Origin of the sequence: Klenkia brasiliensis, assembly GCF_900100695.1 — a bacterium.
GTDB lineage: Bacteria > Actinomycetota > Actinomycetes > Mycobacteriales > Geodermatophilaceae > Klenkia > Klenkia brasiliensis.
Window position 1 is genome coordinate 111080 of record NZ_FNCF01000001.1, and the last position, 56080, is coordinate 167159.

A 56080-nucleotide genomic window follows, 5' to 3' on the forward strand; every position below is an offset into this window, starting at 1 on the left:
CTCCTCGCCCGCGGTCCGGCGTTCTACAGCCCCGACGCGCTCAGCAGGTTCCGCCACCACGCGACCCAGGACTCCGCGGACGCCCGCCTGATCTCCCGCGGTCTGCTCGACTGGCCGCGGGTCGTCGACTGGGCGCACCGCTCGGGGCTCCTCGCGGACCCGGGCGACCGGCGAGCTGCCTACGCCCAGGTGCTCGGCCGGTGCGCCGCCTGGCTGATCGGGCCGGCCGGCGCCGACCTCGGGGGTCCTGCCGCCCGCGCCGCCCTGCTCTGCCTGGTGGGGATGCACGAGGTCGACGCGGGCGTGGTCGGCGGCGACCCCGACGTGCCCCTGGCGCTGCGCGCCGGCGCGGCTCCCGTCGGCGCACTCCTCGGGACGTCGGTGCCCGCGCACGTCGACAGCGGTCTCGAGCTGGTCTCGTGACGGGTAGCCGGCCGCAGGCCCTCGCCGAGCCGCTGTACGTCAGCCGGCCGGTCCTCCCCCCGCTGGCCGACTACGTCGCCGACCTCGAGGAGATCTGGGCGTCGGGGATCCTCACCAACATGGGGGCGTTCCACGAGCGCCTCCAGGCCGCGGTGCAGCGCAGGGTCGGGGTCGGCGAGGTGACGCTGTGGAACAACGGCACCACGGCCCTCGTCGCCGCCCTCGCCGCGCTCGACCTGCGCGGCGAGGTCGTCGTCACCCCCTTCACCTTCCCGGCGACGGTGCAGGCGATCGCCGCGCTGGGGCTGACGCCGGTCTTCGCCGACGTGGACCCGCGCACGGGCACGCTGTCCCCGAGGGCGGTCGCCGAGCGCATCACGGCCGCGACGTCGGCGATCGTCGGCACCCACGTCTACGGGGCCTTCTGCGACACCGAGGCCCTCGGCCAGCTGGCCCACGAGCACGGCCTGAAGGTGGTGTACGACGGCGCGCACTCCTTCGCCCGCCGCACTCCGGTGTTCCCGGCCGGCCCCAGGTCGCTGGGCGACGTCACCATGCTGAGCTTCCACGCGACGAAGCTGTTCCACGCGGTCGAGGGCGGCGCGCTCGTCACCGACGACCCCGGGCTGCACGAGCGCCTGACGCACTACCGGAACTTCGGCATCCGCTCCGAGGACGTCGTCGCCGGTACCGGGCTGAACGGCAAGATGAGCGAGCTGCACGCGGCGATGGGGCTGCGCGTGCTCGACATGGTGGACGACGAGATCGACCGCCGGTCCGCGCTCGCCCGGCGGTACGTGCGCGGACTCGAGGACGTGCCCGGCGTGTCCGTCATCGCGGGGGACGGCGCCTCGGTCCAGTACCTCGTCGTCCGGGTGGATGCGCGCTCGGCCGGGATCGACCGGGACGGGCTGCACCGCGAGCTCCGCGGGCTCAACATCATCAGCCGCCGGTACTTCCACCCGCTGTGCAGCGACATCGAGCCCTTCTCCGGTCACCCGTCGGCCGAGCACCTGCCCGTGGCCCGGCGGTTCTCGGCCGAGTGCCTGGCCCTCCCGCTGCACGGCAGCATGGACAGCGAGGTCGTCGACCGCATCTGCGCCGCGATCGCCTGGCACGCCGCGCCCGCGGTCCGGGGAGCGGCCTGACCGGTTCGGCTCACCGCCGCTGGAGCACGTAGCTGTTCTCGAAGCCGTGGGCGCACCCGACCACGTGGAAGTCGTCGAAGAAGCCGCCGGCACGCAGCAGGTCCACCGCCGGGCCGACCTCGGGTGAGTACTCCCAGTCGGCGTAGTCGTCGAAGACCACGAACCCACCGGGGACGACCGCCGGGGCGTAGATCAGGTAGTCCAGCAGCACGTTGCGCTTGGTGTGCCCGCCGTCGATGTGCAGCAACGCCACCCGCGGCTCGAGGGCGTAGAAGTGCTCGGCGCTCAGCTCGGAGAAGCCGTGGATGATCTCCGCATCGGGGAGCAGCCTGCGCTGGTAGTGGCTGAACTCCTCGAACTGCTTCGGCAGGACGAAGGGGTCGATGCCGATCACGCGGCGGTGGCGCCCGACCTCGTTCATCAGGGCCAGGGACTTGCCCTTCCAGACCCCGATCTCGACGAGGTCGCCGGGCGCGTCCCCCAGCAGCGCGCAGAGGTACCCGAGGAGCCTGACGTGGTCGTGGAAGGACACCTCGCGGCGCTGCATCGCGGACTCGCGGGGCAGGTCTGCGCGGGCCTGCTCGAACTGCTCGCCGAGCCGCTCCCAGACCCGCTGGACGTCGCCCTCCGCCGACTGCTCCTCGATGAAGCGGTTCAGTTCCTGCACGGTCAGCATGGGGTCCCCCGGGGAAGGCGCCGACGTCTCCTGCCGGCCTGCAGCCGGACCCTATCCACTCCCGCTGCCCCGACGCGGCGACCACCCGGCACGGCGCCGGACCGTTCCACCGACGCATCCGGCCCGCCCACCCAGTAGCGTGACTGCCTGATGAGCGCCACAGCAGACACCGAGGTAACCGGTCCGGCCACCCTGCGCTACCCGGGGGGTGAACTGGAGCTGCCGCTGCGCGCGGCGACCGAGGGGTCGCACGGGTACGACACGTCCAAGCTGCTGGCCACCACCGGCCAGGTGGCGCTGGACATCGGGTTCGTCAACACCGCGGCCTGCACGTCGGCGATCACCTACATCGACGGAGACGCCGGCGTCCTGCGCTACCGCGGGTACCCGATCGACCAGCTGGCCGGGAAGGCCAGCTTCGTCGAGGTCTCCTACCTGCTCATCCACGGCGAGCTGCCCACGGCCGCCCAGCTGGCCGAGTTCGACGGCAAGATCCGCCGGCACACGCTGCTGCACGAGGACCTCAAGCAGTTCTTCAAGGGCTTCCCCCGCGACGCCCACCCGATGCCGGTGCTGTCCTCGGCGGTCAGTGCGCTGTCGACCTTCTACCAGGACTCGCTCGACCCCTTCGACGAGGCCCAGGTCGAGATGAGCACCTACCGGCTGCTGGCCAAGCTGCCGACCATCGCGGCCTACGCCTACAAGAAGTCCGTCGGGCAGCCGTTCCTCTACCCGGACAACTCCCTCGGCCTGGTCGAGAACTTCCTCCGGATGACCTTCGGCCTCCCGGCCGAGCCCTACGAGGCCGACCCCGAGCTGGTCAAGGCGCTCGACATGCTGTTCGTGCTGCACGCCGACCACGAGCAGAACTGCTCGACCTCCACGGTCCGGCTGGTCGGCTCCTCGCACGCCAACCTCTTCGCCTCGGTCTCGGCCGGCATCAACGCGCTGTTCGGCCCGCTGCACGGCGGGGCCAACCAGTCGGTCCTGGAGATGCTCGAGGCCATCCAGCGCGACGGCGGCGACATCCCCACGTTCGTCAAGCGCGTCAAGGACAAGGAGCCCGGCGTCAAGCTCATGGGCTTCGGCCACCGGGTCTACAAGAACTACGACCCGCGCGCGGCGATCGTGAAGTCCACGGCCGACTCCGTGCTGGACAAGCTGGGCGGCAACAGCGAGCTCCTCGACCTGGCCCGCCAGCTCGAGGAGGTCGCGCTCACCGACGACTACTTCGTGCAGCGGAAGCTCTACCCGAACGTCGATTTCTACACCGGGCTGATCTACCGGGCGATGGGCTTCCCCACCCGCATGTTCACCGTGCTGTTCGCCCTGGGCCGGCTGCCCGGCTGGATCGCGCAGTGGCGGGAGATGATCGAGGACCCGACCACCAAGATCGGCCGGCCGCGACAGGTCTACACCGGGCCCACCGTGCGCGACTTCGTGCCCCTCGACCAGCGCTGACCGCGTGCCCGACGGCGACACCTTCCGCCTGCCGCCGGTCCCCCTCGCCTCGGGGGACCGGCTGGCGGACCCGGACGGGCGGACCGTCGTCGGCGTCGAGCTGGTGCTGACCACCGCGGACGGCGGCAGCACCCGCATCCCGCTGCGCGCCGAGCACGGCGCCTGGTGGGCCCCGCGTCACCCGGAGGGGTGAGCCGGCCACCCCGTCCGGGTCGGCTCCCTCAACCGGCTCCCCCGGTGGCCCGATGCCCTCGGTGGACACCGGTCGACCCCCGGCCCGCCACCGGCGCGGGCGCGACCCGGTGCCGGGGGGAGCACCGTGCCGCCGCGCTCCGCCGCGACCCTCCCCCGGTCCACCTCCCCGGCCACCCGACCGGTCCCCCGGACCCCGCAGGAGCTCGCGCGCGCGCGGGCGGCCACCCGCCGCCGGGCGCTGACCGCGCGCGCGGAGGCGGCTGCGGCGCGCAAGGCCGCCGCCCGGGCCCGCCGCCGGGCCGCCCTGACCCGCTGGACCCACCGGGCCGGCGCGGTGACCAGCGTGCTGCTCGTCGTCCTCGTGGGCGCCGTCGTCGTGTCGGGCGTGCAGCCGGCCACCCCCGCAGCCGCCTCCGCCCCGCTCGACCTGGCCGCACAGGCCGCCCAGCTCCGTGACCAGCTGACCGCCACCACCACGGACCTGCAGGCCGCCCGCGCCGGCGTCACCGCCGCCATCACCGACCTGACGACCGCGCAGGCCGACCTCGCCACCGCCCAGGCCGCACTGGCCGCCGCCCGCGCCGCGGTGGGGTCCGGCGCCGGCGACCTGTACCGGGGCACCCCCGCCGACCGCGCCGTCGCCGCCGGCTTCCCCGCCGGCACCGACCTGGCCGTCGCGGGGTCGGTCGCCGTGCTGGCCGAGCGGGCGGACCAGCGGCTGGCCGGGCTGACCCGCACCGCCCAGGACGCGCAACGGTCGCTCGAGCACGCGCAGCGCCGGGTCACCGCCGCCCAGGCCGTCCTGGACGCCGCGCACGGCCGGATCACCGACGTCACCGACGCCGCCCGCGCCCGGGCCGAGCAGGTGCCCCCGGTGGTCACCGCGGCGCTGGCCGGGCTGCCCGCCGCACCGACCTCGGCCGACCAGCAGGCCACCGCCGACGCCGCCCGCACCGCGTGGCAGGCGCGGCTGGGCGCGCTGGCGGCCGCGGGGATCACCCTGCCGACGGCGGCGCAGCTGCGCGACGGCGACCTGCCCGGGGGCCTGAGCCCGGCCCGCGACGCCGCCGGGGCACCGGTCCCCGGTGCCGCGGTCGGGGTCGTCGACGGGGCCGTGGTGCCCGTGCCGTCGGCCGAGGCGGCCGCCGCCGTCAGCTTCGCGTTCGCCCAGCTGGGCACCCCCTACTCCCCCGGCGGCAGCACCGCCGCCGGGATGGACTGCGGCGGCCTGACCGCGGCCGTGTGGACCTCCGCCGGCACCGCGCTGGGCACGGGCCTGGTCGACCAGTGGTCGGCCGGCACCGTCGTCCCGACCGGGCAGCTGCAGGCCGGCGACCTCGTCTTCGGCATCGACCCCCTGCTGGGCCTCGACGACGTCGGCGTCTACGTCGGCGACGGCCAGGTGGTCACCGCCTCGGCCCGGCAGGCGCAGGTCATCGTGGCCGGGCTGCCCGAGGGCGCGACCGCCGTCCGCACGTCCCTGCCCGTCGACGCGCCCAACGCAGCCCCTCCCGGGACCGGCTCGCTGGTGGCCACCTGCGGGGCGCTGCCGACCGCGGCCACCGTGGCCGGGGCACCGGTCGACCCGGCCTGGGGTGGCTGGTCCAACGGCCGCATCCCGGTGTCGGTGCTGTGCCCGGTGGGCGGCGGGCAGCTGCTGCGCTGCGACGCGGCCGCGGCCTACACCGCGCTGGACCGGGCCTTCCAGCAGGCGTTCGGGACGCCACTGTGCATCACCGACTCCTACCGCTCCTACGCCGCGCAGCTCGACGCGCACACCCGCAAGCCGCGGATCACCGCGGTGCCCGGCACGTCCAACCACGGGTGGGGCCTGGCCGTGGACCTGTGCGGCGGGGTGAACGTGTTCGGCACCCCGCAGCACGACTGGATGGTCACCTACGCCGGCCACCTGGGCTGGGTGCACCCCGACTGGGCACAGGCCACGGGCAGCAACCCCGAGCCCTGGCACTGGGAGTTCGGCCACCTGGCCGACTGACCCTCCCGGCGGTCCGCAGCGGGGATCAGACCCAGGGGAGGTCGGCGAGCTCCCGCCACGGCAGCAGGACGCAGGGCTCCACGCCCTCGCCGGCCAGGCGGGCGGCCACGGCGCGGGGCGCCCAGGCGACGGGCCGGCCGGGGGTCACCACGACGCTGCCGTCGGCCAGCAGCAGGCCGAGCTCGGCGGAGCGGGCCACGACCTGCTCGGGCGCGGCGAGGGCCGCGGTGGCCAGCAGCGGCGCGTCGGCGTCCAGCAGGAGCACCGGCCCCTCGACGGTGCAGCGGACCACGACGTCGGCCGCGCGGGCGCGGGCGGCCTCGCGGACGGCGAGCACGTCCAGGGCGGAGGTGAAGGGGTGCGGTGCCCAGCCGACGAGCCGGTCACCGCGGGCGACGGCGACCTGCCAGGCGAGGTCGTCGCCGGCGGGGCCGGCCCAGGCGAGGACGGCGACGCCGCGGCGGGCGGCCTCGGCATCGGTGGCCGGTCGCCGGGTCAGGTGCTCGCGCAGGGCCCGGTCCAGACCGGCGGGCCCGAGGTCGGCCCCGGTCGAGGGCAGCTCGTCGGCCAGGTCGGCGAGGTCGACGCGCCAGAGGCGCTCGTCCTCCTCGACGAGCAGGGCCGGACGGCGGACGTCGTCCTCGACCTGCAGGCACAGGCCGGGCACGCCGGTCGCGGCGAGCCGGGTGGCCGCGGCGACCAGGTCGTCGAGGTCGCAGGTGCGGCGGTCCAGCCGGGTCAGCAGGCGCAGCGGTGAGCCGAGGGCGGGCACGGCGGACGGGTCAGAGGGAGCGGCCACCGGTGAGCGCGGCGCGCACCGGGGGCGTGAGCTCGGGCAGGCTGAGGGTGCAGGCCAGCTCCATGGCCGACAGCCGCACCGGCAGGGTGTCGGGGTCCCACCCGGTGACCAGGCGGACCCGGGCGGTCGAGGACGGCCAGACCACGTCGCGGGCGCGGGCCACGTGCAGCTCGGTGAGCACGTCGACCAGCCGGTCGGCGGTGGTCGCGGGCAGGTCGGCGCGGGTCAGCGCCTCCTCGAGGCTGGTCGCCAGCGCGTCGCGATCGGCGGCCGAGAGCCAGTGCGGCACGAGGACCACACGGGTCGACTGCTCGTAGACCATCGACATCGCCGACACGCTCCCCTTGCGTCCCAGGACGGTCCCGTACGGCTCTCCCGTCCCACTGACCTCATCTATCGGCAGGAGTGCGCACTCATCCATCCGAGTCAGCCGGCCAGTTCGAGCAGGCGGTCCTTGAGCACCCGCTCGGCCCGGTCGGCGTGCACGTTCATGTTGCGCACGGAGGTGCCGAGGTCGGCCGACAGCTGGGTCTTGGTCTGCCCGCCCCAGGTGGTCAGGTACCAGGTCACCCAGCCCAGCACGTTGGGCTGGCCCGCGCGCTGGTCGGGCCGGGCGGTGACGTCGGGTGCGCAGGCCGCGGTCAGGGCGTGCGAGAGCAGCGTCTGCTCGGCCTCGCCGAGGATCTCGTCGGGGGCCTGCGCGGTGTCGGGCAGCAGGTGGTCCGCGCCGTCGGGGACGCCGTCGAGGGACTGCAGGTTGCGTAGCCCGTTGAGCGTGGCGACCGACTGGGCGTTCTTGCGCAGCACCGCGACGCTCTGGCCCAGCAGCTCGGCGAGCTCGCGCTCGGTCGGACGGCGCCGGTGCTCGGCGACGAACGCCGCGATCGCCTTCTGCTGCTTGTTCTCGGTGTCGGTCGCGGTGCGCCCGAAGGCGGCCCGCCCGAGGTCGTGCACCCACTTGGACAGCTGGGTCGCCAGGAACGCGCCGAAGGGGACGCCCTTGGTCTCGTCGTACTGCGCGACGGCCTTGAGCACCCACTCGCTGACCTGCTGCACGACGTCGTCGTTGTCGGGGATGTGCAGCCGGATCGTGCTCATGTTCCGCTGCAGCCGCTTGAGGCTGACCGGCCCGTAGTGCCGGCACAGGTCGGCCAGGAACTGCGGGGGCAGGTCGCGGGGCGCCCTCCGCCGCACCCCGCTCTCGGCCCGCAGGCCGACGGTGCGGTAGCCGTGGACGGCGCACCAGGTCTTCACCAGCGCCGACAGCTCGGCGGCCTGGCCGGCGTCGCCGTCGACCCGGTAGAGCCCCTCGCCCTCGTCGAGGGTCACGGTGACCGCCTCGGGCAGGGCGGCCCGGAACTCGGCCATGGGCAGCTCGCGCTCGGTGCGGAAGTGCACCCGGTCGCGCAGCGTGATGGGCGTGCTCGCCCAGGCCTCGTCCTCGGTGATGCCCCCGAAGACGAGCGGGGCGGTGGACCTGCGGAGCGGCTCGGACACCGGGTGACTCCTGTCGTCGGGTCGGATCTCGGGGGAAGACAACCCACGGGTGGACCGGCGGGCTGCGGGATCGCGTCTCGGTCGAGGACGAGCTGCGAGGTCGTGCTGGGACGTGCGGGTGGCGCTCAGGCGCTGACGGCGCCCAGCACCTCGGACTGCCAGACCGGCTCGGCGGTCAGCGGTCGGTCACCGGCCCGCAGGAACGGCGCGACGACGGCGCTCTCCTCGGCGGTGGGCTCGGTCGCGTAGACCGGCATGTGGTCGTAGAGGACCGTGAACAGGTCCGAGACGAAGCCGTAGGCGGCCTGGGCGGCCGGGCTGAACCGGGCGACCTCCAGGCGCGGGCCGAGGTCGACGGCGACGGTGATGCGCAGGACGCGGTCGTCCTTGCTCAGCCCGGCGAGGCTGACCGGCACGCCGGTGTGCTCGGTGGCGAGCTGGGCCAGCGCGGTCAGGCACTTGCGCGCAGCCGCCCGGCGGGGGCGCAGCTGCACGTGGACCACGAGGTGGTCGGCCGCCTCGTCGGTCAGGCCGCGGTCGGCGTCGCGGTCGGCCGCAGCCGGTGCCGCGAGCAGGACCGGGCCGGTCGAGGTCGAGCCGGCGGTCCGGTCGAGGTCGACGGTGTCCGTGGTGTCGGTCGCGCTGTGTCGCATCTTGATTGCCCCCTGTCACGTGCTTGGGGGAAAGGATTGCGCACCGGGGGGTCCGACTTGAGCCGAAACGAGGTTCGTGTCGCCCAACTACCGACGGATTCGTGGGCAGATCATGCCGAGGAACGAGCCGCCGTGTCGCCGGCCGCCACGGCGGGCTGTGTGCCAGCTGCGGACCCCCTCGTCCCACCCAGGGCAGCGGTCAGCGCGCCCACCGCGTCGGCGGCCACGCGGACGGCCAGCCGGCGGGCGGCAGCGATCTGCTCGTAGACCTCCTCGCGGTGGATGGACACCTCGCGGGGGGCCTTGAAGCCGAGCCGGACGGTGTTGCCGCGGACCTCGACGACGTGCACCTCGATGTCGTCGCCGATGCGGATGGTCTCGCCGATCGTGCGGGTGAGCGTGAGCACCAGTACCCCTCCATGGGTGTCGGTGGGTGCGGCGGCGTCCTGCCGTCGCGGGCCGGGGACCCGGCATCATGATCGGCAGTCGCGCAACCCGACACGCACCGGCCGTGGTGCGGGTGGGGCAGGCGTGCCCGGTGGGTCAGCGGATGAAGTCCACCAGCGAGTTCTGGATCGACTGCGAGCTGACCGTGAGCGCCGCGTCGTAGGCGTTCTGCCGGAGCTTGAGCTCGAGGTAGGCCTTCGCCGTGTCGATGTTCTCCACGTCGCCGAGCTGCGAGCCCAGGGACAGGGCCACGTCGGCGTTCACCGACTTGACCGTGTCCAGCCGGTTCACCCGCACACCGACCTCGGTGCGCGCGGCCGTCATCCGGCGCAGCGCCGTGTCGACGTCGCCGATCGAGGCGGTCAGGTCACCCGTGGGGGTCGCGGTCATCTCGCCGGCGATCCGCTGCACGAGCGCGAAGACGTCGTCCCCCGCGGGGCCGAAGGCCGACGGGCCGTCGACGTCGGTGCGGACGGTCTCGGTCGAGGACACCCGCACGTCCAGGGCGACACCGGACCGGCCGGTGAACGCGCCGGTCGTGGTGTCGTAGGCCTGGGACGTCGAGGTCGCCCCGCCGAAGACCGGCCGGCCGTCGACGGTCCGGTTGGCCATGGCCAGCAGGCCGTCGCGCAGGCCGGCCACCTCGATGGACAGGGCCTTGAGCGACTCGGGGCTCTGCGACCCGGTGCTCGCGGCCTGGGTGGTCAGGTCGCGCACCCGGCGCAGCATGTCGCCCATCGAGGACAGCGCGCCGTCGGCGGCGGCCAGCGTGGTGCCGGCCTGCGTGATGTTGGCGCTGTACTGGTCGTTGGCGGCCAGGTCGGTCCGGGTCCGCATCGCGGTGGCGGTGCCGCTGGGGTTGTCCGACGGCTTGGTGATGGCCTTGCCGGAGGTGATCTGGTCGTTGAGCTTGGCGACGGCGGCGAGGTTGGTCCCCATGTTGCGGATGTTGTTGTCCGCGAGGGTCCGCTGGGTGATGCGCATCAGGTCACCTTCCGACCAGGCCGGTCTTGTTGATCAGGACGTCGAGCATCTCGTCGAGGGCGGTCACCACACGGGCGGCCGCGGCGTAGGACTGCTTGAACACCAGCAGGTTGGTCATCTCCTCGTCGAGGGAGACGCCGCTGACCGACAGCCGGGCCTGGTCGACCTGGCCGAGGACGGTGCTGGCGGTGGCAGCCGCACCGGTGGCGCCGCGCGAGGCGATGCCGAGGGCGGTGATCATGTCCCGGTAGGTGGCGTCGGGGCCGCCGGGCTGCTTGCCCAGGTCGGCGATCGCGTCGGCGACCCCGCCGTCGGCGGAGGCGTCGGTGCCCTGCGGGCCGTTGGCGGCCGCGGCGAGCTTGGCCGGGTCGGTCAGGACGACGCCGATGGTCCGCGCGGAGGACCCGCTGTACAGCGGCGACGTGGCCCCGGACTGGCCGTTCTGGTCGTAGCCGGTCGCCAGCACGCCGTTGACCGCGAGCAGCTTCGACGCGACGGCGTCGAGCTTGGTCTGGTAGCCCGGCAGGACCGTGTTGAGGGCGTCGAGCTGACCGCCGACGGAGCCGCCGGGCTGCAGGACCGAGCCACCCGGGGCGACGGCCAGCCGGACCGGGCTGGTGCCCATGGTCAACGGGTCGGTGCCGCCGGTCAGCGCGAGCTTCGACGCGCCGGCGCCGCTGACCAGGACGTTGCCGTCGACGACGACGTCGACCATGCCGTTGTCGGACTCCACGGCGGTGGCGCCCAGGCTCTTGGACAGCAGGGCCACCAGGCCGTCGCGCTGGTCCTGCAGCTCGTTGGCCGGGTTCCCGTTGCCCTGGGACTCCTGGATGGTCCTGTTCAGCTGCGCGATCGAGGCCAGCGTGGCGTTGGCCTCGTCCACCACGTCGGTGGCCTCGAGCCGGGTGTTGGTCCACTGCGCGTCGATGGCCGCGCTCGCCGTCCGCAGGCCCTTGGTCAGCGCGTCGGCGGAGGCGAGGACGGCGATGCGGGAGGACGTGTCGGTGGGTCGGGTGGACAACTGGCTCCACGCCGCCGAGGTCTTGGTGAGCAGGCTCTGGATGCCGGTGTCGCCCGGCTCGCCGAACGTGGTCTCCAGCTGGTCGTAGGTCGCGGCCGTGGTGGCGGCCTGGCTGCTCAGGCCGGCCTGCTGCTGGGCGCGCCGCTCGAGGAAGGCGTCGCGGACCCGGATGACCCTGTCCGCGGTGACGCCGTTGCCCGGGCTGTCCTCGCGGGACTGCAGGCCGTAGGCCGACGCGCTGGCCAGCGACTGCATCTCCACCCGCTGCCGGGTGTAGCCGACGGTGTTGGCGTTGGCGACGTTCTGGCCGGTGACGTCGATGGCCCGCTGCTGGGCGGCGAGCGCCCGCGAGGCCACGGTGAGGGAGGAGAAGCCGCTCACAGCGCACCGTCCAGGCTGACCGAGCGGGACGCGCCGGCCTGGGCGCGACCGGTGGCCGAGTAGGTGCGGACCTGGTCGGGGCGCACGGACAGCAGCGCCTCGTCGATGGCGGCCAGGCCGCTGGCGATCAGCTCGCGGTTGGCGTCGGAGAGCCCGCGCAGCTCGCTCACGAGGACCAGCAGGGTCTCGTGGTGCTTGAGCAGCAGGTCGTCCCACGGCGCGCCGGCCGCCTCGGCCAGGGTGCGCAGCGACGGGTTGGCCGGCAGGCCCAGCTGGGAGGCGATGGTCTCGGCGACCGCGGCCCGCTCGACCTCGAGGGTGCGCAGCTGGTCCAGCACCACCTCGATCTCGTGGGCGATCCGCGGCAGCCACCGGTTCTTGCCCGAGACGATGAGGTACTGCTTCTCCTCCGCCTTGAACAGCAGCAGGTCCAGGAGCTCCTGCTCGCGCCAGAGCAGGGTCGACAGGTGCTGGAAGTCCACCGTGGCTCCTCTCGTCGTCGGTTCCGTGCAGTGCGGTGCCGGCGGTGCGTGCCCACCGGTCTCGGGGGCTGTCTTCGGCACATCCCGACGACGGTCAAGCCGAGTGCTCAAGTTCGGTGCAGGAGTTGCCGAGGGGGGTCAGATGTGACTCGTGGTGCGCCGAGATAGGGGTCGTGAACCCGTCTCGCCCGTCGCCTCCCCAGGCGGGCCCGTCCCGGCCGGCCCGGACGACGTCGACCTCCTCGGTCGACGCGCTGGTGACCGAGCACCTCGCGCTCGCGCAGTACGCGGTGAACGCGGTCGCGGCCCGGATCTCGCTGCCCGCGCACGTCAGCAGGGAGGACCTCCTCTCCTGCGCCCAGGTCGCCCTCGTGGAGGTGGCCCGCCGGTTCGACGCCGGCGCCGGCGCCACGTTCGCGACCTACGCCCTCCCCCGCCTCCAGGGGGCCGTGCTCGACGAGCTGCGCTCGGGCGACTGGGCCAGCAGGTCGGTGCGCGCCGCCGCCCGCCGGTCCGACGCCGCCGCCGACGCCCTCGCCGCACGGCTGGGCCGTCCGCCCACGCGGGCCGAGCTCGCCGCCGAGCTCGACGTCTCCCCCACCGAGCTGTCGGCCCTGCAGGTCGACGTGCACCGCGCGGTGATGGTCAGCATCGACGCCACCACGGGCGACGACGGCGGGACCTTCGACGTCCCGGCCACCGGCGACTCCCCCGAGCGGGCGATGGTCAAGCGCGAGCGGGCCCGTCACCTGCACGAGGCGATGGCTGCGCTGCCCGACCGCCTCGGCGAGGTGGTCGAGCGCAGTTTCTTCGGTGATGAATCCCTGACCGACATCGCGGTCGACCTCGGGGTCACCCTCTCCCGGGTCTCGCAGATGCGTGCGCGGGCCCTGGTGCTGCTGCACGCCGCGATGAGCGAGGCGTGGGAGGAGCGGCCGGTGGTCGCCGCGGGCGGCGTCCGGGCGCGGACCCAGCAGGCCGGCTACGTCGCCCAGGTGCTGCAGCGCACCGGCGAGCGAGCGCGCCCGGTCGCCTCCCGGGCGCTGTACCCGCCGCCCCCGCGCACCCCCGCGGCGGTCCGCCGGGCCTTCGGCCAGCCGGCCTGACCCCTTCGGCGAATTCCTCGCCGGTTCGGCTCAAGTCCGACCCCCGAGCAGCCGTAGACACCCCCGTACCACCCGCAGCACGGATGCAGCGGGGAACCCCAGCACCGCCCCACATCCAGGAGGATCACCATGGGCATGCGCATCAACACCAACACCGCGGCGATGAACGCCTACCGCAACCTGTCGGTCAACGACTCGGCGATGAGCAAGTCGCTCGAGAAGCTGTCCTCCGGTTTCCGCATCAACCGCGCTGCGGACGACGCTGCGGGTCTGGCCATCTCCGAGGGCATGAAGTCCCAGATCGGTGGCCTCAAGGTCGCCGTCCGCAACACCCAGGACGGCGTCAGCGTCGTGCAGACCGCTGAAGGCGCGCTGGCCACCACGACCAGCATCCTGCAGCGCATGCGCGACCTGTCCGTGCAGGCCGCCAACACCGGTGGTCTGTCGAGCGACGCCAAGGGCAACATCCAGTCCGAGGTGACCCAGCTGAAGGCCGAGCTGGACCGCATCGCCAACACCACGAAGTTCAACGGCAAGGCCCTGCTGGACGGCAGCTACAGCGGCCAGTTCCAGGTCGGCGCCAACGCCACCGCCTCGGACAAGATCACCGTCACCATCGGCACCGCGATGAGCGCTGCCGGCCTGGGCGTGAACGGCGTCGACGTCACCACCGGTGGCGCCAGCTACTCCGACGGCCCGGGCACGGTGGACCTCGCCGCGTCCGCCGCCACGGCGTCGACGATCACCTACGGCGGCAACACCTACACCCTGGACCTGACCGGCTGGTCCACCGGCGGCAAGTCGACCGACGCCGCCAAGAACCAGTCGCTCATCCAGAGCCAGCTGGACAAGCAGCTGAACGGCTCGCCGATCAGCGGCAAGATCGACTCCTTCGGTGGCGTCACCATCGCGGGGCCGACCGGCATGACCACCGTCGGCGGCACCGGCTACTTCGGCGGTCTCACCGCCGACGCCACCCCCGGCAGCGACGGCGGCACCGCTGCGCTGGCCACGATCGACGCGGCCATCAAGACGGTGTCCACCACGCGGGCCAACCTGGGTGCCATCCAGAACCGGCTCGAGCAGACCACGGCCAACCTGAACATCGCCGTGGAGAACCTGACCGCCTCGAACTCGCGCATCGTCGACGTCGACATGGCCTCGGAGATGACCGAGTTCAGCAAGAACCAGATCCTGGTCCAGGCCGGCACCTCCATGCTGGCCCAGGCCAACCAGTCCGCCCAGTCGGTCCTCAAGCTCCTCCAGTGAGCTGAGGCGGGGTAGACCCGCACCACTGCACTCCCGGTGAGGGGGGTGGCCACCCGGCCACCCCCCTCACTGCTGTTCCCGGGTCACCCGCACGGGTGGGAACCGGCCGTCGGCTCAACACGGCGCCGCGGCAGCCGATGTAGAGGGAGCAGCACCCGACCACGACCCGTTCAAGAGGAGGACCGGCGCGATGGTGACCATGGGGATCGACGGGCTGGCCTCCGGCCTGGACACGACATCGATCATCAGCAACCTGATGAAGATCGAGGCCAAGCCGCAGGACCTGCTGAAGACGCAGCTGTCCGCGGCGCAGGCCAAGGGCACCGCCTACCGGGCGGTCAACACCCGCTTCGACGCGATCCGCAGCGCGGCCGAGGCCCTGACGGGCACCGGCCTCGCCGCCGCCCGCACCGCCTCCAGCACGAACACCGCGGTGACCGCCACCGCGACCTCGGCCGCCCTCGACGGGGCCTCGCTGAGCTTCCGGGTCGAGCAGACCGCCGCCAGCAAGCAGGTGCTCAGCTCCAGCAGCTGGACGTCGGCCTCCGACCCGGTCACCAGCCAGCCCAAGCCGGCGTGGCCGATCAAGGTGCTCGACAGCTCCGGCGCCACCGTCGGCCAGATCGCGCTGCCGGCCGACGCCACCCTCTCCGACGCGGTCGCCGCCATCAACGGTGCCGGCTACGGCGTGCACGCCACGATCGTCCAGCTCGGCCCCACCGAGTTCCGGCTCCAGGTCACCAGCGACGGGACCGGCACCGCCGGTGCGCGCACGCTCCAGGGCGCCGACGAGGACGCCTCCACGGCGGAGAGCGGCTTCGAGCTCAGCCGCGCCGGGCGCAACGCGGTCATCAGCCTCGAGGGCACCGGGCGCCAGGTGTCGTCCTCGACCAACACCTTCAAGGACGTCCTCCCGGGCGTCTCGTGGACCGTGTCGAAGGCCGACCCCAGCGCCTTCGAGCCGACCACCATCACCGTGGGCGCCGACGCCGCAGCCACCACTGCCAAGGTCAAGACCCTGGTGGAGGCCGTCAACGGCGCCCTGGGCCTGATCAAGGGCTACACCACGTCGGCCGCCGGCGCGACCGTCGCGACGCTGCAGGGCGACCAGGCCCTGACCCAGCTGTCCTCCCAGGTGCTCACCGCGGTGTCCTCGGCCATCGGCGGCAAGAGCGCCGCGACCATCGGCCTGCAGCTGAACAAGGACGGCACGATCGCCTTCGACGCGTCGGTGTTCGCGGCCAAGCTGGCCAGCGACCCGGCCACGGTCACCGCGATCCTGTCCGGCACGACCGCCTCGACCACCAACGGCGTCACCACCCCGGCGGTGGACGGCATCGCCGGCAAGCTCGCCGCGGTGGCGAAGGCGGCCAGCGACTCCTCCACCGGGACGCTGGTCCAGCTCGCCCAGGGCCGGGACAGCCTCGCCGACTCCCTGCAGGACCGCATCGACGCCTTCGACATCCGGCTCGCCGCGCGGCAGGCGACCCTCACCAAGCAGTTCGCCACGCTCGAGACGTCCCTCAACACGATCAAGAACCAGTCGTCCTGGCTGAGCTCGCAGATCGGCCAGCTGTACAACCCGAACAAGTCGTCCTGACGCCCCCGCTCCCCCGTCGCCCAGGAGAACCCGAATGACCGCCGCGCTGCGCTCCCGCTACCAGTCCTCCGCCGTCGAGACCGCCTCCCCCCAGCGGCTGCTCGTCATGCTCTACGACCGGCTCGCACTCGACCTGGTGCGCGCCGAGGCGGCCCTGGGCGAGGGCGACCGCATCGAGGCCAGCGCGCAGCTGATGCACGCCCAGGACATCGTGCTCGAGCTGCACAGCACGCTGAACCCCGAGGTGTGGGAGGGCGCGGGCGCGCTGAGCTCGCTCTACACCTGGCTGTACAGCGAGATGGTGCTGGCCAACGTCAAGGGCGACGCCCGCCGGGTGGCCGACTGCCGCACCGTCGTCGAGCCGCTGCGGGACGCCTGGGCCGAGGCCGCGGCGATCCTCGGCGGCCAGAGCGCGGGATGACCCCGCCGTGACGCTGCCCGGCCTGCGGGCCATCCGCGCGAGCGACCCCTGGCCCGCGACCCCGGCCAACCGGGCCGACGACCAGCCCGGCGACCGCCGGCGCCGGTCCGACGTCCCGCCGCGCACGTGGGCCGAGGCCCTCGACGACCTCGAGGACGACGCCCGGTCCGCCGAGCGCACCCTGGCGGGTGCCTCGCCCGACGAGATCGCCGCCTGGGGACGCCGCTCCACCGACTGGGTGCCCCCGAGCGGTCTGGGCCCGCTGCCCGACGACCTGCGCGAGCGGGCGGCGCGGCTGCTGCAGCACCAGCTGGCGGTCGCCGAGGCGCTCGTCGAGGGCATCACCCAGTCCCGCCGCCAGCGCGACCTGGCGGCCCGCATGTCGCAGTCCCCGAGCCGCCCGGTCTCCTCGTTCATCGACCGACCGGTCTGAGGACCGCACAGCAGATCTGCACAGGAGCCCCCAGCTCGGCACCCGCCGGACTGGGGGTTCTTGCGTTCACCAGGCCGATGAGCTGGCACGACTCAACATCGACCCGCAGGTGTCGATACTCCTGGCACCACCCCACCTCCCCCCTCCGCACGAGCCGCCCCGTTCGTCACACACGTCGCCACGGCCACGATGGTCACGACGGGCCCGCGGACTGCCGATGACCGTTGCACGCGACGGACCTGCCTTCCCGAGGGTCCGCGCGAGCACCGCGGAGGTAGTGACATGGAGCGGACGGGCATCCGGTGATCGGCATCTCCGACACCACGATGACGGCGTTGCACGCGGCCCTCACCGGCCTCGCGCAGCGGCAGCGGGTCAGCAACGACAACATCGCGAACGTCAACACCCCCGGCTTCCTCGCCGGCCGGACCGACTTCGAGTCCTCGCTGCGCTCCGAGCTCGCCGACGGGTCCACCCCCGCCATCAGCGGCGGCTCGGTGCACCGCTCCCTGGCCGCCACCCGGACCGACGGCAACAACGTCGACCTGGACTCCGAGACCGTCATCGCCACCGAGACCGGCCTGCGCTACCAGCTGGCGCTGCAGGCCCTCAACGGCAAGTACGACCTCCTCAGCGCCGCGATGCGGACGCAGTGATGAGCACCTTCGACGCCCTGCGGATCTCGGGCTCCGGCATGACGCTGCACCGCAAGTACCTGGACGCGGTCTCGGACAACATCGCCAACATCAACACCGCAGCCGCCCCGGGCCAGGAGGCCTTCAAGGAGCGGTTCATCGTCGCCCAGGCCGTCGACTACGGCTCGGGCACCGGCGGCGTCCGGGTCGCCGGCGCGGCCTTCGGCAGCGGCGAGGGCAAGCTCGTCTACTCCCCCGACAACCCGCTGGCCGACGACGAGGGCTACGTGCGGATGCCCGACATCGACCTGGGCACGCAGATGACCAACCTGCTCATCGCCCAGCGCGGCTACCAGGCCAACATCAGCGCGATCTCGCGCGCCACCGACGCCTACCAGGCGGCCCTCTCGCTCGGGAAGAACCTGTGACCGTCAACCCGCTCGCGCTCACCACCGGCACCGGCGTCGGTGTCAGCTCCGGCTACTACAACAACGGCGTCAGCAACAGCGTGGCGTCGGGCGACATCGCCGGGATGCTGACCAACGGCGTGTACACCGCCGGCAGCGCCGGGGTGGCCGGGTCGACCGGCACCACCGCCGTGCCGCGGACCGCCGACGGCAGCTCCTTCGCCGACCTGCTGTCCTCCTCCATCGGGCAGCTGCAGGGCCTGCAGAGCACTGCCGATACCTACGCGCAGCAGGCCGCCACCGGCGACCTGCAGGACGTCCACGACTACATGATCGCGGCGAACGAGGCCAAGCTCGCCACGACCGCCGTCGTCACCATCAAGAACAAGGCCGTCGAGGCCTTCAACGAGATCATGAGGATGCCGGTCTGATGCCCGCCGTTCTTGCCGGCCCGCTGGACCGGGTGCGCACGACGCTGGCCACGATGACCTTCCAGCAGAAGGCCATCGCCGCCGTCCTGGTGCTGGGCCTCGCGCTCGGCTCGTTCTTCTTCGTGCGCTGGGTGACCACGCCGACCTACGAGCCGCTGTTCTCCAACCTGTCGGCCAGCGACGCCTCCGCCATCCGCGACGAGCTGGACACCGAGGGCGTCTCCTACCAGCTGCAGGGCACCGACACGATCCTGGTGCCCAAGGACCAGGTGTACAGCCTGCGCCTGTCGATGGCCGGCAAGGGCCTGACCCCGCAGGCCGGCAGCGACTCGGGCTACGCGCTGCTGGACCAGCAGGGCATCACCACCAGCGAGTTCGAGCAGCAGACCACCTACCAGCGGGCGCTCGAGGGCGAGCTGAACAACACCCTCGAGTCGATGAACGGCGTGAAGACCGCCGCCGTGCACATCGCGATGCCCAAGGAGGAGGTGTTCGTGACCGACACGAGCAACCCGACCGCCTCGGTGCTGCTGGACCTCACCCCGGGCACCGACCTGTCCGGCGAGCAGGTGCAGTCCATCATCAACCTGGTCGCCGGCTCCGTCTCCGGCATGAAGCCCGCCGACGTCACCGTCACCGACACCGACGGCCAGCTGCTGTCCGCGGCCGGCGGCGTGGGCGGTTCGAGCAGCCAGTCCGACGCCACGTCGACCTTCCAGAACACGCTGCAGGCCAACGCGCAGAACCTGCTCGACCGCGTGCTGGGCCCGGGCAACTCCATCGTCACGGTCGCCGCGACGATGAACTTCGACCAGAGCCAGAGCACCGCGACCACCTACAGCTACCCCACGCAGATCCCGGCGACGTCGGAGGCGACGACGTCGGAGACCTACACCGGCAGCGGCTCGGGCGTCAGCGGCGTGCTCGGCACCGACGGCACCACCGGCGGCACGACCGGCGGCGACGGGAACTACGACAAGAACTCCACGACGGTCAACAACCCGATCAACACCACCGTCACCAACACCGTCTCCACCCCCGGCCAGGTCGAGCGGCTCACCGTCGCGGTGGCCCTGAACACCGCCGGCGGCAGCACCGTCCCCAACGGCACGATCCAGGACCTGGTCAGCCAGGCCGTCTCGCTGGACCCCGCCCGCGGCGACGCCATCACGGTGTCCTCGATGGCCTTCAGCACCGCCGCCGCCGACGCCGCGCAGGCCGGCATCGCCGCGGCCGACGCCGCCGCCGCCAGCGAGCAGATGTGGTCGATGGTCAAGACCGGCGCCATCGTCGGCGGTCTGCTCCTGGTCCTGCTGCTCGTGTGGCTGAAGAACCGGAAGAAGAAGGGCGACCTCGACGAGGACTACGAGGAGCTGGACGGCGACTACGACGACCTCGACGCGCTGCAGGTGGCCAGCACCCGCGACGCCGGCCTGCACTCGCGCACCGCGGCGGCCGTGGAGGCCATGGAGCGCCAGCGCCTGCGCGGTGAGATCACCAACATGATCGAGTCGCAGCCCGACGCCGTCGCGTCGACCCTGCGCGGCTGGTTGGCCGAGAGCCGGACATGACCCTGGCGTCCGTCGAGCAGATGGTGGGCCTGGAGCCCGGGGGCGACCCCGACCGGGCTCCCGTCCGCCTGCCCCGACGCGACCTCTCCGGCCTCCGCAAGGCTGCCCTGTTCCTTGCGCAGATGACCCGGGAGGAAGCGGGGGCCGTCATGGCCCAGCTGACCCCCGAGGAGATCGACGCCCTCACCGGTGAGCTGATGCGGCTCAAGAGCGTGGACCCGGGCGACATCGACGACGTCCTGTTCGAGTTCCACGACCGGATGCTGCACGCGCCGTCGGTCGGCGCCGGCGGTCTCGAGTTCGCCCGCCAGGCCCTGACCGCCGGCCTGGGCGACGCCGAGGCCGAGGCCGTCCTCGGCCGGCTGCAGAGCGTCTACGAGGAGCCGCCGTTCACCTCGCTGCGCAACGCCGACACCCGGCAGCTGCTGTCCTTCGTGCGCGAGGAGCACCCGCAGATCATCGCGCTGGTGCTGGCCCACCTGCCCGCCCCGCAGTCGGCGGAGCTGATGAGCCGGCTGGACCCCGCGCGGCAGGCCGACGTCGCGCTGCGGATCGCGATGATGGACCGCACCACCCCCGAGGTCGTGCGGCTCGTCGAGGACGAGATCGGGCGCCGCATGGGCTCGCTGCTGTCCTCGCCGGAGCTGCCCGCCGCCGGTGGCGTGGAGACCCTGGTCGAGATCATCAACCGGGCGTCGCGGCCGACCGAGAAGTCGATCCTGGAGGCCCTGGCCACCAACGACCCGGAGCTGGCCGAGCGGGTGCGCTCGCAGATGTTCGTCTTCGAGGACATCGTCATCGTCGACGACCGGTCCATGCAGCTGGTGCTCCGCGAGGTCTCCCCCGCCGACCTGGCCGCCGCGCTCAAGGGCGTGCGGGACGACGTCCGCGACAAGGTCATGCGGAACCTCTCCGAGCGCGCCGCGCTCGACCTCACCGACGAGATCGAGCTGCTCGGCCCGGTCCGCGCGGCCACGGTCGGCGAGGCCCAGGCCCGGGTGGTCGCGGTCCTGCGGACCATGGAGGAGTCCGGCCAGATCACCATCGACCGGGGAGGCGACGATGACCTCATCGCCTGAGGGAGCCGTGCTGCGCGGGGACTCCGCGGCCCGCGCGGTCGCCTGGGACCGCTCGGCCGGCGCCGGCCGGGTGGTCCGGGAGGCCCCGACCCGGGTGCAGCGCCCCGTGCTCGCCCGCGTCGGCGCCGAGCCCGACGTCCCGACGTCGGTGCTGCGCGCCGACGCCGCGACCGCCGCCGTCCCCTACGTCGCCGACCGCCGGTCGGCCGACCGGGCCGGCCGGCGGGTCGGCGACGTCCCGGCCCCGCGGCTGGAGGACGTCTACGCCGCCGAGCTGCACCGGCTGCGCGAGCAGGCCCGGACCGAGGGGTGGGCCGCCGGGCACGCCGAGGGCATGGCGCAGGCCGAGGCCGCGGTCGCCCGCGTCGAGGCCGAGGCGGAGGCCCGGCTGCTGGCCGTCCAGCAGCGGTGGGAGTCCCGGATCGCCTCCACCGTCGCCGCGCTCACCGCCGCCTGCGCCCAGGTCGACGCGACCCCGCCGGTGGGCGGGGAGACCTTCGACCAGCTGGTGCTCGGCGCGACGCTCGCCCTGGTCGAGGACGTCTTCGACCGCGAGCTGGCCGTCGCCGCGCAGCCCGGCGTCGACGCGCTGCGCCGCGCGCTGGCGCTCTCGCCCGAGGACGGCCCGACCGTCGTCCGGCTCAACCCCGACGACCTCGAGCGGATCGACCCCGTGGTCCTCGCCGGCCTGCCGGCGTCGGTCCGGCTGGTCGGCGACCCGATGATCGAGCACGCCGGCGCCGTCGCCGAGACCGGCGTGCAGCGGGTCGACGCGCAGCTGGGCCCGGCGCTGCAGCGGGTCCGGGACGTGCTGGGCGCATGAGCGTCGCCGACGTCGTGGCGCGGGCGCGCACCGCCGCCCGCCCGCTGTGCACCGGCACCGTCACCGGGGCGATGGGCCTGACCATCTCGGTCGAGGGCGTCACCGCCGCGGTCGGCGACGTCGTCGAGATCGCCGGCGCCACCGGTCTGGGTCAGCCGCTGCGCGCCGAGGTGGTCGCGCTGCACCGCGACCGGCTGACCTGCATGCCCCTCGGCGAGGTCGCCGGGGTGCACGTCGGCTCGCGGGTGCGCGCGACCGGCCGGCCGCTGCAGGTCCCGGTGGGGACGGCGCTGCTCGGCCGGGTGCTCGACGGCCTGGGCCGCCCGGTGGACGGCGGCCCGCCGCTGGCCGGGCGGGCCCGCTTCGTCGACCTCGCCACGCAGACCCCGCACGCGCTCTCCCGCGCCCGCGTCGCGCAGCCGCTGTCCTTCGGCGTCCGCGCGCTGGACACCCTCGTGCCGGCCGGCCGTGGGCAGCGGCTGGGCATCTTCGCCGGCTCGGGCGTCGGCAAGTCCACCCTGCTCGCCCAGATCACCCGCGGCACCGACGCCGACGTCCGGGTCATCGGGCTGATCGGCGAGCGTGGCCGCGAGGTCCGGGAGTTCCTCGAGGAGAACCTCGGGGCCGAGGGCATGGCCAACACGGTGGTGGTGGTCGCGACCTCCGACGAGCCGCCGCTGGTCCGGCTGCGCGCGGCGTTCGTGGCCACCCGGATCGCCGAGGACTTCCGCGACCAGGGCCGCGACGTGCTGCTGCTCATGGACTCCATCACCCGCACCGCGATGGCCCAGCGCGAGGTCGGCCTCTCGGCCGGGGAGCCCCCCGCCACCCGCGGCTACCCGCCGAGCGTGTTCGCGATGATGCCGCGGCTGCTGGAGAAGGCCGGCACCGGCACGGTCGGCTCGATCACCGGCCTCTACACCGTGCTGGTCGAGGGCGACGACCACAACGAGCCGATCGCGGACACCGCGCGGTCGATCCTCGACGGGCACGTCGTGCTCACCCGGCAGATGGCCACCGCCGGCCACTTCCCCGCCATCGACGTGCTGGAGTCGATCTCCCGCGTCGCGTCGGCGGTCACCGCACCGCACCGCATGGCCGACGCCCGCGAGGCCCGCCGGCTGCTCGGGGCGCTGCGCGACGCCCGGGAGCTCATCGAGATCGGCGCCTACACCGAGGGCAGCGACCCGCTGGTCGACCGGGCCCGGCTGCTCGAGCCGCAGCTCACCGGCTTCCTGCGCCAGTCGGTCGAGGACACCACCTCGCCCGACGCGGCCTGGGACGAGCTGCACCGCATCGTGACGGGTTCGTGAAGCGCACCGCCTTCCGGCTGCAGCCGGTCCTGGAGCTGCGCCGCGCGCAGGAGCGGGCCGCCGGCGCGGCCGCCGCCGAGGCCGCGCGCGCCGCGGCCCGCAGCGAGGCCCAGGCCGCCGACGTGGCCCGCTCGCTGGCCGCCGCCGAGCTGCCCGCGCGGATGGACGGCGCGACCTTCGTGGCCACCATGGTCGGGTTGCGCGCCCTGGCCGCCGATGAGGTGGATGCCCGGGCGAGCGCCCGGGCCACCGCCGAGCAGGCCGAGGCGGTGCGGGCGAGCTGGACCGCCGCCGCGCAGGCCACCAAGGCCCTCGAGCGGCTGGCCGAGCGGCACCGGCTCGCCGCCGTGCGGGCCGAGCTCGCCGCCGAGGAGCGCGCCGCCGACGACGTCGTCACCGGGCGGCACGGCCGCAACCGGACCCGGGAGGAGGACACGTGGAAGGCCTGACCGCCGTCCAGAGCAGGATCGCCGAGATCCAGAGCCGCATGGCGACCTTCGCCGGCGGCGGACCGAACGCCGCGTGGCTCTCGGCCGCCTCCGCCGCCGGGCTGACGGGCACCGGCGCGACCACCGCCGCGACCGGCACCACCGCCACCGCCGCGGCCGGGGGCTCGGCCGAGGCCGCCGTCGTGCAGGCGGCCACCAGCTACCTGGGGGTGCCCTACCTCTGGGGCGGCACCGACCCGGCCAAGGGCCTGGACTGCTCCGGCTTCACCCAGCGGGTGTTCGCCGACGTCGGCATCACCATCCCCCGCACCTCCAGCCAGCAGGCCACCGCGGGCACCGCCGTCGCGAGCCTCGCCGACGCCCGCCCCGGTGACCTCGTGTTCTTCGACAACAGCTCCGCACGCGCCGGCATCGACCACGTCGGCATCTACCTCGGGAACGGGAAGATGATCGCCTCACCGCAGGAGGGCGACGTCGTCAAGGTGCAGGACGTCGGCACCCCGACCGTCATCCGCCGGGTGCTCCCGGCCGCGGCGCCGACGGCCACGCCGTCGGGCGGCTCGCTGGCCGGGGTGCCCTACGCCGACCTGTTCACCTCCGCGGCCTCCCGCTACGGGGTCAGCGCCGCGGTGCTGGCCGGCATGGCCAAGGTGGAGTCCGGCTTCGACCCCGGCGCGGTGAGCCCGGCCGGGGCGCAGGGCCTCATGCAGTTCATGCCCGCGACCGCCGCCGGCCTCGGCGTCCGGCCGATGGACCCCGCCTCGGCCGTCGACGGCGCCGCGCGCTACCTCGCCCAGCTGACCGCCCGCTTCGGGTCCACCGACCTGGCGCTGGCCGCCTACAACGCCGGCCCGACCGCGGTCGCGGACGCCGGCGGCATCCCGGCGTTCGCCGAGACCCAGGCCTACGTGCGCAAGGTCAACGCGGCCGCGGCGGGGTACGCGTCGTGACCGCCGCCCTGGGCGCCCAGGTCGCCGTCGCCGCACCTGCCACCCCCGCCGCCCCCTCCGCCGGCGACCCGGACGGCGCGGCCGCCTTCGCCGGTGCGCTGCAGACCGCCGTCCGCGCCCAGCGTGACCCGGCCGACCGGCCCGACGACCGCCCCGGCACCCCGGACGACGACACGGCCGACCCCACCGTCGTCGCGGCCGGCACCCCGGCGGCGTCCCCGCTCGGGGCGCCCGCGTGGTTCCTGCTCGCCGTGCAGCCGGCCGCCGCGGTGGTCCAGCCGGTCGACGGTCCCCCCGCCGGCGCGGTCGGCGCCGTCGCCCCGGGCACCCCCGTGACCGCTGCGCCGCCCGCACCCGGCAGCCCGCTGACCGCTGCCGCACCGGTCCTCGACACCGCCGCCGCGGCGTCGCCGCCCGGCTCCGCTGCCCCCGCCGTCGGCACCCACGCCGAAGCCTTCGTCGGCGGCGCCCTCCGGCCGGCGGCAGCACCCGGGTCCGTGCCCGTCGGGACCGGACCCGCCGGCCTGACCAGCACGCCCGCCGTCCCGCCCGCCGACCTGGCCGGGACCGCGCCGACCGGCGGCGCCCCTGCCGGGGCGGCCGTGCCCGGCCAGGTGACCGTGCCCGCCGGCGGCCCGCTGCCGCCCACCGCCACCCCGGTCCCGGCGGCCGCGACCCCGCAGGCCACCTCCGTCACCGGTGCGCAGGCCGTGCCCGGCCCGCCGGCGGCGCTCACCGGCGCCGCAGCCCCCGCCCCGGCCGGTGCGGACCCCACCCCCCTGCCGACCGGGCCCGCCGCGGTCGGCAGGGCCCCGTCCACCGCCACGACGACCGCGACCGCCACGGCCGGCACCCCGTCCGGGGCGACCGTGCCCGCCGGGGCAGCGACCGTTCCGCAGCCGGCCGTCGCCCCGGGTGCGCGCCCCGCCGACCTGCCCCCGGCCGTCGCCGCGGGCCCCGGCCCGGCCGCCACCGCGAGCACGCCTGCCCAGGCCCCCACCGCACCGGCGACACCGGCCGCACCGGACGACGCCGGGGCCCCCGCCGCGGCCCCGGCTGCGGTGCCGGTCGGCACGCCGGCACCCCCGGCCACCGTCGCGGCCGCCCGCCCGGCGACGCCGCCGGCCCCCTCCCCCGCCGCCCCGGTCGCCCCCGGCGGTGCGCCGACCACCGCGACCGCGTCCGACCCGACGGGCGCCACCGGGCCGGCTCCCGCGCCGACCGGTGCCGAGGTCGTCGACGTCCCGCGGACCGACGTCCTGCTCCCGGGCGCCGCCCCGGCACCGGCGGCCGCCCCGGCCCCGGCCGCGGCCGTCCCGGCCACGCCGGCACCGGCCGCACCGGCCGACCCCCCGGTCGCCGCGCAGCTGGCACCTCAGCTCACCGCGTTGGCCTCCGTCCAGGGCAGCCACTCGGTGACCGTCGTGCTCGCCCCCGAGTCCCTGGGCCGGGTCGAGGTCCACCTGACCGTCACCGGCGACCAGGTCTCCCTGGCCATGAGCGCGGGCCAGGACGGCAGCCGCGCGGTGCTCGCCGACGCCGTGCCCGAGCTCCGCCGCGAGCTGGCCGCCGCCGGCCTGCAGCTGACCGACGCGCAGGTGTCCACCGGCGACGGGCAGCAGTCCGGGTCGGGCTGGACCGCCGGTCAGGACCCCCGGTCCGGCGGCACCCGCTGGGACGCGGTACCGACCGGCCGCGCGACTGCCGATGAGGACATCAGCACCAGCAGCACCACCCGCCACACCCGTGGCGGACCGGCGCCCTCCGGCGTCGACGTCCGCGTCTGAGGAGGACCCATGACCGTCACCGCGACCTCCGGTGCCACGTCGATCGCGTCGATGGCCGGCAGCGCCACCACCTCGGTGGGCGACAGCGGGATGGACAAGGACACCTTCCTCAAGCTGCTGGTCGCGCAGATGAAGTACCAGGACCCGGAGAAGCCGACCGACTCCAGCGCCCTGGTCACCCAGTCCGCGACCTACTCGCAGGTCGAGGCGCTGCAGAAGCTCGGCGAGCAGAACGCCTCGCTGATCGCGATGCAGCGGGCCTCCAGCGCCGGCGCCCTGGTGGGCAAGACCGCCACCTACGTCGGCGAGGACGGCGTCGCCGCCACCGGGCACGTGAGCTCGGTGATCCTCGCGACCGACACCACCGAGGCCCACGCCGTCATCGACGGCAAGACCGTGGCCGTCGGCCGCATCACCGCCTTCACCGCCTGACCGGCGCTCCCCCGCCCACCCCCACCCCAGGAGTCCCCGTGCTGCGTTCCATGTTCTCGGCCATCTCCGGCCTGCGCGCCCACCAGACCAAGATGGACACCGTCGCGAACAACATCGCGAACGTGAACACCGTCGGGTTCAAGACCCAGAACACGGTCTTCGAGACCACGCTCACCCAGGTGCTGCGCAGCGGCAAGGGCCCCGACGCCACCGAGGGCGGCACCAACCCCGCGCAGGTCGGCCTCGGCGTCAAGCTCGCCGCGATCACCACGGACTTCGGCCAGGGCAAGACCCAGAACACCGGCCGCGCGCTGGACTTCATGATCCAGGGCGACGGGTTCTTCGTGACCAAGTCCGGCGGGCAGCAGCTGTTCACCCGCGCCGGCTCGTTCACCTTCGACGGCGCGGGCAAGCTGATCACCGCCGACGGCAACCGGGTCCAGGGCTGGATGTCCGACGCCGACGGCACGATCGACACCGGCGGGACGCTGGAGGACCTGCAGGTCCAGTACGGCGCCGCGCTGCCGCCCAAGGCCACCACCGCGGTGACCATGAGCCGCAACGTGCTCATCGACGCCGCGGCCACCACCGCGGGCACCAACGTCAAGGTCGCCAAGGCCACCGTCTACAACCAGGCCGGTGTCGAGCAGCGGCTCAACCTGACCTGGACCCAGCAGTCGGTCGACAACTCCACCGGCGACAGCTACTGGCTGCTCAACGTGGCCAACGAGGACGGCTCCACCACCCCGGCCCCGGTCACCTACGGCGCCAAGTTCTCCGCCGGCAAGGACCCGGTGTTCACCGGCCCCGGTGCCACCACGGCCACCCCGACCGACACCTACGGCACCGCGCACACCATCGCCGTCCCCGGCTGGGGCGCCCCCACCGGCGCGACCTTCGACTTCACCCAGGTCACCGCCCAGGCCGCCGGCACCGCGATCGCCGCCGTGGACCAGAACGGCTACACCGCCGGCTCGCTGTCCAGCTTCTCGCTGTCCGAGGACGGCACGATGACCGGCGTCTACACCAACAACGAGCGCCGGGCGATCGGCAAGCTGGCCATGGCCACCTTCGACAACCCCTCCGGCCTGATCAACATGGGCAACACCAGCTACGCGGTGGGCGACAACTCCGGCGTCGCGCTGATCGGCGCCGCCGGCACCGGCTCCCTGGGCACGCTGTCCTCGGGTGCGCTGGAGATGAGCAACGTGGACCTCTCCGAGGAGTTCACCGGCCTGATCATCGCCCAGCGCGGGTTCCAGGCGAACAGCCGCGTGATCAGCGCCTCCGACGAGCTGCTGCAGGACCTGGTCAACCTCAAGCGCTGACCCCGGGTCACCCGGTAGGCGGCCCGGTCACCCCGACGGGGTGACCGGGCCGCGCCGCTTCAGAGATCCACCCGGCGCGCCGATGAGAGCAGTGCGCCACCCCCGACGACGACCTGGAGCCACCGGTGATCTGCCTGACCCGCCTGAACGGGGAGCCCTTCGCGCTCAACCCCGATCTCATCGAGCGGGTCGAGGCACACCCCGACACGGTCATCTCCCTCAACGACAACGTCCGCTTCCTGGTCCGCGAGAGCCTGCAGGAGGTGCTGGTCGCCATCCGCGACTACCGCGCCGACGTGCTGGCCACCGCCTACGCCATGGACCGCGGGACCCACCCCCGCCCCCTGATGTCCGTCAGCGCCGACGACGAGCACGACTGCGACCCCACCGGGGACGGCGAGCACGCCGTCCTGCCCTTCCCCCACCGCGAGGAGCGCTGACATGGACCCGGCAACCCTGATCGGCGTCGGCGTCGCCCTGGTCGCCATCCTGGTCTCGATGATCATGGAGGGCTCGTCCCCCATGGCCATCATCCTGATCCCGCCGATCATCCTGGTCTTCGTCGGCACCTTCGGCGCGGCCGTCGCCGGCTCCACCATGGCCGACGTCAAGAAGATCGGCGGCTGGATGAAGCAGGGCTTCATGCCCGCCGCCGTCCCGCCCGCCGCGGACAAGATCGCCGACCTCGTCACCCTCGCCGAGAAGGCCCGCAAGGAGGGCCTGCTGGCCCTCGAGGGCCCGATCAAGGACATCCAGGACCCGTTCCTGCAGCGCGGTCTGCAGATGGCCGTCGACGGCACCGACCCCGAGGACCTGCGCGCCGTGCTCGAGGCCGAGATCTCGGCCAAGAAGGCCGAGGACAAGACCGCGGCCAAGTTCTTCACCGCCATGGGCGGCTACGCCCCGACCATCGGCATCATCGGCACCGTCATCGGGCTGATCCACGTGCTGGAGAACCTCAACCAGCCCGACAAGCTCGGCCACCTGATCGCCGGCGCCTTCGTCGCGACCCTGTGGGGTGTGCTCTCGGCCAACATCTTCTGGCTGCCCGCCGGCGCCAAGATCACCCGCACCAGTGACCTGCAGGCGGCCCAGATGAAGCTGCTCGTCGAGGGCATCTCCGAGATCCAGGCCGGCACCAGCCCGCGCACCGTCCGGCAGAAGCTCACCTCCCTGGTGCCGCCCAGCGAGGCGGCCGCCATGGCCAAGGCCGCGGCGTGAGCAAGCACGACAGCGGGGGCAAGGGCCGCCGGCGGCACGAGGAGCACGAGGAGGAGGAGCACGAGAACCACGAGCGGTGGCTGGTGTCCTTCGCCGACATGATGACGCTGCTGACCGCGGTGTTCATCGTCCTGTACTCGATCAGCCAGGTCGACCAGCTGAAGTTCGCCGCGTTCGCCGAGGGCCTGTCCGAGAGCTTCGGCGCCCCCACCTCGATCATCGACGACGGCTCGGTCACCACCCAGACGAGCGTGCTCGACCAGCTCAACTCGCCGATGCAGATCGACAACCAGACCGACCCGACGCAGAAGCCGGACCAGGCCGCCCAGGACGCCGCCCGCGCCGACGCGCTGGCCGAGCAGTCGGCGCAGAACCAGGCCGAGGCACAGGCCCAGTTCGACCAGCTCGCCGCGGCCCAGGCCGCCATCACCGCCGCGCTCACCGCCGCCGGCGACGCCGACGCGGCCACCTACCAGATCACCGAGGAGGGCCTGGTCGTGCACGTCGTCGCCGACCAGGTGCTCTTCGGCCCCGAGCAGGCCGACCTGCGCGGTGAGGGCAAGACCGTCCTGGACGCGATCGCCCCCACGCTGGCCGGGCTGCCCAACGCGCTCAAGGTCGAGGGGCACACCAACTCGCTCCCGGTCACCCCCGGCGGGCCCTACGCCTCCAACTGGGACCTGTCGGCGGCCCGCGCGGTGAACGTGCTGCGCTACCTCGTCGAGACCGACGGGCTCGCCGCCGACCGCATGCAGGCCGCCGGCTTCGCCGACACCCGCCCCCTGCTCCCCGCCACCGACCCCGCGTCGGTGTCGGTCAACCGCCGTGTGGACATCGTCGTCCTCTCGACCGCCTCGGCCGAGGCCAGCGCCCTGCTGCCCGGTCTCGCCTCCCAGGCGGCCACCCAGGCCGTCACCGCCCAGAACCAGGAGAGCACCCCGTGACCGCACCCACCAAGGAGCGGCCGGTCGCGGCCGCCGACAGCAAGGGCAAGAAGGGCAAGGACGCCCCCGCCGAGGACGGCGAGGAGAAGAAGGGCGGCAAGCTCAAGCTGATCATCATCGCCGTCGTCGCGCTCCTCGGCATCGGCGCCGGCCTGTACTTCTTCGTCTTCTCCGGCTCCGGCGACGAGGCCGAGCCCGCCCCGGTCGCCGGCATCGAGGTGCCCATCGACCCGATCACGATCAACCTGGCCGGCGGCGGCTACCTCAAGGTCGGCGTCACCCTGCAGCTGACCGAGGACGCCGGCGAGGAGGCCCCGGGCACCGCCAAGGCCAGCGACGTGATCATCGACATGTTCTCCGAGGCGCAGCCGACCGACGTCACCGGCAACCGCGACGCGATGAAGGCCGAGCTCGAGCAGCGCATCGAGGACGCCTACAACACCGAGGAGGCCGGCGACGTGGTGATGGGGATCTACTACACGCAGTACGTCACGCAGTGACGGGACGGTCCGGGTGGTCAGACCGACCACCCGGACCGCCGATGAGGAACCCGTGACCCTCGCCGACGCCGCTCCCGCCCCCCGCGGGGCGGCGTTGATGGCGTCCAGGCGCCGACGCGGGGAGGCCCGCAGCTACGACTTCCGGCGCCCCACCAAGCTCTCCCGCGACCACGTGCGGGTGCTGCAGAACCTGCTCGAGTCCTTCGCCCGGCAGACCGCCACCAACCTCACCCAGGTGCTGCGGACCGAGGTCAAGGTCGAGCTCGGCGGCATCGACCAGTTCGCCTACGACGACTACATCGCGCACCTGGACAACCCGGTGTTCATGTCGGTCATCTCCTTCGAGCCGCTGCGCGGGCGCGGCCTGCTGACCTGGTCGATGGACGTCGCGATGGCGATGATCGACCTGCTGCTCGGCGGCTCCGGCTCGGCCGACCAGCCCCAGCGGCCGATGACCGGCATGGAGACCCGGCTGGCCAAGTACCCGGTCGAGCGCGTCCTCTACGAGCTCGGCGTCGCGCTGCGCCCCGTCGTCCGGCTGGACTTCGGCCTGGAGGGCTTCGAGTACCAGCCGCAGCTCGCCCAGCTCGCGGTCAGCAGCGAGACCGTCGTGGTCAGCTCCTTCTCCCTCACCCTCGGCGACCGCGAGACCGAGGCGACGCTGATGCTGCCCTTCGCGCCGTTCGCCCCGGCCCTGCACGGCGCCACCTCCCCGCAGCTGTCGGCCCAGGCGCTGCGCGAGCGGCAGCAGGCCACCGACGCGCTGTCCGAGCGGCTGGGCGCGGTCCCGGTCGAGGTCAACGCGCGGTTCCGACCCATCACGGTGCCCAGCGCCGACCTGCTCGGGCTCGCCGTCGGCGACGTCCTCCTGCTGCGCCACCCCCGGGACAGCCCCCTCGAGGTGACCACCAACGACGTGGTCTTCGCGCACGCGGTGGCCAGCAACCACCGCCGTCGGCTCGCCGCCGAGATCGTCGCCACCCCGCCCAGTTCCGCCAGCACCGCGAGGGATCACCAGTGAGCACCGGAACCGCCGCCCGCACCGACGACGCCGCTACCATCTCGGCCGCCGTGGTCTCGGCCGCCCAGGCGGCCGGGGCCCTGCTGCCGGCGACCTCGGCGCTGACCTGCGGCTCCCCCGTCGACGACCCCGACATCGCGCCGCTGCCCGGCGACTCCCCCGCGGCCATCACCGCCCGGCTGTCCGGGGAGGTCAGCGGCGACGTCGTCCTCGTGGTCGCGGGCTCGGTCGTCGAGGCGCTGGCCAACTCCCCGGTCGGCAAGCTCGACGTCGCCGCCGCCATGCGCCCGGCGCTGGAGGCCGCGGCCGGCGTGCTGGGCCGGGTCACGGTGACCAGCGAGCGGATGGAGGAGCCCGAGGCCGCGCTGGACGGGCTGCGGGACAAGGGCGTCTTCCTCGCCGTCCCCCTGCTGGCCGCCGGTGAGCACCAGGCCACCCTGGCCCTGCAGGTCACCCTGCCCCGCCCGCAGGGCCAGACCCAGCGCGGCAGCCTGGAGCTGCTGCGCAACGTGGCCATGGAGGTCACGGTCGAGATCGGCCGCACCCGGATGACCGTGCAGGAGCTGCTGTCCCTCTACCCGGGCGAGATCGTCGAGCTCGACCGCGCCGCCAGCGCACCGGCCGACCTGCTGGTCAACGGCACGCTGATCGCCCGCGGCGAGGTGGTCGTGGTCGACGAGGAGTTCGGCCTGCGGATCACCGAGGTGGTCACCGACGCCGCGGCCGCCGAGCTCGGGCAGGCCTCGGCATGACCTGGATGATCATCCGGCTGATCCTCTCGCTGGCCTTCGTCGCCGGCGTGCTGTGGTTCGCCGCGCGGGTGGCCAAGAAGCGCGGCCTGGGCATGGGCAACGGCCTCATCGAGGTGGTCGCCCGGCAGCGGATGGGCCGCAGCAGCACCGTCAGCGTGCTGCGGGTGGCCGACCGGGTGCTCGTGGTCGGCAGCACCGAGGAGCACGTCACGCTGCTGGCCGAGATGGACGCCGAGATCGTCGACGAGGTGCTCGCCGAGGCCGAGGACGAGCGGGTCGCCGCGCAGGAGGCCCGCCGCGCCGCCGTCGCCGCCCGGCGTCCGGTGCCGGCGCTGGAGGCCGCCGACGACGCCCCCACCAGCCAGATCCCGCTCCCCGCGCTGCCCGGTGTCCCCGGCGCCCGCCGTGCCCGCCGCCCGGTCCCCGCCGCCGGGAACGGCCTGGTCGCCGGCTCGGTGTTCGACCGGGCGGCGTGGACGCAGGTCGTCGAGGGCCTGCGGGAGCGGACGGTGCGCCGCTGATGACCGCGCTCCTGCGGGAGCGCGCCGGCCGCTGGGCCACCCGGGTGGGGGTGGTCACCGCCGCGGGCGCGACCCTCCTCGCCGTCACCGCCACCGCCGCCCTCGCGGTCGACGACCCCACCGCCCCGGTGGCCCCCACCGCCCCCACGGGCGGGCTGGACATCAACATCGGCGGCAACAGCCCCTCCAGCGCCATCACCCTGATCCTGGCGATCACGGTGCTGTCGATCGCGCCGGCGCTGCTGCTGCTGGTCACCTCGTTCACCAAGATCATCGTGGTGCTCTCGCTGACCCGCAACGCGCTGGGCCTGCAGAACTCCCCGCCCAACCAGGTGCTCACCGGCCTGGCGTTCTTCCTGACCCTGTTCGTGATGGGCCCGGTCATCTCCGACATCAACCACCTGGCCATCCAGCCCTACCTGGACGGCTCGATGTCGATCGGGCAGGCCTACGACGCCGGGGTCGAGCCGCTCAAGCACTTCCTGCTGGCCAACACCCGCGGCGACGAGCTCAAGCTGATGGTGGGGCTGTCCGGTGAGCAGATGCCGGCCAACCAGGACGCGGTCAGCATGCTGACCCTGGTCCCGGCGTTCGTGCTCAGCGAGCTCAAGAGCGCCTTCATCATCGGGCTCGTCGTCTTCATCCCGTTCCTGGTGCTGGACATGCTGGTCAGCGCCGCGCTGATGGCGATGGGCATGATGATGGTCCCGCCGGTGATCGTGTCGCTGCCGTTCAAGCTGCTGCTGTTCGTCGTCGTCGACGGCTGGGCGCTGATCACCACGGCCCTGGTGGGCTCGTACTCGGGTGGCGGTTGATGTCCGACGCCCAGATCACCGACCTCGCGGTGCAGACGATGATCGTGGCCGCGAAGGTGGCCGCCCCGATCCTGCTGACCGCGCTGATCGTGGGGTTCGCGATCTCGCTGTTCCAGGCGGCGACGCAGATCCAGGAGCAGACGCTGTCGTTCGTGCCCAAGCTGATCGCGGTCGCCATCGCGCTGGTCGTCACCGGCAACTGGGTGCTCTCGGAACTGGTCACCTTCACCCACCAGCTCTTCGACGCACTGCCGGCGCTGCTCGGCCGGAGCTGAGCGGAGTGGACCTCGACGTCTCCGAGGCCACGCTCGCGGCACTGCTGCTGGCCACCGCGCGCACCGCGGGGTTCGTGCTGCTGGCCCCGCCGTTCAACTCCAAGGCCATCCCCGCCACGGTCAAGGGCGCGCTGTCGGTCTGCCTGGCACTGGTGGTGTTCCACCAGGTCCAGGCGCAGCTGGGCCAGCTGTCCACCGGCTACCTGGTGCTGACCGCGCTCACCGAGGTGGTGATCGGTGCCGCGCTGGGCTTCGTCGTCCAGCTGTTCTTCGCCGCGATCCAGCTGGCCGGCGACATCCTCGACGTCACCGGCGGGTTCTCCCTGCAGCCGGCCTACGACCCGCTGTCGATGAGCACCGCCTCGACGATCGGCCGGCTGCAGAACCTGCTGGCCATCGGGCTGCTGTTCACCAGCGGCGGGCACCTCATGCTGGTCCGCGGGCTCTACACCTCCTACCAGGGGCTGCCGCTGGGCGCGGTGCTGCCGGCCGAGCAGATCGGCCCGACCGTGGTGCACGCGATGAGCACGATGTTCCTGGCCGCGCTGCAGATCGCCGGGCCGCTGGTGGCCGTGCTGCTGCTGTCCGACGTGGCGCTCGGGCTGCTGTCGCGGGCCTCGCCGCAGATGAACATCTTCTCCCTCGGCTTCCCGGTGAAGATCATGCTGACCCTGCTCATGCTCGGGCTGACCTTCCCGCTGCTGCCCACCGCGCTGGACACCCTCATGGAGACCGCCACCCGCGCGTTCCTCGCGCTGAGGGCGGGCTGACGTGGCGCAGAGCGGACCGGGTGGTGAGAAGACCGAGAAGCCGACACCCCAGCGCCTCAAGAAGGCGCGCAAGGAAGGGCAGATCCCCCGCACCCAGGAACTGGGGACGTGGGTGGGGGCGGTGGCGGCGAGCTTCCTGCTGCCGATGATGGTGGGCAAGTCCTTCGACGGGGCCCGGCAGCTGTTCCTGCAGATCGGCCAGGTCGCGCGGCAGCCCGACCTCGAGGCCATCAACCGGCTGCTCGGGCAGGCGCTGAGCACCTTCCTCGTGGCGGTGCTGCCGATGGCCGCCGGAATCATGGTGGTGGGCGTGCTGTCCTCGGCCGCCCAGGGCGGCATCGTGTTCGCCAGCAAGCCGATCAAGCCCAGCTTCTCCAAGCTCAACCCGTTCCCCGGGCTCAAGCGGATGTTCGGCGGGCACAGCGCGTGGGAGACGGCCAAGGCGCTGATCAAGACCGTCGCCATCGGCGTCGCGATCCTGATGACCGTGGACGACGCGAAGAACCTGGTCGCGTCGTCGGGGTCGATGCCCCTGGGCACGGTGGCCTCGGTCTTCACCGGCTCGGCGCTGACGATGATCCGGGTGGCGGCGCTGACCGGCCTGGTGCTGGCCGTCGCGGACTACCTGGTGGTGCGGATGCAGACGATGAAGAAGCTCAAGATGAGCCTCTACGAGATCAAGCAGGAGCACAAGCAGCAGGAAGGTGACCCGCACGTGAAGGGCCACCGGCGCGCGGTGATGATGGCCCAGGCCCGCAACCGGATGATGACCGACGTGACCACGGCCGACGTGCTGCTCACCAACCCGACCCACGTCGCCGTCGCGCTGAAGTACTCCCCCGCCTTCGGTGCGCCGCGCGTGGTGGCGAAGGGGTCCGGCGAGGTGGCCCGTCGACTGCGCGAGCTCGCCGCCGAGCACGGCGTCCCCCAGGTCCGGGACATCCCGCTGGCCCGCGCGCTGCACGGCAGCTGCGACCTGGGCCAGGAGGTGCCGCCGCAGCTGTTCACCGCCGTCGCGCGGGTGCTGGCCTTCGTCATGCAGCTGGGCACCCGGGGCATCCGCGGGGGCGTGCACCAGCCCGGGTTCAGCCCCCCGGACACCACGGGCCTGCCGGTCGCCGGCCGCCGCCGGGCCACCCCGGTCGCCGGTGGCGGCACCGGCGCGGTGGACGGCGTCTCGGCCGCCTGACCCGGGCGTGACGGGGCGGTCACGGCCCCCCGCCCGCCTGCCGATGTAGACCTGCGTGAAGTGGACGACGGCAGCCGTGCCCATCGGCGTGGTGGCGATCGTCCTCATGCTCGTGGTGCCGATGCCCGCGATGCTGCTGGACCTGCTCATCGGGCTGAACATCGCCGGGTCGCTGCTCATCCTGCTGGTCGCCATGTCGATCAAGCGCCCGCTGGACTTCGCCGTCTTCCCCTCCGCGATCCTGATCTTCACCCTGCTGCGGCTCGCGCTGAACGTCTCCTCGACCCGGCTGGTGCTCTCCGACGGCTACGCGGGCGCGGTCATCGAGGCCTTCGGCCACTTCGTGATCGGCGGCTCGCTGGTCATCGGCCTGGTGGTCTTCCTGATCCTGGTCGTCATCCAGTTCGTGGTGATCACCAAGGGCGCCGAGCGCGTGGCCGAGGTGGGCGCCCGCTTCACCCTGGACGCGATGCCCGGCAAGCAGATGGCCATCGACGCCGACCTCAACGCCGGTCTGATCACCGAGGCGCAGGCCCGCAGGCGCCGCGCCGAGGTCACCGCCGAGGCCGACTTCTACGGCTCGATGGACGGTGCCAGCAAGTTCGTCAAGGGCGACGCCATCGCCGCGATCATCATCGTGCTGGTCAACCTCATCGGTGGGCTGACCATCGGCATGGTGCAGAACGGCATGAGCGCCGGCGACGCGGTCAGCACCTACTCGCTGCTGGCCGTCGGCGACGGCCTGGTGTCGATGGTCCCCGCGCTGCTGCTGTCCACCGCCACCGGCATCGTGGTCACCCGCTCGGCCGCCGACGGCGAGCTCGGTCAGGACATGATCGCCCAGCTCGGCCGCACCAAGCAGCCGCTGCGGATCGCCGGCGGCGCGATGCTGGCGCTGGCCCTCATGCCCGGACTGCCCAAGATCCCCTTCCTGGTCACCGGCGGCGTCATCCTGTTCCTGGCCTCCCGGGTGAAGGACGCCGTGCCGGAGGACGAGGACGCCGCCGCACCGGTCGCCGACGAGCCCTCCCCGGACTCCCCCGAGGCCATCGCCGAGAAGATGCGCGTGGACCCGCTGGAGCTCGAGGTCGCCTTCGACCTCGTCGAGCTGGTCGACACCGCCCGCGGCGGCGACCTGCTGGACCGGGTCAAGGCCCTGCGCCGCAAGGTCGCCATGGACACCGGCCTGGTCATCCCGCTGGTGCGCACCCGCGACAACCTCGACCTCCCGGCCTCCCAGTACGTGGTGTGGCTCAACGGCGTCCCCGTCGCAAAGGGGACGTCGCCGGCGGGCACCGTGCTGGCCATCGGCGACTCGCTGGAGGGCCTGCCCGGCAAGCCCACCCGCGAGCCGGTCTTCGGTCTGGCCGCCAAGTGGGTGCCCGCCGAGCTGCAGCGGCAGGCCGAGATGGCCGGGGCGACCGTGGTCGACCGGTCCTCGGTCATCACCACCCACCTGGCCGAGGTCGTGCGGCAGAACGCCGCGCAGCTGCTGGGCCGCGAGGACGTCAAGCTGCTGCTGGAGATGGTCCGCCGCTCGCACCCCGTGGTGGTCGAGGAGCTGACCGGCGGCGGGCTGTCGCTGGGCCAGGTGCAGCAGGTGCTGCAGGCGCTGCTGGAGGAGGGCGTCTCGATCCGCGACCTGGTCCGGATCTTCGAGGCGCTGTCGCTGCGCGCGAAGTCGGCCACCGACATCGACAGCCTGGTCGAGGCGGCCCGGGCGGCGCTGGGGCCGGCGATCAGCCACCCCTACGTGACCGCCGACGAGAAGCTGTACGTGATGACCCTCGACCCGGGCCTGGAGCAGCGCCTGCTGTCCGCGGTCCGGCAGGGCGAGCAGGGTGCCGTGCTGGCCCTGGACGCCGGCATGGTGGACGCGCTGGCCCGCGGGGCCAGCGACCTGCTCGACGACGCCGAGAAGCTCGGGATCACCGCGCTGCTGGTCTGCTCCCCGCAGATCCGTCCGGCGCTGTCCCGGCTGATGCGTCAGGTGGTGGCCCGCTGCACGGTCATCTCCTACGCCGAGGTCTCCCGCACGGCCCAGATCGAGACGATCGGAGTGGTGAACGGTGCCGTCGCACTTGCCTGAGCCGCCGTCCGGGGCGACCCGTGACGAGGCCATCGCCGCCGCACGCGAGGAGTACGGCTCCGACGTGCGGATCCGCGGCGTGCGCCGCATCCGCACCGGAGGTGTGGCCGGCTTCTTCAGCCAGGAGCGCTACGTCGCCGACGTCGTGCTGCCCGCCGGTGCCGAGGGCGCCGCCACGGCCACGGCGAAGCCCGCCACGAAGCCCGCCGCGAAGCCCGCCGCGAAGCCTGCGGCCAAGCCCGCGGCGAAGGCCACCCCGGCCCGGCCGGCCGGCGGCAAGCCCGCGGCCGCGAAGGCCGGCAAGGCCACCACGGCGGCCACGGCAGCCGGGCCGCAGGTCGCCCCGGCCCGCGCCGCGACCCCCGTCGTGGTCGCCGAGGTGCCCGCCGCCGGCCTGTCCCAGGCCGACGTCATGGCCCGCTGGCCCGCCGCGGGTCTGTCCGTCGACGACCTGCTGGAGGTCGCCCTGCAGGTCCGCGACGCCCAGCGCAGCGCCGACGACACCCCCACCGGTGCCCTCCCCGTCGTCGACCCGGTCGACGAGCTGGCCGACCTCCTGGGCTCCCCCGCGGACGCCGCGGTCGACGTCTACAGCCCCGCCTCGCTGGCCCGGTCCGCCGCGCCCGCACCGCGCCGTACCGCCGCCGCGGACGCGCCGCGCACCACGGAGGGTGACCGCCCGGCCCGGCCGGCCGACCGCCCGGCCGAGGCCGCCGGTGCACCGGCCCGGAGCGCTCGCCGCCCGATCGCGACCCGCCGCGAGGAGGAGCCGGCCGCACCGGCCGCACCCGCGTGGGAGCGCACCTCCCGCACCGCGCCCGCGGTCGAGGAGCCGGTGGTCGAGGCCGCCGACGAGCAGGCGGCCCCCTCCCCCTTCGCCGCCGCCCTCATGCGCGTGGTGACCCAGGACGACGAGGTGCAGGCCGCGGTGGCCGACGCCGAGCAGCAGCACGACGAGGAGCAGCAGGTGGCCGCCGAGCAGGACCTGGAGCCGGTCGCGGCCGTCGCCCCCGACCGCGCCGCCGCCGTGCGCGCCGCCGCGCTGCGCGCCGAGGCCCAGGCCGTGGCCGCCGCCCGTGCCGACGCCGCCCGCCGAGAGGTGCTGGCCGCCGAGCTGGCCGACGCCCCCGCGCTGACCGCCGGGCCAGCCCCCGTCGAGCCGGCGCTGGTCGAGACCGCAGTGGTCGAGCCGGTGCTGGTCGAGACCGCAGTGGCCGAGACCGCAGTGGTCCAGCCGTCCGCGCCCGCCGCCGACGTCGTGGCGACCCCCGCCACCGGCACCGCGTCGCGCACCCCCGAGGAGCGCCGCGCCGCCGCCCGGGCCCGCGCCGAGGCCCGCCGCGCCGCGCGCGAGGCCCGTGCCGCCGAGGCGGCCGCGGCCGCCGAGGCCGTCGCCGCGCCCGAGCCGACCCCGGCGCCCGCCGCGGAGCCGGTGTGGGACGCGACCACCGTCATCGAGCTGGCGCCCCGGCCCGGTCGCCCCGCGGCCGCCCAGCGCCCCCCGGCCCCCGCTGCCACCCGCCCGGTCGCCCCTGCCCCCGCGCCGGTTGCCGAGGCACCCGCGGCGGCCGCACCCACCCGGGTGACGTCGGCCCGGGCGGCCGCCGCGCAGCTGCGGGAGGCCGCGATCCGCGCCGCCGGCGAGCTCGCCGAGCGCCAGGTCGCCCCGGCCGGGCCCGCACCCGACCTGCTGGACGAGTTCGTCGACCCGGAGCTGGCCGCTGCCCCGGCGACGCCCACCGCGCCGCCCGCCCCCGTCGCCCCCGCCGCGTCCGCGGAGCCGTCGCTGCAGGAGCGCGCCGCGCGCCTGCGGTCCGTGCTGGCCGCCGCGACGCCGTCCGCCCCCGTCCCGCCGGCCGCCCCGGTGGGCGGTCCGGCCGAGGTCGCCGAGGAGCAGGTCCCGGCCCGCCGCAGCCTGCCGGCGGTCCCCCCGGCCGCGTCGGCGTCCCGCCAGGCCGCCGAGGCCGCCGAGGCCGCCCGCGTCCAGGCCGAGCGTGCCGCCGCCGAGGCCGCCCGGGTCGAGGCCGAGCGGCTGGCCGCCGAGCAGGCCGAGGCCGCCCGGGTCGAGGCCGAGCGTCTCGCCGCCGAGCAGGCCGAGGCCGCCCGCATCGAGGCCGAGCGTCTCGCCGCCGAGCAGGCCGAGGCCGCCCGCATCGAGGCCGAGCGTCTTGCCGCCGAGCAGGCCGAGGCTGCCCGCGTCGAGGCCGCCCGGGTCGAGGCCGAGCGTGCTGCCGCCGAGGCCGCCCGCCGTGGGGCCGAGCGTGCTGCCGCCGAGGCCGCCCGCGTCGAGGCCGAGCGCATCGCCGCCGAGCAGGCCGAGGCTGCCCGGGTCGAGGCCGAGCGTGCTGCCGCCGAGGCTGCCCGCCGTGAGGCCGAGCGCGTCGCCGCCGAGCACGCCGAGGCTGCCCGGGTCGAGGCTGCCCGGGCCGAGGCCGAGCGCGTCGCCGCCGAGGCCGCCCGGGTGCGCGCCGAGCAGGCCGCCCGCCGCGAGGCTGCCCGCGTCGAGGCCGAGCGGCTGGCCGCCGAGCAGGCCGAGGCCGAGCGGCTCGAGGCCGAGCGGCTCGAGGCCGAGCGCCTGGAGGCCGTCCGCGCCGCCACCGAGCGGGACGAGGCCGCGCGGGTGGCCGCCGAGCAGCGGGCCGCCGCCGAGCAGGCCGCCCGCGCCGCCGAGCAGGCGCGGGCCCGTCAGGCGACCGCCGACCGCACCGCGCAGGAGGTCGAGGACGCGGCCGCCGGTCGTCGGCGCACCCGCGCCGAGCGCCGCGCCGCCGCCGAGCTGGCCCGGGCCGGGGTCATCGTCCCCGCCGCCGTCCCCGTGGCGGTCGAGGTGCCCGAGGTCGACCCGCTGTGGGGCACCCCCGTGCGCCGCCCCGCCGAGGTCGTCGCGACCGTGGACGTCGTCGAGGACGGCGGCCGGCACCGAGGTTCGGCCCCCGTCGAGCAGGACGCGCCCGCCGCGGAGGCCGTCGTCGAGCCGGTCGTCGAGCCGGTCGAGGGTGTCCTCGTCGACGTGCCGCCGCCCGGCTTCCCCGCCGGTTCGCGGTACGACGAGGTGCTCTTCGGTAGCACCCGGTCCACCCCGCGTGCCGCGCAGACCGACCCGCTGGAGGCGCTGCGCGCCGCCGCCCTGGCCGGGGGCGCGGTCTCCCCGCGTCGCCGCCGCGCCGACAGCGCCGGCCGCCACCGCACGGCGCCGACCCAGGTGGACATGCCCGCCGTGGGCGCGGCCCGGCTGACCGCGCTGGAGGACCCGTCCGAGGCCACCTCCGGCTTCCTCGACGTGCTGCAGGCCGTGGCCGACAGCGACTTCGCCGCCCCCGCGCCCGCCGAGGCCCCGGAGGTCCCCGAGCTGCTGGTGCAGGAGATGGCGCACGAGATGGCCGCCGGCATGGCCGAGGAGCTCGCCCGCACCGCCACCGACCTGCCGATGACCGCCGACGCCACCACGGTGCTGCCGGGCCTGGCCGCGGTCGTGCCGTCGTCGGTGCCGCGGGTGCGTGGCCACCGCCCGCCCGTCCCGGCGCCGTCGGGCCGGTCCCGCTCGCTGCCGCCGCACCCCTCCACCCGGATGCGCGGCACCCGTGGCGACGACGGCGACCGCTGGGCGACCATCACCCACCTGGTCCCGGTCACCGACGACGCCTCCCCCGCCGACAGCGGCGTGGCCGGACTGGCCGCGCTCGGTGTCCCGGCCGCGGTGCTGGGCGCCGACTTCGCCGCCGACGCCTCCCGCCGCGGCACGTTCGCCGCGCTGGCCTCCGCGCTGGGCCGGGCCCTGCCCGCCGCCCCGGCGATGCCGTCGGAGCCGGGTGACGTCCTCGTCGTCGTCGGCCCCGGTGCCGAGGCGCTGACCGCGGCGCGGGCGCTGGCCGTGGCGCTGCGGCTGGACCCGGCGCGGGTGCAGTGGTGCACCCGCGGCGCGCTCGCCGGGCTCGTGCCCGCCGACGTGCAGGTCGCCGGTGCTGCCGCGGCCGCCGACCGCCGGGCGCAGGCCGCCGAGGCCGACGTCCCGACCGTCGTGGCCGTCGACGTGCCCCTCGGGGACGCCGGTGGCGCCTGGGCCGCGCAGATGCTGCAGGCCTGGTCGGCCACGGCGGTGTGGGGCGTGCTCGACGCCACCCGCAAGCCCGGTGCGCTGCGCAACTGGCTGGCCGGGCTGCCCCGCGTGGACGCCGTCGTCGTCACCGACACCGACACCGCGCCCGACCCGGCCACCCTGCTGGACGGCCTGCCGGTGCCGGTCGCCGTCGTCGACGGTGCCCGGGCCACCCCGCACCGGTGGGCGGCCCTGCTCTGCGAGCGGCTGGCCGGTCGGCAATGAGCCCGCTGCGCTGGGACGTCCTCGGCGCAGCGGCGCTGTTCGCCGTCCCGGTCCTGCTGCTGGGCGCGGTGGGCACGCTGGACACCGACGTCGTGGTGGCGCGGCTGCCCTGGTGCCTGCTCGCCGGCTGGGTCGCCAGCTCGCTGCTGCGCGCCGTCTTCCCGGCGCCCAAGCCCGAGCCGCGTCCCCGCCGGCGCCCGCACCCGCCCGCCGAGGCCGAACCCGCCGACGCCTGACGCGGCGGCGGGTCCGGCCGGACCTCAGAGCGGGATGTCCTCCAGCATCTCGGTGACCAGCGCGGCGATCGGCGAGCGCTCCGAGCGGGTCAGCGTGATGTGGGCGAACAGCGGGTGGCCCTTGAGCGCCTCGATGACGGCGGTGACGCCGTCGTGCCGGCCGACCCGCAGGTTGTCCCGCTGCGCGACGTCGTGGGTGAGCACGACCCGGGAGTTGGTGCCCAGCCGGGAGAGCACGGTCAGCAGCACGCCGCGCTCCAGCGACTGCGCCTCGTCCACGACGACGAACGAGTCGTGCAGGGAACGGCCGCGGATGTGGGTGAGCGGAAGCACCTCGATCAGCCCGCGGGCGAGCACCTCGGTGACCACCTCGCTGCTGACCAGGGCGCCGAGGGTGTCGAACACCGCCTGCGCCCAGGGCGCCATCTTCTCGCCCTCGGACCCGGGCAGGTAGCCCAGCTCCTGGCCGCCGACGGCGTACAGCGGCCGGAAGATGACCACCTTCTTGTGCGCCCGGCGCTCCATCACCGACTCCAGGCCCGCGCACAGCGCCAGCGCCGACTTGCCCGTGCCGGCCCGCCCGCCCATCGAGACGATGCCGACCTCGGGGTCCAGCAGCAGGTCCAGCGCGATCCGCTGCTCGGCCGACCGGCCGTGCAGGCCGAACGCCTCGCGGTCCCCCCGCACCAGCTTGACGTGCTTGTCGGCCGTCACCCGCCCCAGCGCCGAGCCGCGGGAGGACAGCAGCACCAGCCCGGTGTGCGTGGGCAGCTCGGCCGCGGCCGGCAGGAACGCCGTCCCGGTGTCGTAGAGCCCGGAGATCTCCTCGTCGGACAGCGACAGCTCGGCCATCCCCGTCCAGCCCTGGTCGACCGCGCCCAGACCGCGGTACTCGTCGGTCTCCAGACCCACCGCCGCGGCCTTGACCCGCAGCGGCACGTCCTTGGTGACCAGGCAGACGTCGCGGCCCTCGGCCCGCAGGTTCAGCGCGACGACCATGATCCGGCTGTCGTTGCTGTCGTTGCGGAACCCGGCCGGCAGCACCGAGGAGTCGGAGTGGTTCAGCTCGACGTGCAGCGTGCCGCCGTCCTCGCCCACCGGGACCGGGGCGTCGAGCCGGCCGTGCTGCACCCGCAGGTCGTCGAGCATGCGGAGGGTCTGGCGGGCGAACCACCCGAGCTCGGGGTGGTGCCGCTTCTCCTCCAGCTCCCCGATGACGACGAGCGGGACGACGACGTCGTGGTCCCCGAAACGGGCCAGGGCGCCCGGGTCGGAGAGCAGGACGGAGGTGTCGAGGACGAACGTGCGGCGGGTGCTCATGGGTCGACTCCCAGGAGGCGCAGGGCGCGCCACGCATCGAAGGTGACCGGGTCCCGGCTCAGGGGCCGGGAACCGGCCCCCTGGTTCGACTGCGAGCAGCGGACCAACCGGGCCTCCCGTGTCCGGGGAGGCGGGCTCCCCTGACACCGACGACGTTAAGCGCAGAAGGTGTCCAGTGCGTGACTTCCGGCCCTCGTCTCACCCGGGCGTGTCGGGTCAGCCGGACTCCTTGCGGAACTGCGAGGTCCCGTACCAGGCCCCCAGCGCCGCCAGGACGACGGTGAACAGCACGCCCCAGCCGACGTCCGACGACCCGAAGTCACCGGCGAACAGCGCCCGGGCACCGTCCACGATGTGCTTGAACGGGACGACGTCGGACACCGTCTGCAGCCACCCCGGCGCCAGCGTCATCGGCAGCAGGATCCCCGACAGCAGCAGGACGGGGAACAGCACCACGTTGAGCAGCGGGGCGAAGGCGTCCTCGCTCTTGAGCGTCAGCGCCAGCGCGTAGGACACCGCCGCCAGCGACCCGCCGAGGACGGCGACCAGCGCGATGGTCAACGCCACCCCGCCGACGGAGGCGTCCAGGCCGAAGGGGACGGCGACCAGCACCAGCACCACGCCCTGGACGGCGAGCACCAGCACGTCGCGCAGCACCCGGCCCAGCAGCAGCGCCGCCCGGGGCGCCGGCGAGACCCGCTGGCTCTCGATCACCCCCGCGCGGTACTCGGCGATGAGGCTGAACCCCACGAAGGCGGTGCCGAAGAGCCCGAGCTGCACGAGGATGCCCGGCACGAAGACCTGGTAGGCGTTGGCGCCGCCCAGCTGACCGGCGATCGGCTCCAGCAGCGGGCCGAACAGCACGATGTAGAGCACCGGCTGCATGAGGCTGATGACCAGCCAGGCCGGGTTGCGCAGCGAGGTGCGCATCGCCCGGACGAAGACGGTCCCGGTGTCGCGGACCAGCGTGCTCACGCCGACGCCCCCTCGGTCTCGGTGTCCGGCTGGTGCTCGCCGTCGCGCAGGGAGCGGCCGGTGACGGTCAGGAAGACGTCGTCCAGGCTGGGCCGGCGGCTCTCCACGCCGTCGACCTCGATCCCGGCGGCGTCCAGGTCGCGCAGCAGGGTGACCAGCGCGGCCCCGCCGGCCGGGACCCGGCAGGTGACCCGGTCGCCGTCCACGGTGGGCGCCTCCGCGCCGGGCAGCCCGGCCACCCGGCCGGCGACCTCGGCCGCCCGCGGCGAGGTGAGGGTGAGCAGGTCGCCCCCGACGGAGCTCTTCAGCTCGTCCGGCGTCCCGGAGGCGACGATCGTGCCCTTGTCGATGACCAGCACCCGGTCGCAGAGGGCGTCGGCCTCGTCGAGGTAGTGCGTGGTCAGGAAGACCGTCGTGCCGCGCTCGCTGCGCAGGCCCTCGATGTGCTGCCAGAGGTTGGCCCGGGCCTGCGGGTCCAGCCCCGTGGTGGGCTCGTCGAGGAAGACCAGGCCGGGGACGTGCACCAGGCCCATCGCGATGTCCAGCCGGCGGCGCTGGCCACCGGACATGGCCTTGGGCTGGCGCTCCCACAGGCCGTCGAGGTCCAGCTCGGCGAACAGCTGCTTGCCGCGCTCGGTGGCCTCGGCGGTGCCCACGCCGTAGAGCCGGGCGTGGCTGACCAGCTCCTCCCCCGCCCGGTTCTCCGGTGCGGTCGACCCGGCCTGGGACACGTAGCCGATCCGGCGCCGCACGCCGACCGGGTCGGTGAGCAGGTCGCAACCGGCCACGGTCGCCGTCCCCGCGGTGGGGGCCAGCAGCGTGGTGAGCATGCGCATGGTGGTGGTCTTGCCGGCCCCGTTCGGGCCGAGGAAGCCGACGATCTCGCCGGCCTCGACGTCGAGGTCGACCCCGGCGACGGCGAGGACCTCGGTGGTCTGCCGGCCTCGCTTCTTGCGGAACGTGCGGGACAACCCGCGGGCGTGGATCACGCCGGGCAGCCTAGGACGATCCGCCCCGACGCCGTAGCGCAATTGCAGCCCACAGGACGGGCACCAGCAGGACCGGCCACTGCAGCGCCAGGTCGCCCACCCACAGCAGCAGCACGACGAGGAAGACCAGCAGGCACACCGCGCTCCACAGGCCCAGCGCCCGCTTCTCCGCGGGCGTGCGCCTCACGCCCGGGTCTCCTCGGCGACCCGGGCCGGCGTCAGCGGCTCGTCGAGCAGCCGGAGGAAGCGGTCGGCCACCGGCTGGTCGGCCGGCCGGGCCGCCAGCCAGCCGGCCAGCAGGTCGTAGCCCTCGACGTAGGTGGTGATGTAGGCCCGCCAGAGCGGGTGGGTGAGGAAGCGCAGCTGCTGCACCGCGCGGTCGTGGCTGACCAGGGACCAGCGCTGCAGGTGGGCCGCGACGTCGTCGGCGGAGGCGCCCTGGTCGTGCAGCATGATCGCGGCGTCCTGCCGGACCCGGTTCAGCGGGGCCGCCGCGGCCGCCACCCGCTCGGCCAGCTCGCCGTCCAGCCGCAGGCCGAGGTCGGCGAGCACCTCGGCCGCCCACGGGCCCCAGCCGTCGCCGACCGCGGCCTCCAGGCCGAGGTCGGCCAGGCCCTCGGCCATCAGGCACTCGGGGGTGTTGACCAGGAAGACGGTGTGCTCGAGGTGGTGGTCGCGCTCGACCAGGCCCATCTCCTTGCGGCAGTGCTCGGTGTGGTGGCCGGGGTAGGACTCGTGCGCGACCAGGTGCGGCAGTTGGCTGGTGCGGTGCGGCAGGTCGGCGTTGATCGCCACCCGGGAGCGGTAGTCGCCGGCGTAGTAGTTGAAGCCCGACCACGGCTTGTCCGTGACCACCTCGTAGGCGACGGTCTCGACGTCGGGCAGGCCGTACGCGCTGCGGACCCGGTCGCGCAGCGCACTGGACAGGGCGTGCACCGCCTCCTCCAGCTTCGCCGGCGGGCACTCCTCGCGGCGGCGGTGCTGGGCGTACCGCTCGGCCAGCGTGCCCGACCCGGGCAGCAGCTCCTCCAGCGCGGCGTGCGCCGCGGCGTAGGTCGCCTCGTCGCCGAGGGACACGTCGACCTGGAAGTAGGCCCGCACCTCGTCGCGGAAACCGACCGGCTCACCGGCCATCTTCCGGGCCGTGCACTCCAGGGCGGTCAGCTGGCCGCGCAGGTGGGCCACCCGCGGGTGCGGCAGGTCGGTGGAGTCCAGCTCGCGCAGCAGCCCGCGGGCCTGGTCGCGCAGCTTCTCGGGCGTGGGGGCGGGCTCGTCGGCCACCGCGGCCCGGATGCGCCGGTCGCCGGTGTAGGCGTCGACGAAGCCCTCCTCGAGCCGGTCGAACCGCAGCCCCAGCCGCACGTACTCCAGGGGGACGTCGACCGCGCCGTTGACCATGGCGGCCAGTCTCCCAGCCGCCGTCCGGCCCGCGCGGTCAGCCGCCGAAGCGGCGCTGGCGGGCGGCGTAGTCGCGCAGCGCCCGCAGGAAGTCCACCCGGCGGAACTCCGGCCAGTAGACGTCGGTGAAGTAGAACTCCGAGTGCGCGGTCTGCCAGAGCAGGAACCCCGACAACCGCTGCTCGCCGCTGGTGCGGATCACCAGGTCGGGGTCGGGCTGGCCGCGGGTGTAGAGGTGCTCGGCGATGTGCTCGACGTCGAGGACCTCGACCAGCTCGGGCAGCGACGTGCCGCGCTCGGCGTGGTGGGCCAGCAGCGAGCGGACGGCGTCGGCGATCTCCCGGCGCCCGCCGTAGCCGACGGCCAGGTTGACCGTGGCCCCTGCGCGACCGCGGGTGTCCTCTTCGGCCTGCTTGAGCACCGCGGCGGTCTCGGCCGGCAGCAGCCCCAGCGCGCCGACGGCGTTGAGCTGCCACCGGCGCTCGGGACCGGCCAGGTCGGCCGCCACGCCCTCGATGATGCGCAGCAGCGGGGTCAGCTCCGGCTCGGGCCGCGCGAGGTTGTCGGTGGACAGCAGGAACAGCGTGACGACCTCGACGCCGGAGTCGTCGCACCAGCCCAGGAAGTCGGCGATCTTGTCGGCGCCGCGGCGGTGGCCGTCGTTGACGTCGTCCAGGCCGGTGGCCCGCGCCCAGCGCCGGTTGCCGTCGACGATCACCCCGACGTGCCGGGGTACGGCGGCGCGGTCGAGTCGGGCGACCAGACGGCGCTCGTACAGCGACGTCAGCACCTCGCGCAGCTGCTCGCGTGCCCCCACGTCCGGTCACCCTAGGTGCCGCATGTGCATCCGCGGCAGACCGGACGGCGAGCGACCTCACACCGTCCCCAGGAGCCTCACAGCCGCACCGGGTGTCGGCGGCCCCGGGCCGGTCGTAGCCTCGGCCCATGAGCGTCCCGAGCCGCCCGTCGGAGACCGTCCAGGTGTCCTCGGACGGGACCGTCCTGCAGGCCCCGGTCGGCGAGGCACAGGCCGCCGTCCGCGCGGAGGGCGAGCAGGTCGGTGCCGTCCGGACCGACGACTGGACCGTGGCCGACTACCACGACCCCGACTTCGACCACCCCGACACCCGCCCGCGGCTGCGCGGCTGGCTGCACCTGTTCGCCAGCTTCGGCGCGGTGGTCGCCGGTGCGGTGCTCATCCCGCTGGCCTGGGTCGAGGGCGGGCTGCGCGCCGGGCTGCCGGTGTCGGTCTACTGCCTGACCATCCTCGGCCTGTTCGGCATCTCCGCCGCCTACCACCGGCGCCGGTGGTCACCGCGCGGCTGGAAGCTGATGAAGCGGCTCGACCACTCGATGATCTTCCTGTTCATCGCGGGCACCTACACGCCCTTCGCGGCGCTGTCGGTGCCCTACCCGACCAACTGGTGGATCTTCGGCATCGTGTGGGCCGGGGCGCTGGCCGGGGTCGCGCTGAAGATGGCCTGGCCCACCGCACCCCGCTGGCTGGGTGTGCCCATCTACCTGGCGCTGGGCTGGGTCGCGGTGTTCGTGCTGGTCGACATCCTCCAGCTGGCCGGGGTGACCGCGATGGTGCTGCTGGCCGCCGGCGGACTGCTCTACTCCGTCGGCGCGGTCGCCTACGCGACCAAGCGGCCCAACCCCGTGCCCGGCGTGTTCGGCTACCACGAGGTGTTCCACGCGATGACCATCGTGGCCGCCGCCTGCCACTACACCGCGGTGTACTTCGCGATCTACAACTCGCCCTTCGTCTAGGGCGTCGGCGCGGCGGTGGCCGGCGCCGGGAACACCTCGTCGACCTCGTTGCCGTACTCGTCGTAGCCGGTGACCACCTGCGCCTGCGGGTAGGCGTTGGCCGGCTGCGCGGGCACCGAGACCTGCGGCTCGACGACCGTGCCGTCGCCGGTCCAGTCCGACAGGTTGTCGATCGGGCGGCCGTCCTGGTCGTAGAGCAGCACACCGGTCAGCGGGGTGCCGTCGGGGCCGTACGGGACGATGTTGGTGATCGGGGTGCCGTCCTCGTGGGTCAGCGTGGTCGGCCCGGAGTCGTAGGACACCTCCGCCGGGTAGTACTCCGTGCTCGTGCGCTGGCTCGCCACACCGATGACCGCCACCACCGCGCACAACGCCAGCCCGACGTTGAGGAAACCGCTCGCGTGGGTCAGCGGCGCCCCGGCCGCCCGGGCCCGCAGGCCCGTCCGCACCGACCAGGCGATCGCCGCCCCGGTGACGACCCAGCCGACCGGGCCCAGGCCGAGGGTGGGCAGCGGGACACCGACCTGCCCCAGGAAGACGGCCTCGACCGCGGCCACGGCGGCCCAGCCGCGGATCACCCACCAGGCGGGCCGCAGCTCGGGCAGGAAGTCCCGGACGGCGACGACGGCCGCGTGGTCGCCCCACCGCTCCTGCACCCGCTCCCGGACGCCGCGCCGGCCCTGCCCGGCCACCGCCGCGGGCTCGGGGAGCCCCGCGGCCCGGCGCAGCTCCGCGGCGTAGTCCGCGGGCGAGCCCAGCCGCTCGTGCAGCGGCCCGGGTGTCTCCGAGGCCACCTCGACCAGGTGCTCCTCGAGGTCCTCCAGCAGCTCCTCCAGCCGGGCAGCGGGCACGTCGGCGAGGGCCTCGCGGACCTGCCGGGCGTAGGCCGCGACCTCCGGGTCGGTCGACGTCGTCGGAGCGCTCATGCCGCCACCTGCTCCCCGGCGAGCAGCGCCGCCATCGTGTCCGCGAACCCCGTCCAGGTCTTGGTCGAGGTGGTGAGCTCGGCCCGCCCGGAGGCGTTGAGGCCGTAGTACTTGCGGTGCGGGCCCTCGACCGAGGGCACCACGTAGGAGGTCAGGTGCCCGGCGGCGTACAGCCGGCGCAGGGTGCCGTAGACCGAGGCGTCGCCGACGTCCTCCAGACCCGCGGCCCGCAACCGGCGGACGACGTCGTAGCCGTAGCCGTCCTCGCCGTCCAGCACGGCCAGCACCGCGAGGTCCAGCACGCCCTTGAGCAGTTGCGTGGTGTCCATCCGCCCTCCTCCTGTGTGTGCGCTGCACGGTACTGCACATCGCGGAGTAGCCCGCACGCAGCACTACCGGCGTGTCGAGACGGGTCCGTCCCGTCGCGGGACCCCGGCACAACCCCGACGATCGAGACGGACCGCGGGACTCCGCGGCGCTCGAGGAGAGGGCAACCCATGACGCAGTACAAGGACTACGACGACGTCCTGGCCGGGAAGTGCCCGTTCGGCGGCGACACCCTGGGCGGGGCGCAGGGCTCCTCGCCCACCCTGTCGGACTGGTACCCGCACCGGTTGCGGGTGGAGCAGCTGCACCGCGACGGCCAGGCCGCGAACCCGCTGTCCGACGAGGACTACGCGCAGGCGTTCGCGACGATCGACCTGCCGGCGCTGAAGGACGAGATCAAGCAGTTCCTCACCACCTCGGTGTCCTGGTGGCCGTCGGACTACGGCAACTACGGCCCGCAGATGATCCGGATGGCCTGGCACTCGGCCGGCACCTACCGCATCGCCGACGGCCGCGGCGGCGCCGGGCAGGCCATGCAGCGCTTCGCCCCGATCAGCAGCTGGTGGGACAACGGCAACACCGACAAGTCGCGCCGCCTGCTGTGGCCGATCAAGCAGAAGTACGGCTCGGCGATCTCCTGGGCCGACCTCATGGTGCTCACCGGCAACTGCGCGCTGGAGATCATGGGCTTCCCGACCTACGGCTTCGCCGGCGGGCGCCGCGACGCCTGGGAGGCCGACGACGCCACCTACTGGGGCCCCGAGCACATCGACATGACCGCGCCGAGCTCCTACGACGACATGGTCAGCCGCGACCAGCGCTGGACCGGCAAGCCCGGGGACGCCGACTACCAGCTGCAGCAGCCGCTGGCCGCCTCCCACCAGGCGCTGATCTACGTCAACCCGGAGGGCCCGGAGGCCAACGGCGACCCGGCCGCCTCCGCGGTCGACATCCGCATCACCTTCGGCCGGATGGCGATGGATGACGAGGAGACCGTCGCCCTCATCGCCGGCGGGCACGCCTTCGGCAAGAGCCACGGCGCGGTGGCGGCCGACCGGATCGGCCCCCCGCCGGAGAACGCCCCGATGGAGGCCATGGGCCTGGGCTGGCACAACCCCGAGGGCGCCGGCCACGGCGCCGACACGATGACCAACGGCATCGAGGGGTCCTGGACGCCGAACCCCACCACCTGGGACAACGACTACCTGGAGAACCTCTTCCGGTTCGAGTGGGAGCAGACCCGCTCCCCCGCCGGCGCCCTGCAGTGGACGCCGGTCGACCCCGCGGCCCCGCGCACGCCCGACGCGCACCGCGAGGGCGTCGAGCACCCGCTGATGATGATGACCAGCGACATCGCGCTGAAGGTCGACCCGGTCTACCGGGAGATCTGCGAGCGGTTCCTCGGCGACTTCGACGCGTTCACCCTCGCCTTCTCCAAGGCCTGGTACAAGCTCACCCACCGCGACATGGGCCCCAAGGCGCGCTACCTCGGGTCGGAGGTGCCGGCCGAGGACCTGCCCTGGCAGGACCCGCTGCCCGAGCCCACCCACCAGCCGCTGGACGCCGCCGGCACCGCGCGGCTGAAGGAGGCGATCCGGGGCACCGGGCTGTCCGCGTCGGACCTGGCCTACACCGCGTTCTCCTCGGCCGTCACCTACCGCGACAGCGACAAGCGCGGCGGGGCCAACGGGGCGCGCCTGGCGTTGGCCCCGCAGAAGGACTGGCTGGTCAACCGCCGCACCGTGCCCGTGGTCCAGGCGCTGCGCGGGGTGGCCGAGCAGGGCGGGGCGAGCCTGGCCGACACGATCGTGCTGGCCGGCTGCGTGGCCGTCGAGGACGCCGCGCGCGCGGCCGGCCACGAGGTCGACGTGCCGTTCACCGGCGGGCGCGTCGACGCCACGCAGGAGCAGACCGACGTCCCCACGTTCGAGTGGTTGGCGCCGCTGTCCGACGGGTTCCGCAACTACACCCAGGCCGACCTGACCGAGGTCACCCCGGTCTCGCCCGAGCAGCTGTTCCTGGACAAGGCCGACCTGCTCGGGCTGACCGCGCCGGAGTGGGTGGCGCTGACCGGCGGGCTGCGTGCGCTGGGCTGCAACCACGACGGCACGGGCACGTTCACCGACCGGGTCGGGACGCTGTCGACCGACTTCTTCACCACGGTGCTCGACCCCGGCCTGCAGTGGCGCAAGCTCGACGAGGCCGGCACCCGGTTCTGCCTGGAGGACCGGGAGTCCGGCGAGCAGCGCCACGAGGCCACCCGCGACGACCTGGTGTTCGGCGCGAACGCGCAGCTGCGCGCGGTCGCCGAGGTCTACGGGTCCGCCGACGGCGGGGCCCGCTTCGTGCGGGACTTCGTGGCGGTCTGGGACAAGGTGATGATGGCCGACCGCTACGACGTCAAGGCCGGCTGAGACCCGACCTGCGCGCCGGGGTCACCCGGCGCGCAGGTCGGCCGCCGCGAACGGCGGCCGGCCGTCCAGGCGCACGCTGAGCCGCCCGGCGGCCCGCCACGCCCGGGCGACGACGTCCCGGTCCTCGTCGGTGACCAGGTTGCCCATGACCCGCAGCGCGACGGTCATCAGCGCACGCGAGCGCATGCCGACCGGCCCGGCCGCGGGCAGCAGCCGGGGCACGGTGAGCAGCCCGGCCAGCCGGCGGGCGATGGAGAACGCCTCGCCGTAGTGCCGGCGCAGGGTGGCCGGCCACGCCAGCGTCCAGTCGGGCTCGTCGAGCAGCCCGGCCAGGGTGCGGCCGGTCTCCATGCCGTAGTCGATGCCCTCGCCGTTGAGCGGGTTGACGCAGCCGGCCGCGTCGCCGACCAGCGCCCAGTTCCGCCCGGCGACGCCGGACACCGCCCCGCCCATGGGCAGCAGCGCCGACGCCGGGGCCCGCACCTGCCCGGTCAGCTGCCACTCCTCCCGCCGGCTGTCGGCGTAGTACTGCAGCAGCGGCTTGAGCTGCACCCCGGCGGGACGCTTGGCGGTGGCCAGGGTGCCGACGCCGATGTTGACCTCGCCGTCGGACAGCGGGAAGACCCAGCCGTAGCCGGACAGCAGCTCGCCCTCGGTGCCGCGCAGCTCGAGGTGGCTGGAGATCCACGGGTCGTCGCTGCGGCCGCTGGCCACGTAGCCGCGCGCGGCCACGCCGTAGGCGGTCTCGCGGTGCCACTCCCGGCCCAGCACCCGGCCCAGCGGCGAGCGGACGCCGTCGGCGACCACCAACCGGCGGCAGGAGACCGTGCGGCCGTCGGCGAACCGGACCGCGGACACCCGGTCGCCGTCGCGCTCGACGTCGACCGCGCGGGCGTCCTCCATGCCGACGGCGCCGTCGTCGAGGGCGACCTGCCGGATGCGGGCGTCCAGCTCGGTCCGCGGGACGGCGCTGCCCCGGTCGGGCAACGACCCGCCGGGCCAGGGCAGCAGCAGCTCCTGGCCGAAGCCGGCGGCGCGCAGGCCCCGGTTGGTGCCGTGCGAGCGCACCCACTCCCCCAGTCCGAGCTGGTCGAGCTCGGCGACCGCGCGCGGGGTGAGGCCGTCGCCGCAGGTCTTGTCGCGGGGGAACGTGGCGGCGTCGGCGAGGACGACGTCGTGCCCGGCCCGGGCGGCCCAGGCGGCCGCGGCGGAACCGGCGGGACCCGCGCCCACGACCAGGACGTCGGTGCTGTCGGTGCTGCTCACCCACCCAGTGTCCCTGGTGGGCGCCGAAGCGCGGGCCGCGGCGAGGGACCACCCCGGCCCGCGCACCGCTCAGCCCAGCTGCGGACCCTGGGCGCGGACCTCCTCGACCGAGGCCATGGCCGCCCGCAGCTGGGTCAACCACTCGTCGGCGTGCTGGCCGACCAGCCGCACCGACCAGACCAGCGCGTCGCTGCGGGACCGGGCCACGCCGGCGTCGACGAGGGTGTCGAGCACCAGCCGCTCGCTCTGCCGCAGCCGGGTCATCACCGGCGCCGACACCGTGGTGAACAGCTCGGTGACGTCGCCGCAGGTGGCACCCCAGGAGACGGTCCGGCCGAAGCGGTCCTGCGCCGCCGCGGCGATCTCGACCCGCTGGGCGCGGGTGTCCTCGCGGAAGCGGGCGATGCGACCCGCGGCCGCCGCGGCGGCGTCCTCGGTGCCGTCCGGCGCGGGGACGGTGACCACGACGGTGATCTCGTCGCGGTCGACGGTCAGGTCGGGGGCGACCGCCGTCCAGGCGTCGGGCAGGCGGCCGGCGAACCAGCCGGCGACCTCGGCGCGGTCGACCGGCGGCGGGGCGTCGGCGCCGCGCCCGCGGCCGGGACCGCCGGGACCGCGGCCACGTCCGCCGCCGCGGCCGGGGAAGCCCCGGCCGCCGCCGGCGAAGGCGTCGGCGAAGGGACCGCCGCGGTGGTGGGGATGGGGGGTGAAGGGGGGACGCATGGCGCTCTCCTGTCCTACGGAGGGCCCGCGGATCGGGTCCTGCTGTGCATCACTGTAATCACGTAATCAAGTGAGAACCACAATCATCGCGCAATCGTCTCCGGGTCGGCCGGCTGGTTCTCGCCCTCGTCGGGCTCGCGCTCCTTGCGCCGCAGCAGCAGGGAGGTGATGCCGAGCAGCAGGACCAGCACGCCGAGCACGCCGATCTCCACGATGCGGTCGGTGAAGCCGCCGGTGCCCACGGCGCTGGCGGCCTCGACGCTGAGCACCACGATCTCCTTGATCGAGGCGATGATCCCGACCAGCAGGAACGGCTCGGCGATCAGCTCGCGCTTCTCCACCGTGGTGCGGACGGCGAACAGCAGCTCGACCACGATGAACACCAGCAGCAGGACGTCGAGCAGCTCCAGCACCGGGGTCTCGGTGAAGTCGGTGAGCAGCGCCCAGGTGCTCTTGCCGGCGAGCGCGAGCAGCACCAGCGCGGTGACCACGAGGAACAGCGCGATCCCCGCGTAGACGACGTTCTCGGCCAGCTCGAGCACCCGGGTGCCCACCCGGCCGAAGCCGGGCGGGTGCTGGTCGTCGGCTGGTCGGTCGCTGCGTCGGTCGGCCACGGCGTGATCATGCGGTCTCGCCGTGACCTGCGCCTCAGGACGCGGGGGTGGACCCCTCGTCCGGGTCGGTGCGGCGGGGCGGCTCGATGGCCAGCGGCTGCCGTCGCAGGGTGTCCAGCAGCTCCTCGCCCGGCCGCGGCTCGAACAGCTCCGACGCGTCGTCGGGGACGACGACCGAGGGCTGCTCGGGCTCGAAGCTGCGCGGCAGCCGCTTGAGGTGCTTGCCCATCGACCGGCCCAGCAGCAGCACGGCCACCAGCAGGACGACGGTCAGCAGCAGGCCGAGCGGACCGGACTTGCCGACGTCCTCGGGCAGCTGCTGGTCGGCGGCCAGGATCAGCAGACCGGTGTTCAACGGACCCCCACCTCGTGGTCGGCGCGGCTGCGGATCCCGGCGAACAGGTCGTCCTCGGGCGTCGGGCTGTCGACCGTCGAGCGGGCCAGCTCGAAGTCCTCGGTCGGCCAGACCCGCTGCTGCATGTCCATCGGGGTGGAGAACCACCG

The 56080-nt window shown here is 74.3% G+C and carries 60 protein-coding genes (2 of these 60 cut by a window edge); 38 read left to right on the forward strand and 22 right to left on the reverse strand.

Annotation, left to right across the window (positions count from 1 at the left end; all coding sequences use genetic code 11):
• Together BLT39_RS00605 and BLT39_RS00610 are read left to right on the forward strand one after the other, a co-directional pair.
• A protein-coding gene (locus BLT39_RS00605) for a glycosyltransferase family 2 protein (protein WP_131801369.1) crosses the window boundary here: on the forward strand, positions 1–423 show its end. Its footprint begins 639 nt before the window's first position; 423 of the gene's 1062 nt are visible here — the last part of the coding sequence; its start codon lies off the left edge, out of view; the stop codon is at positions 421–423.
• Positions 420–1571 carry a DegT/DnrJ/EryC1/StrS family aminotransferase gene (locus tag BLT39_RS00610; protein ID WP_091057012.1) on the forward strand — a complete coding sequence of 384 codons (1152 nt, stop codon included), beginning with the start codon at positions 420–422 and terminating at the stop codon, positions 1569–1571. The genes BLT39_RS00605 and BLT39_RS00610 overlap by 4 nt, the downstream gene beginning before the upstream one ends.
• 10 nt (positions 1572–1581) lie before the next feature.
• On the opposite strand, the gene BLT39_RS00615 is transcribed toward BLT39_RS00610, so the two are convergent.
• Positions 1582–2247: a class I SAM-dependent methyltransferase gene (locus BLT39_RS00615; protein ID WP_091057015.1), complete on the reverse strand. Its 666-nt coding sequence runs from the start codon at positions 2245–2247 to the stop codon at positions 1582–1584.
• A gap of 150 nt (positions 2248–2397) precedes the next feature.
• On the opposite strand from BLT39_RS00615, the gene BLT39_RS00620 reads away from it, so the two are divergent.
• The 3 genes from BLT39_RS00620 to BLT39_RS23190 all read left to right on the forward strand — a co-directional run bounded on the left by BLT39_RS00620 (position 2398) and on the right by BLT39_RS23190 (position 5899).
• The gene (locus tag BLT39_RS00620) at positions 2398–3708 is read left to right on the forward strand and encodes a citrate synthase (protein ID WP_091057019.1); all 1311 of its coding nucleotides are present in this window, start codon (positions 2398–2400) and stop codon (positions 3706–3708) included.
• A gap of 4 nt (positions 3709–3712) precedes the next feature.
• Positions 3713–3901 (forward strand): hypothetical protein, encoded by a 189-nt coding sequence (locus BLT39_RS00625; protein ID WP_091057023.1) that lies wholly within the window; start codon positions 3713–3715, stop codon positions 3899–3901.
• 126 nt (positions 3902–4027) lie between these two features.
• Positions 4028–5899, forward strand: a complete 1872-nt coding sequence (locus BLT39_RS23190) for an NlpC/P60 family protein (RefSeq protein WP_091057026.1) — start codon at positions 4028–4030, stop codon at positions 5897–5899.
• A gap of 25 nt (positions 5900–5924) precedes the next feature.
• On the opposite strand, the gene BLT39_RS00635 is transcribed toward BLT39_RS23190, so the two are convergent.
• The 8 genes from BLT39_RS00635 to BLT39_RS00670 all read right to left on the reverse strand — a co-directional run bounded on the left by BLT39_RS00635 (position 5925) and on the right by BLT39_RS00670 (position 12163).
• A complete protein-coding gene (locus BLT39_RS00635; RefSeq protein WP_091057030.1) occupies positions 5925–6671 on the reverse strand; it encodes a hypothetical protein in 747 nt (248 codons plus the stop codon).
• 10 nt (positions 6672–6681) lie between these two features.
• A complete protein-coding gene (locus BLT39_RS00640; protein ID WP_091057032.1) occupies positions 6682–7026 on the reverse strand; it encodes a hypothetical protein in 345 nt (114 codons plus the stop codon).
• 98 nt (positions 7027–7124) lie between these two features.
• Complete coding sequence (locus BLT39_RS00645; protein WP_242658054.1) at positions 7125–8195, reverse strand: sigma-70 family RNA polymerase sigma factor; 1071 nt, start codon at positions 8193–8195, stop codon at positions 7125–7127.
• Positions 8196–8320: 125 nt separating this feature from the next.
• Positions 8321–8848 carry a hypothetical protein gene (locus tag BLT39_RS22645; protein ID WP_207507492.1) on the reverse strand — a complete coding sequence of 176 codons (528 nt, stop codon included), beginning with the start codon at positions 8846–8848 and terminating at the stop codon, positions 8321–8323.
• 110 nt (positions 8849–8958) lie between these two features.
• Positions 8959–9255 (reverse strand): carbon storage regulator CsrA, encoded by a 297-nt coding sequence (csrA, locus tag BLT39_RS23195; RefSeq protein ID WP_091057035.1) that lies wholly within the window; start codon positions 9253–9255, stop codon positions 8959–8961.
• A 136-nt stretch (positions 9256–9391) separates the two neighbouring features.
• Entirely contained in the window at positions 9392–10279 is an 888-nt protein-coding gene (gene flgL, locus BLT39_RS00660; RefSeq protein WP_091057038.1) for a flagellar hook-associated protein FlgL, read from the reverse strand.
• A 4-nt stretch (positions 10280–10283) separates the two neighbouring features.
• Entirely contained in the window at positions 10284–11681 is a 1398-nt protein-coding gene (gene flgK / locus BLT39_RS00665; RefSeq protein ID WP_091057041.1) for a flagellar hook-associated protein FlgK, read from the reverse strand.
• Entirely contained in the window at positions 11678–12163 is a 486-nt protein-coding gene (locus BLT39_RS00670; RefSeq protein WP_091057045.1) for a flagellar protein FlgN, read from the reverse strand. Before BLT39_RS00670 ends, flgK begins: the two co-directional genes overlap by 4 nt.
• Before the next feature lie 257 nt (positions 12164–12420).
• On the opposite strand from BLT39_RS00670, the gene BLT39_RS00675 reads away from it, so the two are divergent.
• The 31 genes from BLT39_RS00675 (at position 12421) to BLT39_RS00830 (ending at position 42851) form a co-directional block, all read left to right on the forward strand.
• Positions 12421–13269 carry a sigma-70 family RNA polymerase sigma factor gene (locus BLT39_RS00675; protein WP_242658055.1) on the forward strand — a complete coding sequence of 283 codons (849 nt, stop codon included), beginning with the start codon at positions 12421–12423 and terminating at the stop codon, positions 13267–13269.
• Positions 13270–13398: 129 nt separating this feature from the next.
• Entirely contained in the window at positions 13399–14538 is a 1140-nt protein-coding gene (locus BLT39_RS23200) for a flagellin N-terminal helical domain-containing protein (protein WP_091057049.1), read from the forward strand.
• Between the two features lie 190 nt (positions 14539–14728).
• Entirely contained in the window at positions 14729–16138 is a 1410-nt protein-coding gene (fliD, locus tag BLT39_RS00685) for a flagellar filament capping protein FliD (protein WP_091057052.1), read from the forward strand.
• A 34-nt stretch (positions 16139–16172) separates the two neighbouring features.
• Positions 16173–16559 carry a flagellar export chaperone FliS gene (gene fliS, locus BLT39_RS00690; RefSeq protein WP_091057055.1) on the forward strand — a complete coding sequence of 129 codons (387 nt, stop codon included), beginning with the start codon at positions 16173–16175 and terminating at the stop codon, positions 16557–16559.
• 7 nt (positions 16560–16566) lie between these two features.
• Positions 16567–16992, forward strand: coding sequence for a hypothetical protein (locus tag BLT39_RS00695; protein WP_207507494.1), 426 nt, complete (start codon positions 16567–16569; stop codon positions 16990–16992).
• A gap of 302 nt (positions 16993–17294) precedes the next feature.
• A complete protein-coding gene (gene flgB / locus BLT39_RS00700) occupies positions 17295–17648 on the forward strand; it encodes a flagellar basal body rod protein FlgB (protein WP_242658056.1) in 354 nt (117 codons plus the stop codon).
• On the forward strand, positions 17648–18055 hold the full coding sequence (locus BLT39_RS00705) for a flagellar basal body rod protein FlgC (RefSeq protein ID WP_091057060.1): 408 nt from the start codon (positions 17648–17650) through the stop codon (positions 18053–18055). The genes flgB and BLT39_RS00705 overlap by 1 nt, the downstream gene beginning before the upstream one ends.
• Positions 18052–18465, forward strand: a complete 414-nt coding sequence (gene fliE / locus BLT39_RS00710; protein ID WP_242658057.1) for a flagellar hook-basal body complex protein FliE — start codon at positions 18052–18054, stop codon at positions 18463–18465. Before BLT39_RS00705 ends, fliE begins: the two co-directional genes overlap by 4 nt.
• Positions 18465–20036 carry a flagellar basal-body MS-ring/collar protein FliF gene (fliF, locus tag BLT39_RS00715; RefSeq protein WP_091057065.1) on the forward strand — a complete coding sequence of 524 codons (1572 nt, stop codon included), beginning with the start codon at positions 18465–18467 and terminating at the stop codon, positions 20034–20036. The genes fliE and fliF overlap by 1 nt, the downstream gene beginning before the upstream one ends.
• The gene (fliG, locus tag BLT39_RS00720; protein ID WP_091057069.1) at positions 20033–21115 is read left to right on the forward strand and encodes a flagellar motor switch protein FliG; all 1083 of its coding nucleotides are present in this window, start codon (positions 20033–20035) and stop codon (positions 21113–21115) included. The genes fliF and fliG overlap by 4 nt, the downstream gene beginning before the upstream one ends.
• Complete coding sequence (locus BLT39_RS00725) at positions 21099–21938, forward strand: FliH/SctL family protein (protein ID WP_091057072.1); 840 nt, start codon at positions 21099–21101, stop codon at positions 21936–21938. The genes fliG and BLT39_RS00725 overlap by 17 nt, the downstream gene beginning before the upstream one ends.
• The gene (locus tag BLT39_RS00730; protein WP_091057074.1) at positions 21935–23251 is read left to right on the forward strand and encodes a FliI/YscN family ATPase; all 1317 of its coding nucleotides are present in this window, start codon (positions 21935–21937) and stop codon (positions 23249–23251) included. Before BLT39_RS00725 ends, BLT39_RS00730 begins: the two co-directional genes overlap by 4 nt.
• Positions 23248–23700 (forward strand): flagellar export protein FliJ, encoded by a 453-nt coding sequence (locus BLT39_RS00735; protein ID WP_091057077.1) that lies wholly within the window; start codon positions 23248–23250, stop codon positions 23698–23700. Before BLT39_RS00730 ends, BLT39_RS00735 begins: the two co-directional genes overlap by 4 nt.
• Entirely contained in the window at positions 23688–24650 is a 963-nt protein-coding gene (locus BLT39_RS00740) for an NlpC/P60 family protein (RefSeq protein WP_091057081.1), read from the forward strand. Before BLT39_RS00735 ends, BLT39_RS00740 begins: the two co-directional genes overlap by 13 nt.
• The gene (locus BLT39_RS23205; RefSeq protein WP_091057084.1) at positions 24647–26437 is read left to right on the forward strand and encodes a flagellar hook-length control protein FliK; all 1791 of its coding nucleotides are present in this window, start codon (positions 24647–24649) and stop codon (positions 26435–26437) included. The genes BLT39_RS00740 and BLT39_RS23205 overlap by 4 nt, the downstream gene beginning before the upstream one ends.
• Before the next feature lie 9 nt (positions 26438–26446).
• The gene (locus tag BLT39_RS00750) at positions 26447–26869 is read left to right on the forward strand and encodes a flagellar hook assembly protein FlgD (RefSeq protein ID WP_091057088.1); all 423 of its coding nucleotides are present in this window, start codon (positions 26447–26449) and stop codon (positions 26867–26869) included.
• A gap of 38 nt (positions 26870–26907) precedes the next feature.
• Positions 26908–28197 carry a flagellar hook protein FlgE gene (locus BLT39_RS00755; protein WP_091057093.1) on the forward strand — a complete coding sequence of 430 codons (1290 nt, stop codon included), beginning with the start codon at positions 26908–26910 and terminating at the stop codon, positions 28195–28197.
• A 125-nt stretch (positions 28198–28322) separates the two neighbouring features.
• Entirely contained in the window at positions 28323–28637 is a 315-nt protein-coding gene (locus BLT39_RS00760; RefSeq protein ID WP_091057095.1) for a flagellar FlbD family protein, read from the forward strand.
• A gap of 1 nt (position 28638) precedes the next feature.
• Positions 28639–29418: a motility protein A gene (locus BLT39_RS00765; RefSeq protein ID WP_091057098.1), complete on the forward strand. Its 780-nt coding sequence runs from the start codon at positions 28639–28641 to the stop codon at positions 29416–29418.
• The gene (locus BLT39_RS00770) at positions 29415–30362 is read left to right on the forward strand and encodes an OmpA/MotB family protein (RefSeq protein ID WP_242658058.1); all 948 of its coding nucleotides are present in this window, start codon (positions 29415–29417) and stop codon (positions 30360–30362) included. Before BLT39_RS00765 ends, BLT39_RS00770 begins: the two co-directional genes overlap by 4 nt.
• Entirely contained in the window at positions 30359–30862 is a 504-nt protein-coding gene (locus tag BLT39_RS00775) for a flagellar basal body-associated FliL family protein (protein ID WP_091057102.1), read from the forward strand. The genes BLT39_RS00770 and BLT39_RS00775 overlap by 4 nt, the downstream gene beginning before the upstream one ends.
• 52 nt (positions 30863–30914) lie before the next feature.
• Entirely contained in the window at positions 30915–31883 is a 969-nt protein-coding gene (locus tag BLT39_RS00780) for a flagellar motor switch protein FliM (protein WP_242658059.1), read from the forward strand.
• Positions 31880–32635, forward strand: a complete 756-nt coding sequence (gene fliN / locus BLT39_RS00785) for a flagellar motor switch protein FliN (RefSeq protein ID WP_091057106.1) — start codon at positions 31880–31882, stop codon at positions 32633–32635. Before BLT39_RS00780 ends, fliN begins: the two co-directional genes overlap by 4 nt.
• On the forward strand, positions 32632–33156 hold the full coding sequence (locus BLT39_RS00790) for a FliO/MopB family protein (RefSeq protein WP_091057109.1): 525 nt from the start codon (positions 32632–32634) through the stop codon (positions 33154–33156). Before fliN ends, BLT39_RS00790 begins: the two co-directional genes overlap by 4 nt.
• Complete coding sequence (fliP, locus tag BLT39_RS00795) at positions 33156–33971, forward strand: flagellar type III secretion system pore protein FliP (RefSeq protein WP_091057112.1); 816 nt, start codon at positions 33156–33158, stop codon at positions 33969–33971. Before BLT39_RS00790 ends, fliP begins: the two co-directional genes overlap by 1 nt.
• Positions 33971–34246: a flagellar biosynthesis protein FliQ gene (gene fliQ, locus BLT39_RS00800; protein ID WP_091057114.1), complete on the forward strand. Its 276-nt coding sequence runs from the start codon at positions 33971–33973 to the stop codon at positions 34244–34246. Before fliP ends, fliQ begins: the two co-directional genes overlap by 1 nt.
• Positions 34247–34251: 5 nt before the next feature.
• Positions 34252–35016 carry a flagellar biosynthetic protein FliR gene (gene fliR / locus BLT39_RS00805; RefSeq protein WP_091057117.1) on the forward strand — a complete coding sequence of 255 codons (765 nt, stop codon included), beginning with the start codon at positions 34252–34254 and terminating at the stop codon, positions 35014–35016.
• A 1-nt stretch (position 35017) separates the two neighbouring features.
• Positions 35018–36205, forward strand: coding sequence for an EscU/YscU/HrcU family type III secretion system export apparatus switch protein (locus BLT39_RS00810; RefSeq protein WP_091057120.1), 1188 nt, complete (start codon positions 35018–35020; stop codon positions 36203–36205).
• Between the two features lie 55 nt (positions 36206–36260).
• Positions 36261–38294 (forward strand): flagellar biosynthesis protein FlhA, encoded by a 2034-nt coding sequence (gene flhA, locus BLT39_RS00815; protein ID WP_091057124.1) that lies wholly within the window; start codon positions 36261–36263, stop codon positions 38292–38294.
• A complete protein-coding gene (locus BLT39_RS21955; protein ID WP_165640085.1) occupies positions 38287–42615 on the forward strand; it encodes a hypothetical protein in 4329 nt (1442 codons plus the stop codon). The genes flhA and BLT39_RS21955 overlap by 8 nt, the downstream gene beginning before the upstream one ends.
• Entirely contained in the window at positions 42612–42851 is a 240-nt protein-coding gene (locus BLT39_RS00830; RefSeq protein ID WP_091057134.1) for a hypothetical protein, read from the forward strand. Before BLT39_RS21955 ends, BLT39_RS00830 begins: the two co-directional genes overlap by 4 nt.
• Positions 42852–42875: 24 nt before the next feature.
• Here the strand turns inward: BLT39_RS00830 and BLT39_RS00835 are convergent, their stop codons facing one another.
• The 6 genes from BLT39_RS00835 to BLT39_RS00855 form a co-directional block, all read right to left on the reverse strand.
• Positions 42876–44171, reverse strand: a complete 1296-nt coding sequence (locus BLT39_RS00835; RefSeq protein WP_091057138.1) for an RNA 5'-3' helicase PhoH2 — start codon at positions 44169–44171, stop codon at positions 42876–42878.
• A 216-nt stretch (positions 44172–44387) separates the two neighbouring features.
• Positions 44388–45146 carry an ABC transporter permease gene (locus tag BLT39_RS00840; RefSeq protein WP_091057141.1) on the reverse strand — a complete coding sequence of 253 codons (759 nt, stop codon included), beginning with the start codon at positions 45144–45146 and terminating at the stop codon, positions 44388–44390.
• Entirely contained in the window at positions 45143–46135 is a 993-nt protein-coding gene (locus BLT39_RS00845) for an ATP-binding cassette domain-containing protein (RefSeq protein WP_091057146.1), read from the reverse strand. Before BLT39_RS00845 ends, BLT39_RS00840 begins: the two co-directional genes overlap by 4 nt.
• Before the next feature lie 10 nt (positions 46136–46145).
• Positions 46146–46322: a hypothetical protein gene (locus tag BLT39_RS22160; protein WP_165640086.1), complete on the reverse strand. Its 177-nt coding sequence runs from the start codon at positions 46320–46322 to the stop codon at positions 46146–46148.
• Complete coding sequence (locus BLT39_RS00850) at positions 46319–47533, reverse strand: DUF885 domain-containing protein (protein WP_091057149.1); 1215 nt, start codon at positions 47531–47533, stop codon at positions 46319–46321. Before BLT39_RS00850 ends, BLT39_RS22160 begins: the two co-directional genes overlap by 4 nt.
• Positions 47534–47570: 37 nt before the next feature.
• On the reverse strand, positions 47571–48350 hold the full coding sequence (locus tag BLT39_RS00855) for an isoprenyl transferase (RefSeq protein ID WP_091057151.1): 780 nt from the start codon (positions 48348–48350) through the stop codon (positions 47571–47573).
• A gap of 128 nt (positions 48351–48478) precedes the next feature.
• Here BLT39_RS00855 and trhA point away from each other — a divergent pair, with 128 nt between their 5' ends.
• On the forward strand, positions 48479–49306 hold the full coding sequence (gene trhA, locus BLT39_RS00860) for a PAQR family membrane homeostasis protein TrhA (protein WP_091057155.1): 828 nt from the start codon (positions 48479–48481) through the stop codon (positions 49304–49306).
• Here the strand turns inward: trhA and BLT39_RS00865 are convergent.
• Complete coding sequence (locus tag BLT39_RS00865; RefSeq protein ID WP_091057158.1) at positions 49303–50232, reverse strand: HAAS signaling domain-containing protein; 930 nt, start codon at positions 50230–50232, stop codon at positions 49303–49305. The genes trhA and BLT39_RS00865 overlap by 4 nt on opposite strands.
• Positions 50229–50561, reverse strand: coding sequence for a PadR family transcriptional regulator (locus BLT39_RS00870; protein WP_091057162.1), 333 nt, complete (start codon positions 50559–50561; stop codon positions 50229–50231). The genes BLT39_RS00865 and BLT39_RS00870 overlap by 4 nt, the downstream gene beginning before the upstream one ends.
• Before the next feature lie 168 nt (positions 50562–50729).
• Between BLT39_RS00870 and katG the strand changes: the two genes are divergently transcribed.
• Positions 50730–52973 (forward strand): catalase/peroxidase HPI, encoded by a 2244-nt coding sequence (gene katG / locus BLT39_RS00875; protein ID WP_091057165.1) that lies wholly within the window; start codon positions 50730–50732, stop codon positions 52971–52973.
• Between the two features lie 21 nt (positions 52974–52994).
• Here katG and BLT39_RS00880 read toward each other — a convergent pair whose 3' ends face one another.
• The 5 genes from BLT39_RS00880 to mca all read right to left on the reverse strand — a co-directional run.
• Positions 52995–54239, reverse strand: coding sequence for a geranylgeranyl reductase family protein (locus BLT39_RS00880; RefSeq protein WP_091057169.1), 1245 nt, complete (start codon positions 54237–54239; stop codon positions 52995–52997).
• 69 nt (positions 54240–54308) lie between these two features.
• The gene (locus tag BLT39_RS00885; RefSeq protein ID WP_242658060.1) at positions 54309–54962 is read right to left on the reverse strand and encodes a hypothetical protein; all 654 of its coding nucleotides are present in this window, start codon (positions 54960–54962) and stop codon (positions 54309–54311) included.
• A gap of 83 nt (positions 54963–55045) precedes the next feature.
• Positions 55046–55576 carry a phosphate-starvation-inducible PsiE family protein gene (locus BLT39_RS00890; RefSeq protein WP_091057174.1) on the reverse strand — a complete coding sequence of 177 codons (531 nt, stop codon included), beginning with the start codon at positions 55574–55576 and terminating at the stop codon, positions 55046–55048.
• A 34-nt stretch (positions 55577–55610) separates the two neighbouring features.
• On the reverse strand, positions 55611–55931 hold the full coding sequence (locus BLT39_RS00895) for a hypothetical protein (RefSeq protein ID WP_091057178.1): 321 nt from the start codon (positions 55929–55931) through the stop codon (positions 55611–55613).
• Positions 55928–56080: the final stretch of a mycothiol conjugate amidase Mca gene (gene mca / locus BLT39_RS00900; protein ID WP_165640087.1), read on the reverse strand. Its footprint extends 756 nt past the window's final position; only the last 153 of its 909 coding nucleotides appear in the window; its start codon lies beyond the right edge, outside the window; it ends in the stop codon at positions 55928–55930. The genes BLT39_RS00895 and mca overlap by 4 nt, the downstream gene beginning before the upstream one ends.

Bases quoted from the DNA above. Each gene is read 5' to 3' on its own strand.
- katG (WP_091057165.1), top strand. From the start codon at position 50,730: ATGACGCAGTACAAGGACTACGACGACGTCCTGGCCGGGAAGTGCCCG.
- BLT39_RS22645 (WP_207507492.1), bottom strand. From the start codon at position 8,848: ATGCGACACAGCGCGACCGACACCACGGACACCGTCGACCTCGACCGG.
- BLT39_RS00750 (WP_091057088.1), top strand. From the start codon at position 26,447: ATGACCGTCACCGCGACCTCCGGTGCCACGTCGATCGCGTCGATGGCC.
- fliF (WP_091057065.1), top strand. From the start codon at position 18,465: ATGCCCGCCGTTCTTGCCGGCCCGCTGGACCGGGTGCGCACGACGCTG.
- BLT39_RS00765 (WP_091057098.1), top strand. From the start codon at position 28,639: ATGGACCCGGCAACCCTGATCGGCGTCGGCGTCGCCCTGGTCGCCATC.
- trhA (WP_091057155.1), top strand. From the start codon at position 48,479: ATGAGCGTCCCGAGCCGCCCGTCGGAGACCGTCCAGGTGTCCTCGGAC.
- fliD (WP_091057052.1), top strand. From the start codon at position 14,729: ATGGTGACCATGGGGATCGACGGGCTGGCCTCCGGCCTGGACACGACA.
- BLT39_RS00640 (WP_091057032.1), bottom strand. From the start codon at position 7,026: ATGTCGATGGTCTACGAGCAGTCGACCCGTGTGGTCCTCGTGCCGCAC.
- BLT39_RS00835 (WP_091057138.1), bottom strand. From the start codon at position 44,171: ATGAGCACCCGCCGCACGTTCGTCCTCGACACCTCCGTCCTGCTCTCC.
- BLT39_RS00705 (WP_091057060.1), top strand. From the start codon at position 17,648: ATGAGCACCTTCGACGCCCTGCGGATCTCGGGCTCCGGCATGACGCTG.
- fliG (WP_091057069.1), top strand. From the start codon at position 20,033: ATGACCCTGGCGTCCGTCGAGCAGATGGTGGGCCTGGAGCCCGGGGGC.
- BLT39_RS00870 (WP_091057162.1), bottom strand. From the start codon at position 50,561: ATGGACACCACGCAACTGCTCAAGGGCGTGCTGGACCTCGCGGTGCTG.
- fliS (WP_091057055.1), top strand. From the start codon at position 16,173: ATGACCGCCGCGCTGCGCTCCCGCTACCAGTCCTCCGCCGTCGAGACC.
- fliP (WP_091057112.1), top strand. From the start codon at position 33,156: ATGACCGCGCTCCTGCGGGAGCGCGCCGGCCGCTGGGCCACCCGGGTG.
- BLT39_RS00790 (WP_091057109.1), top strand. From the start codon at position 32,632: ATGACCTGGATGATCATCCGGCTGATCCTCTCGCTGGCCTTCGTCGCC.
- BLT39_RS00615 (WP_091057015.1), bottom strand. From the start codon at position 2,247: ATGCTGACCGTGCAGGAACTGAACCGCTTCATCGAGGAGCAGTCGGCG.
- BLT39_RS00830 (WP_091057134.1), top strand. From the start codon at position 42,612: ATGAGCCCGCTGCGCTGGGACGTCCTCGGCGCAGCGGCGCTGTTCGCC.
- flgL (WP_091057038.1), bottom strand. From the start codon at position 10,279: ATGCGCATCACCCAGCGGACCCTCGCGGACAACAACATCCGCAACATG.
- BLT39_RS00865 (WP_091057158.1), bottom strand. From the start codon at position 50,232: ATGAGCGCTCCGACGACGTCGACCGACCCGGAGGTCGCGGCCTACGCC.
- BLT39_RS00620 (WP_091057019.1), top strand. From the start codon at position 2,398: ATGAGCGCCACAGCAGACACCGAGGTAACCGGTCCGGCCACCCTGCGC.
- BLT39_RS00850 (WP_091057149.1), bottom strand. From the start codon at position 47,533: ATGGTCAACGGCGCGGTCGACGTCCCCCTGGAGTACGTGCGGCTGGGG.
- BLT39_RS00725 (WP_091057072.1), top strand. From the start codon at position 21,099: ATGACCTCATCGCCTGAGGGAGCCGTGCTGCGCGGGGACTCCGCGGCC.
- BLT39_RS23200 (WP_091057049.1), top strand. From the start codon at position 13,399: ATGGGCATGCGCATCAACACCAACACCGCGGCGATGAACGCCTACCGC.
- BLT39_RS00885 (WP_242658060.1), bottom strand. From the start codon at position 54,962: ATGCGTCCCCCCTTCACCCCCCATCCCCACCACCGCGGCGGTCCCTTC.
- fliQ (WP_091057114.1), top strand. From the start codon at position 33,971: ATGTCCGACGCCCAGATCACCGACCTCGCGGTGCAGACGATGATCGTG.
- BLT39_RS00730 (WP_091057074.1), top strand. From the start codon at position 21,935: ATGAGCGTCGCCGACGTCGTGGCGCGGGCGCGCACCGCCGCCCGCCCG.